The 57,671-nt window shown below is 32.6% G+C and carries 56 protein-coding genes, 1 tRNA gene and 1 pseudogene (1 of these 58 running past the window's edge); 9 read left to right on the top strand and 49 right to left on the bottom strand.

Annotated features, from left to right (window positions below; translation table 11 throughout):
- The 3 genes from malQ to JNO63_RS04330 all read right to left on the bottom strand — a co-directional run.
- Positions 1–592 carry the beginning of a 4-alpha-glucanotransferase gene (gene malQ, locus JNO63_RS04340; RefSeq protein ID WP_203127270.1) on the bottom strand. The gene continues 914 nt to the left of window position 1, outside the view, so the window shows 592 of its 1,506 coding nt (coding positions 1–592); its start codon is at positions 590–592; the stop codon falls past the left edge of the window.
- Between the two features lie 8 nt (positions 593–600).
- On the bottom strand, positions 601–693 hold the full coding sequence (locus JNO63_RS08640; RefSeq protein ID WP_338014980.1) for a hypothetical protein: 93 nt from the start codon (positions 691–693) through the stop codon (positions 601–603).
- A 198-nt stretch (positions 694–891) separates the two neighbouring features.
- Positions 892–1,521 (bottom strand): hypothetical protein, encoded by a 630-nt coding sequence (locus tag JNO63_RS04330; RefSeq protein ID WP_203127269.1) that lies wholly within the window; start codon positions 1,519–1,521, stop codon positions 892–894.
- A 110-nt stretch (positions 1,522–1,631) separates the two neighbouring features.
- Between JNO63_RS04330 and JNO63_RS04325 the strand changes: the two genes are divergently transcribed.
- A complete protein-coding gene (locus JNO63_RS04325; RefSeq protein ID WP_203127268.1) occupies positions 1,632–2,252 on the top strand; it encodes a thiamine diphosphokinase in 621 nt (206 codons plus the stop codon).
- A 25-nt stretch (positions 2,253–2,277) separates the two neighbouring features.
- On the opposite strand, the gene JNO63_RS04320 is transcribed toward JNO63_RS04325, so the two are convergent.
- From JNO63_RS04320 to JNO63_RS04295, 6 genes are all read right to left on the bottom strand, one after another.
- Entirely contained in the window at positions 2,278–3,507 is a 1,230-nt protein-coding gene (locus JNO63_RS04320; RefSeq protein ID WP_203127267.1) for an AI-2E family transporter, read from the bottom strand.
- A 20-nt stretch (positions 3,508–3,527) separates the two neighbouring features.
- Positions 3,528–5,453: a ribosomal protection-like ABC-F family protein gene (abc-f, locus tag JNO63_RS04315; RefSeq protein WP_203127266.1), complete on the bottom strand. Its 1,926-nt coding sequence runs from the start codon at positions 5,451–5,453 to the stop codon at positions 3,528–3,530.
- Positions 5,454–5,455: 2 nt separating this feature from the next.
- A complete protein-coding gene (locus JNO63_RS04310) occupies positions 5,456–6,094 on the bottom strand; it encodes a redox-sensing transcriptional repressor Rex (RefSeq protein WP_203127265.1) in 639 nt (212 codons plus the stop codon).
- Positions 6,087–6,740: a hypothetical protein gene (locus tag JNO63_RS04305; RefSeq protein ID WP_203127264.1), complete on the bottom strand. Its 654-nt coding sequence runs from the start codon at positions 6,738–6,740 to the stop codon at positions 6,087–6,089. The genes JNO63_RS04310 and JNO63_RS04305 overlap by 8 nt, the downstream gene beginning before the upstream one ends.
- A gap of 9 nt (positions 6,741–6,749) precedes the next feature.
- Positions 6,750–8,570 (bottom strand): translational GTPase TypA, encoded by a 1,821-nt coding sequence (gene typA / locus JNO63_RS04300; protein WP_203127263.1) that lies wholly within the window; start codon positions 8,568–8,570, stop codon positions 6,750–6,752.
- A 110-nt stretch (positions 8,571–8,680) separates the two neighbouring features.
- Positions 8,681–9,073 (bottom strand): ATP-binding protein, encoded by a 393-nt coding sequence (locus JNO63_RS04295; protein ID WP_203127262.1) that lies wholly within the window; start codon positions 9,071–9,073, stop codon positions 8,681–8,683.
- A 133-nt stretch (positions 9,074–9,206) separates the two neighbouring features.
- Here JNO63_RS04295 and rd point away from each other — a divergent pair, with 133 nt between their 5' ends.
- Positions 9,207–9,365 carry a rubredoxin gene (rd, locus tag JNO63_RS04290; protein WP_101540267.1) on the top strand — a complete coding sequence of 53 codons (159 nt, stop codon included), beginning with the start codon at positions 9,207–9,209 and terminating at the stop codon, positions 9,363–9,365.
- A 77-nt stretch (positions 9,366–9,442) separates the two neighbouring features.
- Here the strand turns inward: rd and JNO63_RS04285 are convergent, their stop codons facing one another.
- From JNO63_RS04285 to JNO63_RS04245, 9 genes are all read right to left on the bottom strand, one after another.
- Positions 9,443–10,501 carry a hypothetical protein gene (locus JNO63_RS04285; protein ID WP_203127261.1) on the bottom strand — a complete coding sequence of 353 codons (1,059 nt, stop codon included), beginning with the start codon at positions 10,499–10,501 and terminating at the stop codon, positions 9,443–9,445.
- A 104-nt stretch (positions 10,502–10,605) separates the two neighbouring features.
- On the bottom strand, positions 10,606–11,571 hold the full coding sequence (locus JNO63_RS04280; RefSeq protein ID WP_338014979.1) for a YitT family protein: 966 nt from the start codon (positions 11,569–11,571) through the stop codon (positions 10,606–10,608).
- Between the two features lie 25 nt (positions 11,572–11,596).
- Positions 11,597–12,778 carry a coenzyme F420-0:L-glutamate ligase gene (locus JNO63_RS04275; RefSeq protein ID WP_203127260.1) on the bottom strand — a complete coding sequence of 394 codons (1,182 nt, stop codon included), beginning with the start codon at positions 12,776–12,778 and terminating at the stop codon, positions 11,597–11,599.
- Positions 12,779–12,840: 62 nt separating this feature from the next.
- Positions 12,841–13,215, bottom strand: a complete 375-nt coding sequence (locus JNO63_RS04270; RefSeq protein WP_203127259.1) for a hypothetical protein — start codon at positions 13,213–13,215, stop codon at positions 12,841–12,843.
- A complete protein-coding gene (locus JNO63_RS04265) occupies positions 13,205–13,939 on the bottom strand; it encodes an NAD-dependent protein deacylase (RefSeq protein WP_203127258.1) in 735 nt (244 codons plus the stop codon). The genes JNO63_RS04270 and JNO63_RS04265 overlap by 11 nt, the downstream gene beginning before the upstream one ends.
- A gap of 8 nt (positions 13,940–13,947) precedes the next feature.
- Entirely contained in the window at positions 13,948–14,682 is a 735-nt protein-coding gene (locus JNO63_RS04260) for a hypothetical protein (RefSeq protein WP_203127257.1), read from the bottom strand.
- Between the two features lie 2 nt (positions 14,683–14,684).
- The gene (locus JNO63_RS04255) at positions 14,685–15,383 is read right to left on the bottom strand and encodes an ABC transporter ATP-binding protein (protein WP_203127256.1); all 699 of its coding nucleotides are present in this window, start codon (positions 15,381–15,383) and stop codon (positions 14,685–14,687) included.
- The gene (locus JNO63_RS04250; protein ID WP_203127255.1) at positions 15,376–15,726 is read right to left on the bottom strand and encodes a GntR family transcriptional regulator; all 351 of its coding nucleotides are present in this window, start codon (positions 15,724–15,726) and stop codon (positions 15,376–15,378) included. The genes JNO63_RS04255 and JNO63_RS04250 overlap by 8 nt, the downstream gene beginning before the upstream one ends.
- Positions 15,716–15,982: a barstar family protein gene (locus JNO63_RS04245; protein ID WP_203127254.1), complete on the bottom strand. Its 267-nt coding sequence runs from the start codon at positions 15,980–15,982 to the stop codon at positions 15,716–15,718. The genes JNO63_RS04250 and JNO63_RS04245 overlap by 11 nt, the downstream gene beginning before the upstream one ends.
- 168 nt (positions 15,983–16,150) lie before the next feature.
- Here JNO63_RS04245 and JNO63_RS04240 point away from each other — a divergent pair.
- Positions 16,151–16,227: transfer RNA gene (locus tag JNO63_RS04240), tRNA-Pro, on the top strand.
- 484 nt (positions 16,228–16,711) lie between these two features.
- On the opposite strand, the gene JNO63_RS04235 is transcribed toward JNO63_RS04240, so the two are convergent.
- The 5 genes and pseudogenes from JNO63_RS04235 to JNO63_RS04215 all read right to left on the bottom strand — a co-directional run bounded on the left by JNO63_RS04235 (position 16,712) and on the right by JNO63_RS04215 (position 24,322).
- Positions 16,712–19,132, bottom strand: a complete 2,421-nt coding sequence (locus tag JNO63_RS04235; RefSeq protein WP_203127253.1) for a zinc ribbon domain-containing protein — start codon at positions 19,130–19,132, stop codon at positions 16,712–16,714.
- An 85-nt stretch (positions 19,133–19,217) separates the two neighbouring features.
- A complete protein-coding gene (locus JNO63_RS04230; RefSeq protein ID WP_203127252.1) occupies positions 19,218–20,150 on the bottom strand; it encodes an ABC transporter permease in 933 nt (310 codons plus the stop codon).
- A gap of 241 nt (positions 20,151–20,391) precedes the next feature.
- Positions 20,392–21,498 (bottom strand): annotated as a pseudogene (locus JNO63_RS04225) (ABC transporter permease); the annotation flags it as partial.
- Positions 21,498–23,021 (bottom strand): ABC transporter ATP-binding protein, encoded by a 1,524-nt coding sequence (locus JNO63_RS04220; RefSeq protein WP_203127250.1) that lies wholly within the window; start codon positions 23,019–23,021, stop codon positions 21,498–21,500. The pseudogene JNO63_RS04225 and the gene JNO63_RS04220, both read right to left, overlap by 1 nt.
- 113 nt (positions 23,022–23,134) lie before the next feature.
- Complete coding sequence (locus JNO63_RS04215; RefSeq protein WP_203127249.1) at positions 23,135–24,322, bottom strand: BMP family lipoprotein; 1,188 nt, start codon at positions 24,320–24,322, stop codon at positions 23,135–23,137.
- A gap of 285 nt (positions 24,323–24,607) precedes the next feature.
- Between JNO63_RS04215 and JNO63_RS04210 the strand changes: the two genes are divergently transcribed.
- Together JNO63_RS04210 and JNO63_RS04205 are read left to right on the top strand one after the other, a co-directional pair.
- Positions 24,608–25,330: an MIP/aquaporin family protein gene (locus JNO63_RS04210; RefSeq protein WP_203127248.1), complete on the top strand. Its 723-nt coding sequence runs from the start codon at positions 24,608–24,610 to the stop codon at positions 25,328–25,330.
- Positions 25,331–25,447: 117 nt separating this feature from the next.
- Positions 25,448–26,956 carry an NAD(P)/FAD-dependent oxidoreductase gene (locus JNO63_RS04205; protein ID WP_203127247.1) on the top strand — a complete coding sequence of 503 codons (1,509 nt, stop codon included), beginning with the start codon at positions 25,448–25,450 and terminating at the stop codon, positions 26,954–26,956.
- A 38-nt stretch (positions 26,957–26,994) separates the two neighbouring features.
- On the opposite strand, the gene JNO63_RS04200 is transcribed toward JNO63_RS04205, so the two are convergent.
- From JNO63_RS04200 to JNO63_RS04155, 10 genes are all read right to left on the bottom strand, one after another.
- A complete protein-coding gene (locus tag JNO63_RS04200) occupies positions 26,995–27,351 on the bottom strand; it encodes a DUF1667 domain-containing protein (RefSeq protein ID WP_203127246.1) in 357 nt (118 codons plus the stop codon).
- On the bottom strand, positions 27,348–28,607 hold the full coding sequence (locus JNO63_RS04195) for an NAD(P)/FAD-dependent oxidoreductase (protein WP_203127245.1): 1,260 nt from the start codon (positions 28,605–28,607) through the stop codon (positions 27,348–27,350). Before JNO63_RS04195 ends, JNO63_RS04200 begins: the two co-directional genes overlap by 4 nt.
- A gap of 10 nt (positions 28,608–28,617) precedes the next feature.
- Positions 28,618–30,045 (bottom strand): NAD(P)/FAD-dependent oxidoreductase, encoded by a 1,428-nt coding sequence (locus tag JNO63_RS04190; RefSeq protein ID WP_203127244.1) that lies wholly within the window; start codon positions 30,043–30,045, stop codon positions 28,618–28,620.
- A gap of 122 nt (positions 30,046–30,167) precedes the next feature.
- Positions 30,168–31,670, bottom strand: coding sequence for a glycerol kinase GlpK (gene glpK / locus JNO63_RS04185; protein ID WP_203127243.1), 1,503 nt, complete (start codon positions 31,668–31,670; stop codon positions 30,168–30,170).
- An 18-nt stretch (positions 31,671–31,688) separates the two neighbouring features.
- Complete coding sequence (locus tag JNO63_RS04180) at positions 31,689–32,258, bottom strand: glycerol-3-phosphate responsive antiterminator (RefSeq protein WP_203127242.1); 570 nt, start codon at positions 32,256–32,258, stop codon at positions 31,689–31,691.
- A gap of 129 nt (positions 32,259–32,387) precedes the next feature.
- Positions 32,388–32,984: a sugar transferase gene (locus JNO63_RS04175; protein ID WP_203127241.1), complete on the bottom strand. Its 597-nt coding sequence runs from the start codon at positions 32,982–32,984 to the stop codon at positions 32,388–32,390.
- Between the two features lie 23 nt (positions 32,985–33,007).
- Positions 33,008–33,706, bottom strand: coding sequence for a pseudouridine synthase (locus JNO63_RS04170; protein ID WP_203127240.1), 699 nt, complete (start codon positions 33,704–33,706; stop codon positions 33,008–33,010).
- Positions 33,703–34,029: a PadR family transcriptional regulator gene (locus tag JNO63_RS04165; RefSeq protein WP_203127239.1), complete on the bottom strand. Its 327-nt coding sequence runs from the start codon at positions 34,027–34,029 to the stop codon at positions 33,703–33,705. Before JNO63_RS04165 ends, JNO63_RS04170 begins: the two co-directional genes overlap by 4 nt.
- A gap of 40 nt (positions 34,030–34,069) precedes the next feature.
- Entirely contained in the window at positions 34,070–36,646 is a 2,577-nt protein-coding gene (locus JNO63_RS04160) for an ATP-dependent DNA helicase (protein WP_203127238.1), read from the bottom strand.
- Entirely contained in the window at positions 36,643–37,143 is a 501-nt protein-coding gene (locus tag JNO63_RS04155) for a GNAT family N-acetyltransferase (protein WP_203127237.1), read from the bottom strand. Before JNO63_RS04155 ends, JNO63_RS04160 begins: the two co-directional genes overlap by 4 nt.
- Positions 37,144–37,238: 95 nt before the next feature.
- On the opposite strand from JNO63_RS04155, the gene JNO63_RS04150 reads away from it, so the two are divergent.
- Positions 37,239–38,414, top strand: a complete 1,176-nt coding sequence (locus JNO63_RS04150; RefSeq protein WP_203127236.1) for an NAD(P)/FAD-dependent oxidoreductase — start codon at positions 37,239–37,241, stop codon at positions 38,412–38,414.
- A 108-nt stretch (positions 38,415–38,522) separates the two neighbouring features.
- Here the strand turns inward: JNO63_RS04150 and JNO63_RS04145 are convergent, their stop codons facing one another.
- Genes JNO63_RS04145 through ilvA form a run of 4 tightly spaced genes read right to left on the bottom strand, consistent with a single transcriptional unit; the run spans position 38,523 to position 43,621 of the window.
- Complete coding sequence (locus JNO63_RS04145; protein WP_203127235.1) at positions 38,523–39,815, bottom strand: NAD(P)H-dependent oxidoreductase; 1,293 nt, start codon at positions 39,813–39,815, stop codon at positions 38,523–38,525.
- Positions 39,808–41,016, bottom strand: a complete 1,209-nt coding sequence (locus JNO63_RS04140; RefSeq protein WP_203127234.1) for an aminoacetone oxidase family FAD-binding enzyme — start codon at positions 41,014–41,016, stop codon at positions 39,808–39,810. The genes JNO63_RS04145 and JNO63_RS04140 overlap by 8 nt, the downstream gene beginning before the upstream one ends.
- Positions 41,013–42,440 carry a UDP-N-acetylmuramoyl-L-alanyl-D-glutamate--2,6-diaminopimelate ligase gene (locus JNO63_RS04135; RefSeq protein WP_203127233.1) on the bottom strand — a complete coding sequence of 476 codons (1,428 nt, stop codon included), beginning with the start codon at positions 42,438–42,440 and terminating at the stop codon, positions 41,013–41,015. Before JNO63_RS04135 ends, JNO63_RS04140 begins: the two co-directional genes overlap by 4 nt.
- The gene (gene ilvA, locus JNO63_RS04130; RefSeq protein ID WP_203127232.1) at positions 42,437–43,621 is read right to left on the bottom strand and encodes a threonine ammonia-lyase; all 1,185 of its coding nucleotides are present in this window, start codon (positions 43,619–43,621) and stop codon (positions 42,437–42,439) included. Before ilvA ends, JNO63_RS04135 begins: the two co-directional genes overlap by 4 nt.
- A 105-nt stretch (positions 43,622–43,726) precedes the next feature.
- Between ilvA and JNO63_RS04125 the strand changes: the two genes are divergently transcribed.
- A complete protein-coding gene (locus tag JNO63_RS04125; protein WP_203127231.1) occupies positions 43,727–44,359 on the top strand; it encodes a hypothetical protein in 633 nt (210 codons plus the stop codon).
- A 139-nt stretch (positions 44,360–44,498) separates the two neighbouring features.
- Here JNO63_RS04125 and JNO63_RS04120 read toward each other — a convergent pair whose 3' ends face one another.
- From JNO63_RS04120 to metG, 9 genes are all read right to left on the bottom strand, one after another.
- Positions 44,499–47,000: an ABC transporter permease gene (locus tag JNO63_RS04120; protein ID WP_203127230.1), complete on the bottom strand. Its 2,502-nt coding sequence runs from the start codon at positions 46,998–47,000 to the stop codon at positions 44,499–44,501.
- The gene (locus tag JNO63_RS04115) at positions 46,963–47,640 is read right to left on the bottom strand and encodes an ABC transporter ATP-binding protein (protein WP_203127229.1); all 678 of its coding nucleotides are present in this window, start codon (positions 47,638–47,640) and stop codon (positions 46,963–46,965) included. The genes JNO63_RS04120 and JNO63_RS04115 overlap by 38 nt, the downstream gene beginning before the upstream one ends.
- Before the next feature lie 86 nt (positions 47,641–47,726).
- Complete coding sequence (locus JNO63_RS04110; protein WP_203127228.1) at positions 47,727–48,599, bottom strand: sensor histidine kinase; 873 nt, start codon at positions 48,597–48,599, stop codon at positions 47,727–47,729.
- Positions 48,587–49,240: a response regulator transcription factor gene (locus JNO63_RS04105; RefSeq protein WP_203127227.1), complete on the bottom strand. Its 654-nt coding sequence runs from the start codon at positions 49,238–49,240 to the stop codon at positions 48,587–48,589. The genes JNO63_RS04110 and JNO63_RS04105 overlap by 13 nt, the downstream gene beginning before the upstream one ends.
- A 166-nt stretch (positions 49,241–49,406) precedes the next feature.
- Entirely contained in the window at positions 49,407–49,637 is a 231-nt protein-coding gene (locus JNO63_RS04100; protein ID WP_203127226.1) for a glutaredoxin family protein, read from the bottom strand.
- Between the two features lie 44 nt (positions 49,638–49,681).
- Complete coding sequence (gene rsmA, locus JNO63_RS04095; RefSeq protein ID WP_203127225.1) at positions 49,682–50,518, bottom strand: 16S rRNA (adenine(1518)-N(6)/adenine(1519)-N(6))-dimethyltransferase RsmA; 837 nt, start codon at positions 50,516–50,518, stop codon at positions 49,682–49,684.
- Positions 50,515–51,045 (bottom strand): ribonuclease M5, encoded by a 531-nt coding sequence (gene rnmV / locus JNO63_RS04090; protein ID WP_203127224.1) that lies wholly within the window; start codon positions 51,043–51,045, stop codon positions 50,515–50,517. The genes rsmA and rnmV overlap by 4 nt, the downstream gene beginning before the upstream one ends.
- Complete coding sequence (locus JNO63_RS04085) at positions 51,042–51,803, bottom strand: TatD family hydrolase (RefSeq protein WP_203127223.1); 762 nt, start codon at positions 51,801–51,803, stop codon at positions 51,042–51,044. Before JNO63_RS04085 ends, rnmV begins: the two co-directional genes overlap by 4 nt.
- Positions 51,803–53,752, bottom strand: a complete 1,950-nt coding sequence (metG, locus tag JNO63_RS04080) for a methionine--tRNA ligase (RefSeq protein WP_203127222.1) — start codon at positions 53,750–53,752, stop codon at positions 51,803–51,805. Before metG ends, JNO63_RS04085 begins: the two co-directional genes overlap by 1 nt.
- Before the next feature lie 125 nt (positions 53,753–53,877).
- Between metG and JNO63_RS04075 the strand changes: the two genes are divergently transcribed.
- Positions 53,878–54,126, top strand: coding sequence for a hypothetical protein (locus JNO63_RS04075; RefSeq protein WP_203127221.1), 249 nt, complete (start codon positions 53,878–53,880; stop codon positions 54,124–54,126).
- A 210-nt stretch (positions 54,127–54,336) separates the two neighbouring features.
- Entirely contained in the window at positions 54,337–55,587 is a 1,251-nt protein-coding gene (tyrS, locus tag JNO63_RS04070) for a tyrosine--tRNA ligase (protein WP_203127220.1), read from the top strand.
- A 40-nt stretch (positions 55,588–55,627) separates the two neighbouring features.
- Here the strand turns inward: tyrS and JNO63_RS04065 are convergent, their stop codons facing one another.
- From JNO63_RS04065 to cysK, 3 genes are all read right to left on the bottom strand, one after another.
- On the bottom strand, positions 55,628–55,945 hold the full coding sequence (locus JNO63_RS04065; protein ID WP_203127219.1) for a hypothetical protein: 318 nt from the start codon (positions 55,943–55,945) through the stop codon (positions 55,628–55,630).
- A gap of 108 nt (positions 55,946–56,053) precedes the next feature.
- Positions 56,054–56,581, bottom strand: a complete 528-nt coding sequence (gene epsC, locus JNO63_RS04060; protein ID WP_203127218.1) for a serine O-acetyltransferase EpsC — start codon at positions 56,579–56,581, stop codon at positions 56,054–56,056.
- Positions 56,568–57,479 carry a cysteine synthase A gene (gene cysK, locus JNO63_RS04055; RefSeq protein WP_203127217.1) on the bottom strand — a complete coding sequence of 304 codons (912 nt, stop codon included), beginning with the start codon at positions 57,477–57,479 and terminating at the stop codon, positions 56,568–56,570. The genes epsC and cysK overlap by 14 nt, the downstream gene beginning before the upstream one ends.
- Positions 57,480–57,671 lie beyond the last annotated feature (192 nt).

The raw sequence follows: 57,671 nt of genomic DNA, 5'->3' as shown, positions 1-57,671 counted from the left end.
GGGTAAAAAATTCGTATTGAATAAAGATATAAAAATTTATATCCTCTTTGTGCTCTTTTCCAAATTCTTCTAAGGCTTTTGGATTTCTATCACGTAAATCTTCATCCCACTCCACCCAGTTTACATCAAGTTTATCGTGCTTTATAGCCATAAAAAGAGCATAATCTTCTAGCCAAAGGCTTTCTTTTTTTCTAAATTCTGCTATCTTTTCATCCAATTTTCCTTTTGAGTTTTCAAAAGCTTTTTTTAATATACGATAGCGTATATTGTATTGGATAGCATAGTCAACGTATCTTTCATTGTCCCCAAAATTGAGGTTCTCTAAATCTTCTTCTTCTAAAAGTCCGTCTTTACAGAGCAAATCTAAATCTATAAAATATGGGTTGCCGGCAAATGATGAAAATGCTTGGTAAGGACTATCTCCATATGAAGTTTGTCCAAGTGGCAAAATCTGCCAGTATTTTATAGAAGCATCTGATAAAAAGTCTACAAATTCATAGGCAGCTTTGCCAAAAGTACCTATCCCATAAGGAGAGGGAAGGGAAAAAATTGGCATTACCACACCATTTGATCTTTTAAGTCTTTCTTGCATAGTTTTTCCTATAAAAGTTCTAAAAAGTTTATAACTGGTACTTCATAAGGATGATTTGACTTTATAATTTCAAAAACTTTTTCCTTATCTTCTGCTTTAATTCTAAATTCTAGTTTTACCTCATTTACTTCGCAAGGCTTTCCTATTTCTCCCTTATCAGGATTTGATCCTTCTAGGGGGATAAAATGTCCTGTAACTACACTTTCTGCAAATACAGAATCATAGCCATTATCCTTTAAAATTTTTTTTCATTTAAGCCATCTATTACTTTCCACTTATCATCTGCTGGTACGAAAACTTCAACTTTGATGTATTTCATAATCATTCCTTTCAAAATATATTAGTCCGCTATATGATTTTATTTGCCTATCAAAAATTTCAAAATTTATTTTATAAACTCTCCCCCAACTAGAAATAACTAGCTCATGATAGTCACCCATATCATTGCACTCAGTGATTGTTACCCCGTGGTGGGCTAGAACTTTTACATTCCTACTCATCCAATTTATAAAAATTACTGGGCAATTTTTACTAAGACCTTGATTGATAAAGGCAATTTTTTCTTCAGTACTGTGACGTCTTACAAAAAATTCTTGCATTATATGAGCGTATAGATTTAAATTACGATCTCGTCTTATGCGATTTACCCTGCGATTTAAGGCTTCGACAGTAGGCACTCCGTTTATGTGTGGGCGGATTTTTTTGTAAAAATCATAGTGATACTTGTTGTATTCTTCTAAAGTAAATTTTTCATCTGGGTGATACATATATAAATATGAATTGGTAAATGCAGTCACAACGCAAGACCTATCCCTATAAAATTTTGAAACACCTACATCCCCTAAAGCATTTTGATAGCCTCCATAATAAAGACCTAGCTTGCTTGTAACTGGGACAAATTCTCCTACTTTGCTATTTTTTAATTTCATTTTTATCCTAAATTCTTTTTAATCTTTCATTTTAACTTTACCCTAGAAAAATTTTTTCTTCTATTAAGGATTTGTTATAATTGGTTATAGATAAAGTTAAGGGAGTAGATATGAAAAAATGTTATATAATCGCAGGCGGCGATTTTGATGGTTTTTTTGATCATATAAATAAAGAAGATATGGTAATTGCTGCTGATAAGGGGCATTTATACGCAAAAGAAGCAGGCATTACACCAACAATGATAATTGGTGATTTTGATTCATCAAATCAACCAGAAGGCGATTTGGTTATAAAATTAAATCCTATAAAAGATTACACAGACACAAAGGCTGCTCTAATGGTAGCTGAAGATTGGGGTTATAAAGATATTGTTATTTATGGTGGGCTTGGTGGACGCGAATCTCACACATTTGCTAATATTAGAAGTGCCTTAGAATTTAAGAAAAAAGGCATAAATGTAGTCTTTAAATCAAAATACAAAAGTTTTTATATAGTAGATGATAGGTTAGAATATAAATTTAATGATGATGATAATTTTTATGTATCAATATTTGCCCTTTCTGATATAGTAAAGGGTGTGGATATTAAGGGATTATATTACGAATTAAATAATTTTGATCTAGCAAATGACAATGCCCTAGGAGTTTCAAATGAAACAACCGGCAAGGATTTTAGAATAAAGGTTAAAAGCGGATACTTACTTGTAATTTTTGAAGACAAATCAATTTAAAAAGACCCCAGTCGGGGTCTTTTTATTAGGCTTTTCTCTCTACCTCTTTTTCTCGAAGTTCTTCTACAGTCTGATTAGATTTTTTTGCTACTGTTATTCTATCCATATTTTTTTCTTTAAGCTTAATATTAGTCCTATCGACAACCAAAGTATAAATCACTGTTGCTAGTGGCATAAAGAATATCATACCTAGGATACCAAATAGTCTTCCTCCCAAAAATACTGAAAGGAAAATCCAAATTGCTGGTAAACCAGAATTTTTTCCAATAAATAATGGATATACAATATTTTCTTGAACCTGTTGTAATATTACCAAGAAAATTATGTAAACTAGCGACTGGATTGGGGATTGGATAAATATCATAATCATACCAAAAGCACCAGCTATAATAGGGCCAAAGTATGGAACTATATCCATCGCACCAACCAAAACAGAAATCATACCTGCATATGGCATTCTTAATATTTTCATACCAATATAATTAAATATACCTAGTGATATGCATGATAGGACCTTGGAGTCCAAAAATTTGGAAAATGAATCATAGGTTAGTTTAAATAAATAATTTATTCTATCTGCTCTTTCTTCGCTAAAGTTTGCATATAAAATTTTATTGGCATTTTGTCTCAGATCTTTCTTATTGACACTGACATAAATAGAAAATACAAAACCCATGGCTACAGCTATTAATCCAGATCCTACTGATGATAGGATATTTTGAGCCCTATTTAATAAATTCGAACTATCTCCACTGATGTAGGCTGTAACTGTATCTGAAATTTTAACCACATCTAGGTCTTGGAAATAATCTTTAAATTGAACTGCTTGCTTGTGGATAGCTGGGAATTTTTCTGTATATTCTAAAAGTGAATCCATAAATACTGGCAAGTTAGTAATACCTGTTTGAAGGGCATTAATAAATTCTGGAATAACTACGACTAAAAGTATACTTACTCCAGCGAAAAAGATTAGCCAGCTGACTATAAGTGAAAGGGCAACTACCAATTTTTTGTGTTTTAAAGGATCGATTATCCTTCCAAAAACTTTTTCTTGGAAAAAATTCATAGGTAAATTTATCACAAAGGCTATGGCAAATCCTAGTAAAATCGGCCTAAAAACTGCATAAGTTGCTATTAAAAATTTGCCAATGGGCTCTATATACCAAATTGCAAAAAATGTTAAAAGTAAGATAAGACCTACTTTTAAATTATTTTTTGATTGTTGGTCTAATTCATTTTCATCTTTTATCTTCATTATCTCCCTCTCAAATGACATTAGTCTTCAAGACTCATGCTAAGGTCTAACCACTTTTCATCAAGGATTTTTTTTCTTTCTTCTAATTCCTTAATTTTTGCAAAAGTTTCTACTACTTTTTCTTGGTCAGCATAAAAGTCTGTGGCCAGGCTAAGGTCAGTTAGGCTTGCAATTTCATTTTCAATTGCTTCCAACTCATTTTCAACATCCCTAATATCATTTTTTATTTTCTTTATTTCATTTTTCTTTAGATTTTGTTTTTTCTTTTCTTTGACTAATTGGGTTTTGCTGACAGATTGACCTTGCTCTATAGTTTGACTTTGTTCCCTAAGTTTATTTTCATAATAAGTATAGTTACCCAAATATTCATCTATACCATCAGATTTCATATCTAAAATTTTGCCTGCTATCTTATTTAAAAAGTACCTATCGTGGCTAATAATTAGCATAGTACCCTCATAATCAAGGATAGCATCTTCTAAAATTTCTTTAGAATCAATATCCAAATGGTTGGTAGGCTCATCCATCAAAATGAAGTTTGTATCTGAAATCATTAGTTTTAATAGAGAAATCCTAGCTCGTTCTCCACCAGAAAGTTCAGAAATTTCTCTATCTACATCGTCTCCATAAAACATAAATTTTGCAAGATATGACCTAATTTCAAAATTTGTCATCATTGGATAAGTTTCGCTTATTTCTTCAAATATAGTATTTGTTAAGTTTAATGATTTTTGTTCTTGATCAAAATAACCTATATTTACACTTTGTCCAAGCTTAACTTTGCCAGCTGATGGCATTTCTTCGCCCATTACTATCCTAAAAAGAGTAGTTTTTCCAACACCATTTTCTCCGATAATTGCGGTTCTTTCGTTGCGGTATAGGTTAAATGATATATTTTCAAAAATTTTCTTATCTGCAAAGGATTTTTCTAAATTATCGACCTTAAGAACATCCTCTCCACTTTGGATGCGCGGAGTGAATTTTAGCTTCATGTAATTTTGGATTGTCTCTGGCATTTCTATCCTTTCCATCTTGTCCAAAAGTTTTTGGCGTGATCTGGATTGGGAAATACCTCTTTTTCTTTTTGAGCCACCTTGGTTTTTAAGTCGATCGATAATTTCTTCTTGACGGTCAATTTCCTTTTGCTGATTTTTGTACTGGTGCATACGCACTTCTAGTTCTTTTTTACGTTTTTTTACAAATGTAGTGTAATCCCCATTATATGTGGTTAATCCACCATTTTCTAACAAAAATATCCTATTTACAGTATTATCTAGAAAATATCTGTCGTGGGAAATTACTATTACAGATCCAGAATAATTTTTGATAAAGTTTTCTAAAAATCTTATAGCCCCAATATCTAGGTGGTTGGTTGGCTCATCTAAGAGAATTAAATCTGGTTTTTCTAAAAGTAAATATGCTAACTCTACCCTAGCTTTTTGGCCACCTGATAAATTTATAATATCCTTCTCAAAGTCTTCTTCACTAAATCCCATTGCTTTTAGAGTGCCTTCTAGCTCGGATTTTATGGCATAGCCATTTTTCTCTTCAAACTTTTCAAAAAGTTTACTATGCTCTGCCAAAAGATTATCCATTTGATTTGGGTTTAGATCTGGATTTGCTAATTTTTGTTCAATTTTTCTTAAATTTGCTTCTATTTCAATAATATCATCAAAAACCTTCATACAATAATCATATATACTTATATGATAATCGATAGAAAGTATTTGCTCTAAGTATCCAACTTTGACATTATTTGGTATATAAACTTCACCCGAGTCTTTTTCATTTTCTCCCATTAGAATTTTAAAAAGGGTGGATTTGCCGGCCCCATTGATACCAATGAGCCCAACTTTATCACCCTTTTCAATCTTAAAACTCACATTTGAAAATATGTCCTTAGTTGGATATGATTTACTCAAATTGCTTGCTGTAAGTATATTCATTTTTAAAAATTAAAGTCCTGTGGAGAATTGATGAAGTAGGTTAGAGTAAATAATGATTCATCAAGGTGTACATTTTCTAAAACAACATCATTTTTTGTCTTTATATCTACTGGAGAGAAGTTCCATATACCTGAAACTTCGCCATCACAAAGGATATCGCAAACTTCTTGACTGGCATCTTTTGGTGTAGAAATAATACCAATATCAATTTTGTTGTTTTTTAGGTAATCTGGTAATTTGTCTATGCTTATTACTTCTGGATCCTTATCATTAGCTTCTCTTGCTTCAAGATCAAATACAGATTCGATATGATAACCTAAGTCTTTAAAGGATTTGTATTTATAAAGAGCATGGCCGATATTACCAAAACCAACTAAAACCATTTTGTACTTTTTATCAACACCAATTATTTTTGAAAGCTCATCCATAAGCTCACGGACATTATATCCATATCCTTGCTGACCAAAACAACCATAATGATTTAAGTCTTGTCTAATTTGACTTGCTGTTAGTCCAGTAATTTCTGATAATTCTTTTGATGAAACTCTTACTATGCCTCGATCATTTATACTTTCTAGATATCTATAGTATTTTGGTAATCTTTTTATAACCGATAATGATACACCGTTATCTTTAGCCATTGTTCTCCTCATCTTTCCTAAATTCTAAATCTTCATCTGTTAAATCTTCTACAAGAATCACTTCTTCTGTGTTATAAGTAGAATTTTCATTGCTATCAGCTTCAAACACTAACTTTTCGTCAGTGTCTTTTGTTATATTATACTCAATTTCACTATCCGAATGCAAATTTTTGTTAAAATCTAAATTTTCATCTAAATCTTCTTCCTTAGCTTCAGAGTATTCTATATACTGAGCATTTTTATTTTTTAATTTTGATGCATTGATAATATGAGCAAAGTATACAACTATTAATACGGTGTATAAGACTAATTGGCTATTTGAATTTAAAAATTGATTGTTAAATGTAAGTCCCGCTGGAAGTCCTGGGATAAATCTCGCTAAGACTAATATAGCTGGTACACTTAAAATCGCAAATCCTAGGGCTGTAAGTATAGCTACAAAAATTGACATTCCATAGGATTTTTTTTGAAATAGTACATAGACACCAAAAATAAGCATTAGTGCCCATGCTATGATAAATCCAGCTGCCCATATGTAGCTAACTAACCATATATTAAAATTTGCTGATACAATAGTTATTAAAAACACTATCAAAACCACTACACTTAGGATTTGGCTGAGTGTTCTTTCAAACCTTCTATCCATATCTACCTCTTATTTATTTTTCTTTGATTTGTATCTTAAATTGCTATCTAGAATTCTTTTTCTAATTCTAAGTGTATTTGGAGTTACCTCGATTAATTCATCATCTTCTACAAATTCCATCATTTCTTCTACACTCATTTTCTTTGGAGGTGTTAGGACGATGGCATCATCAGATCCTGATGCACGTGTATTTGTAAGTTTTTTAGTTTTACATACATTTACATCGATATCAAGGCCTTTTGCATTCATGCCTACTACTTCTCCTTCGTAAACTTCTTCACCTGCTTCGATAAATAATAGTCCACGTGATTGAGCAGAATTTAGTCCATAGGCTCTTGCAATTCCTTGTTCACTAGCAATTAGTGAGCCGTCTTGGCGAGTTTCGATATCTCCTTTATATGGAGCGTATTCTTCAAATTCTGAGTTTAATATACCAGTTCCTTTTGTATCAGTTAAAAACTCAGTTCTATAACCAATTAGTCCACGTGCTGGAATTCTAAAGGTCATTCTTGTATATCCTGAAGAAGTTGGTGTCATATCGATAAGTTCACCTTTTCTACGTCCAAGTTTTTCTATAACTGATCCTGTATATTCTTGGTCAACGTCAATTGTTGCAACTTCAATAGGTTCATTTCTTTTGCCATCTATTTCTTTAAACATAACCTCTGGTTTAGAAACTTGGAATTCGTAGCCTTCACGTCTTAAGTTTTCAACTAATACTGATAAGTGAAGTTCTCCACGGCCTGAAACTTTAAAGCTTTCTGTTGAGTCAGTATTTTCTACCTTAAGTGAAACATCTGTTTCCTTTTCTTTAAATAACCTTTCTCTTAAGTGGCGGCTGGTTACAAATTTACCATCACGACCAGCAAATGGTGAATCGTTTACTGAAAATGTCATTGAAAGGGTTGGTTCAGATATTTTTGTAAACTCAATTGGCTGGCTATCTTCTTCTGTACCGATAGTATCTCCAATTGATATGTCTTCCATACCTGATAGAGCTACGATTGATCCAAATTTTGCTTCTTCTACTTCTACTCTATCTAGGCCATCAAATTCGTAAATTGTTACAATTTTTGATCTTTCATGGCGGTCTTCTTCGTTGTAGTTTGTAATTACTGCATTTGCATTTTTCTTAATCACACCTTGTTCTACCTTACCGATAGCAATAGATCCTAAAAATGAATTGTAATCAGTTGTAGAAACTAAAACTTTAAATGGAGCATTTTCATCTGCTTCAAAGGCTGGAGTGTAGTCAATGATTGTATCAAGTAAGTCTGTCATATCATTTTTTACACTAGCTTTTTCAAGGGAAGCCCATCCATTTTTTGCTGATGCGTAGATAAATGGACTTTCTAAATAAGATTCATCCGCATCAAGTGAGATAAATAAATCTAGAACTTCATCTTCTACTTCATCAATCCTTTGGTCTGGTCTATCTACTTTATTTATACAAATGATAGCAGGCAAGCCAAGCTCAATTGCTTTTCTTAAAACAAATTTTGTTTGTGGCATAGGTCCTTCGTGGCTATCTACAACTAAAACCACAGACTCAGCCATATTTAAAACACGTTCTACTTCTCCACCAAAGTCCGCGTGGCCTGGTGTATCTATAATATTTATTTTTGTATCTTTATAATGAATAGCAGTATTTTTAGAAAGAATTGTAATTCCTCTTTCTTTTTCAATACTATTTGAGTCCATTACTCTCTCATTGACCTCTTGGTTGTCTCTAAAAGTACCTGAACTTCTTAAAAGTCCATCTACTAGGGTAGTTTTACCATGGTCAACGTGGGCAATAATGGCTACATTTCTTACATCTTCTCTTTTCATAATTCCTTCTTTCAAACTAATAAATTCTATCAATATATTATATCGATTGTGGTTATATTATCAATAAACATAATAAAAAAACATCTAGCTAATAAAGTTATCTAGATGTTTTAACTAACTCTTTGCGTATCTAAAAGTAAAAATGCTACTATTGTATTATCTTTAACTATTATATTCTCGCAAAGATTATAAACTAGTTGGATACCTCTACCATGATCTGCTAGCATATCACGATCTTTGGTGTAGTCTATCCCCTCGCCCTCATCTTTTACTTTTATCATACAATAGTCCCTATCCAGTAGCATGATGATATCAATTAGTTTTTCATAATTTTTTCTATTTCCATGCTTGTAAGAATTTGTGATAAGCTCATCTAAAACAAGTCTAATTTTAAAAATAATATCGTCATCATATTCTTGTTTTTTTAAAAATTCTATAATATTATCTCTAAATTCTTTTATTAAGTCTAGGTCACTATGTATAAGATTTCTTATAATCTCCATAGTTCTCTCCTTTATCTTCAATAATCTTATACCCAAAGATTATGAAAAAAACTGAATGTTTTATAAAAAATGTATTAAAATTCGTTAAAAGTGGTATAATATAAATGTAATAACAATGAAAGGAGACATTGGTATGAAATACGTATGTACAGCATGTGGATACATTTATGATCCAGCTGAAGGAGATGTTGATAACGGAATCGAAGCTGGTACAGAATTTGACCAACTTCCAGAAGATTGGGTTTGCCCAATTTGTGGAGTAGGCAAAGATATGTTCGAACCACAAGAATAATTCAAAAACGCAAGGGGCTTTTTTAAGCCTCTTTTTATTTTATAAACTTATAATTAAAAAATAAGCCCCCTTAGGACTTATTTGGTAACATTGTTTCGATTTTTTAATACTACAGTAATTGCTATTGCAAGAGAAATAATTAAAACTACAAAAACTCCAAGTGCCATTTTAAAAAATGGAGCTTCATTATCATCATTTGCAAGTTTTGGGGGTTTTTCTAGCGATGTACTTTTAGTAACCTTATAGTTTTTATTCCCTTCCTTGCTATCTTCTTTGTCATTTGGCTCAATCTCTAATACCAGGGTTTCGTTTTTTTGATCATAGATTGATACATCTTTGTTTATAGCAGTGTCATACGCTTCTTTTGATGTATTTTTAAGATTTTCATTTATCTTTTGGCTTGCTTCTCTTACTAAGGCTTCTTTTTCTTCAGTAGTTGCTGCATTTTCTATTTTCTTATTGTACTGTTCGACAATTTCTTTAGTAGTTTTTGCTAATTGTTTGCTTTCAGCCTTAGTAATTTTATCTGAAAGCATTACCTCTCCTACTAATTCCACAGCATTTTTGTAATTTTCTGCCCCTTTTGATGGCTTTTTTGTATCGGAACTACTAGGCTTAAGATTACTTTTAATAGCCTCAGTTCGCTCATTTAATTCCTTTAGTAAAGCATCAATTTCAGATTTTCTTTCAACATCTGCCTTGGTGGGGCTAGGTTTTTTATTTACAGTTTTTGCTTTGTTTGCAGGTTTTATTTCTTTTTTAGTTTCTGTTTTTTGACTTTCTTTGGCCTTTTGCTCTTCTCGGTATTTTTTATTTACTCTTTCGTTAACCTCAGTCGCTCTTGGGTCTACAGTCAGGCTAGGTGATGTATTATTTTTTGTTGTTACATTTTCTTTTTGCACTGGTCTTCTGCCGGCCGCTTTTTGTGGCTTTATTACTTCAGCTTTAACAGGTGGAAGTTCATGTTGATTTTCAATAGGTTCTTCTTCTGTAATGGTAATCTCATCCCCGCTTTTGATATCTGTTTGTGGGCTAGTCGGCTGATTTTGATCATCTGTACTAGCAAAGGATGGTCTGATAGAAAATAAAGCCACTAAAAGACAAAGAAACATTAAAGCTTTGTTTTTTGACTTCATATCATTCTCCATCCATAGTACTTCACTATTATTTTACACTTATTTTCTACACATTTCAAACAAAAAGACGCCTTATAGCAAAGCGTCTTTCTTAATGTATATGATTAATACTGGTTAGAATCACTGGTTAGATAAAATCCTTTACCAATAATTCTTGATGTATTTATAATAGTTATAAATGCTGATGGATCCACTCCCTTGATGTATCTTTTAAAAAGTGGTGCCTCTTTTGGTGAAAGCACAGATAAGAATACAAATCGGTGAATCCCTTTATAAAGTCCGACTCCATTCATAACTGTAGCAGATCTATTGAGCTCCCCACGTATGAATTTACCTACTTCATCTGGTTTTGTAGTAATAATTATAAATAACTTGTCAGTATTTAAGGACTGGATAATTACATCCACAAATATTCCTTTTAATAATAGTCCTAAAATAGAAAGCAAACCTATTTCTACATTAAAAATCCAAATAGAAGCTATGGTAAATACACTATCTACGCACAATAGAGCCTTTCCTACTTCTAGGGAAGAATATTTTTTTATAATCATTGCAATTATATCAGTCCCGCCGGAACTTGCCGCAAGATTAAATAATATTGCTGAGCCAAAGGCTGATATTAATAGGGTAAATATCAACTCCAAAAGCTTATTTGATGTTAATGGACCTGCAATTGGGAAAATATAATCTAAACCCAAGGCCGTCAACGAGTTTAAAATTGCGACATAACCAGTCCTTAGGGTAAAGTGCTTGCCCAAAACAAAGTATGCAATTATTAGCAAGCTTACATTTATAAAAAGGGTAATTTCTGGTCGAGTGAATGGTACAAAAGTTGAAGCAATGATACTCATCCCCTCTACTCCACCAATTACAAATGAGTTTGGATATTTAAAAAAATGTGTCCCAAAGGCCATCAAAATGGCGGCAAAAGACATCATTAAATATCTTTGGAGTTCATCCATTGGGTCGTGATTGTATTTAGCCTCTGCTCTTTTTTCAAAATAATCATTTACAAAATGAGTTGCAAAGGCTTTATTATCTTTCTTTTCCTGGCTATCTGATCCTGCCACAGCTATTTCTCCTTAAAAATAGAAATTAATTATTTGAGTAGTTATCAAAATATCCTTGTATTAAAACAATAGGTGTACCTTTATCTCCTGATCCAGATGTAAGATCGGCTAAAGAGCCTAGTAAATCTGTTATTTGTCTTGGAGTTGTTCCTAAAGTTTCGTTTTTGCCAACCAATTCCTTTGCTTTTTTGGAAATTCTATCAACCATTGCTGATGTTCTCTCTTCGATAGATAAATCAGCTAGCTCATTATCGGCAATATATTTTATCTTAATTTCGCTTGGTGTACCCTTAAGTCCATCTGTAAATGCAGGTGATACAATTGGATCAGCTAATTCCCAGATTTTACCAACTGGATCTTTAAAGGCTCCATCTCCATAAATCATTACTTCGATTTGTTTATTAAAATGAGCAATCAATTTTTTTTGTAAGTTTTTTACAAATTCTTCCCCATCTCTTGGGAAAAGTTTGACTTCATTTTCTGTTGATAAGTTTGAGCCTAATAGTCCATAATCTTTGTTAAATCCAGATCCATCCACCGGTTCGTTTAAGATTTCATCAAGTGATAGAATATTTTTTCCACCAGCTTCTTTTAATTGTCTTTTTATGATGTTTCTAGTGTGGATTGAACAAACCAAAACATCTTCAGCGAATTTTAAGCTATCTACTGGATTATTTAGAAAATGTATTTCAGAATTAGGAGCAATTTCTGTATATAATGATGGATAGTCCATACCAGTAAATGTGTGTTTGTAGTCCCCAGCTATTTTCCTAAATTCGTCTATATTTAAAACATCTTGATATGGATTAATATCACTATTAAATAAATCCATCTCATCCATTAGATAGTTTCCTACCTCATCTTGCGGATATGAAAGACAAATATGTAATTTTTTTCCAGAAAGCGCAATTGCCTTTAATAGTATAGAAAATCTATTTCTTGATAAAATAGGAAATAATACTACTAGTTCATCTGATTTAAATTTGTTATTAATATCTTTTGCTATTTGCTCTATTGTAGCGTAGTTGCCTTGAGCACGAGCAACAAGAGATTCTGTAACACATACTACATCTAAATCATTCATAGTAATGTCATGATTTTCACTTGCTTTTTTTACAGTATCAAAAACTATTTCTTCTAAGTTATCGCCTTTTTCAATAATTGGCGCGCGTAGTCCCAATGATCTTGTTCCAATAATTCTTTGCATTTTAAAGCCTCTCTTTCAGAAAAATTATACAACTTCTAAGCTAAATTTAAAAGATGCTAGAATCAACTTCTAGCATCAAACTTTGTATCGCACTTTGGACATCTTACTTTTATTTTCCCCTTTTTCTTTGGTATACGCAGCTTTTGTCCGCATTGAGGGCAAGAAACGTATTTGTAATTTTTATCTCCCACAGTTTCGTTTTTAAATCCCTTAAAAGATTTTTTAATTGGATTTAGGAAAGCTTGCTTAAATTGGTTATTTTCAGCAATTCTTTTTTCCTTATTACTAGAGAAAAATCTAAAAATTGCATAAATTACATTTACAAGGGCCAAAATGTCCACAAATTGCGAATGAGTGAAATATGCTAGCAGGCTAAAAATAATTCCTAGCCATACTAAAAATATTCCGTACTCATCTATATTAAATCTATCTTTCATCAATATCCTCTACTAATTCTTTCATGATTTTACTTATATCTCCCTTTAATACAAAATTAGCCGCATTTTCCTTACCAGTGTCATCTTTATTTATTAAAATAAGTTTATTGCCATTATAAAAATCTATGAGACCCGCTGCAGGATAAACCGCAAGAGATGTACCGCCAATAATCAAAACATCAGCATGGGAAATTAAGTTTATAGCATGACTAATATTATCTTGGTTTAAACCCTCACCATAAAGGACTATGTCTGGGCGTACAATACCATCACATTTCGCACATCTTGGAGTAGCGGTAAATTTATTTACATAATCCAAATCATATTTCTCTCCGCAATTTGTACAATAGTGATCGTTTAATGTACCATGAAGTTCTATTACATTTTTACTGCCTGCTTTTTGATGTAAACCGTCTATATTTTGAGTAATTATTCCTTGAAGTTTACCCATTTTTTCAAGTTTTGCTAGGGCATAATGACAATAATTTGGCAAAATACCCTCTACCATAAGATTTTCCTTTACATATGTTGTAAACTCATCAGGATGATTTTCAAAAAACTCGTGGCTTAACATATATTCTGGTGAATAATTAGCGTTGTTTTTCTTATTATAAAGACCAGTTGCTGATCTAAAATCGGGCAAGCCAGAAGCTGTTGATACTCCTGCTCCACCAAAAAATACTATATTATTCGAATTTCTAATAATTTCTTTTATATCTTGCATTTTCACTCCTAGGATAAGTCTAAATTATTCTTTATATTTTTTTGATTTACAAAAATTACAACTAATAGGGCTAAAAAATAATAAATTAACGGGCTGATATTTTTATATAGGCTAAGGCTGCCCACTGCAAATGGGAAGACAAATCCGTAATTTATAGGGCGGGCATGTTGGATTGCTCCATTAACTATCACAAAGGAAAAATATTTGCATACTAAAAATCCAAGCACAATGATTAATAAAACTAATCCCAGACCGTATAATTTACTTCCTGTAGCTTGGTCAAATCTATTTAGACTTTTAAAATAGAAAACAAATCCTCCTACTATAAGCATCCAAATAAGCCCCAAGGCGAAAAAGTATACTATATCAGATGTAATTTTAAATCTTAGAGCCCACAAAAATATCAATAAAAAAAGCAAATTGATTATATAAAAAAATGCTAATTCAAATATTTTTGCCCAAATAATTTTTTTCTGTGCATTTGGTAGAGAAAACTTTAATAAGGCTCTTTCTGAGTTAAAATCTTTATTTATAGTAAAAACTATATAAAAAATATTAATTCCTAAAAAAAACACTGTAGCTAGGGAAAATATCCCATTTGCAAAAACGGGATCTGTCAGATAATTTGTCGACAAAAATCCATGTCCTAAAAAGCTTAGAGATATAAATATTATTTGCAGGATTATTAGTTTTCTTAAAAATCCTCTATTTGATTTTAAATCGTATTTTATAAACTTATTCATACTTATCCTAAATATATTTCATCATAGTAATCGTTAATATCCATTTGATTTTGTTCTCTAATCTCACGAGCCTTTCCAAAATCATGAACTTTACCGTTTGATAGGAAAATTACTTCATCAAATAGATTTTCCGTAAGGGCAATTTGGTGGGTAGATATTACAAAAGTTTTTTCATTTTCAAGCTTGTCGATAATAAGGTCAATTATTTTTGCAGCTGATATAGGATCTAGACCATCAAGTGGCTCATCAAAAATATATATTTCTGCATTTCTAGCTAAATTTAGACAAAGACCCAGTTTTTTGTAATCTCCTTTGGAAAGACTGCTAATCTTACTTTTTTTATTTAAATAAAAAAATTCTAAGATTTTATCAAAAAGCTCCTTATCAAATTCCTCATAAAAATCAGCGTACATATCCCTAGATTCTTTTACACTTTGATTTGGGTATAGAAATTTTTCATCTGGCAAATACGCAATCTTATTCTTATCTATATTTGCTATTTTTTGCTCATTAAGATTTATCTCTCCCTTATCTGGATGAATTAATCCTGCAAGAGCCTTTAATAATGTAGTTTTACCAGACCCATTTGGACCAAGAATACCAGTGATATTTCCTAAATTTATACTTAAAGTTATGTCATCTATGGCAATTAGATCTTCGTATTTTTTTGTGAAATTTTTAATCTCTATTGCTTTATCCATTTGCAATATTCCTTTGTCTTAGTATTTCAATGACTTCATCCATACTTACACCAATTTTATTTAAATTTTCTGTAAAATCATTTATATATGAGTGCAAAAATTCATCTTTTAGCCAGAACACCCTATTTTCGTCTGCAGAAAATATATATGACTCGCCTTGTTTTTGGATGATTCCTTCTTTTTCTAGATCATCAAAAACATCTCTTACATAAGAAGGATTTACTTTAAACTTACTTGTAAAAAATTTTTTTTCAAAAAATGGATCTCCGTATTTTTTTCTACCAGATATTAGTTCCAAGGCTACAAAATCTTTTATTTCACTCTGTTTATTTTTATAAACCATTACCATGCTCCAAACTTACATTTGCATCATAATCTTTTACCGCATCGATAAAAACTGTTACAAGCTTTTCTCCATATTCGCCAAGATTTATAAACATATATCTATAATTAGTAATCTTTATCTCATAGTCAGTAGTTACCAAAAAATCATAAAGCGCATCTAGATTTTCCACATAATAATAAAAATCTATTTGATCATTTAAAAGCTTATAAAAGGTCTTTTGATCGGTAAAATTTTTTGCATCTAAAATTATCATTATTTTCCTCAATTTTGTTTACTTTTAATTTTGCTTATGGTATTATTATAACAGACTTCTCAAAAGAAAGGGGTCAAAATCTACTTTTGTAAACTTTTTTTTAAAAAACTTTTACAAAAACTTGACATTGTAAAAAAAAGGGTGTATACTTACATAGTAATCACTTAACGGGGTGTGGCGCAGCTTGGTAGCGCGCGTGTTTTGGGAACATGAGGTCGAAGGTTCGAATCCTTTCACCCCGACCATAATTAAAAAGCAGCATAAGCTGCTATTTTTTTTGCTCATTTTATATTTATTATTTACTTAACAATTAATTGTTGGTAACACTGGCTTTGAGAAGATGAGGCTCAAAAGTTTGAATCCTTTCACACCGACCATAATTTTAAAGCAGTTCGATAAATGCTTATTTTTTTGCTTTTTTTATTTTGTTTATTTAAGATAATAATTAAATTTTGGTAGCGCTGGCTTTGAGAAGATGAGGCTCAAAAGTTTGAATCTTTTCACACCGACCATTGATTATTAAAGCAGTTCGATAAATGCTTATTTTTTTACTTTTTTATATTGCTTATTTAATATACTAATTAAATGTTGGCAGCTCTTGGCTTTGAGAAGATGAGGCTCAAAAGTTCGAATCCTTTCACACCGACCATGATAGAATTAGTTTTATCTGATTATTTTTAATTTTGGCAAATAAAAACCCGGTAAGTTTTCCTTACCGGGTTTATTTATTTAATATGTTTCCATTTTATTAAATGTTTGTCCTGCCATTTCGCCTTGCTCTGCTACATTCAACGCTCCGTTTTCAAATTTCGCATTGATTGGTGTATCTACATTTACACCTTGGATTGTAAGGCTTACATCAGAACCATTTTCGCTCCATTTTCCTGTATGAACTCTTTGATCTAGTTTATATCTTAGTGTTCCATCAGATTTTAATGATAGCCTTGTGCCATTGCCTTGGTATTCACCGGCAACTCCGTCAGATTTTTCAAAGTATTTTGAAATATCTACTGATATAGAGTCTTCGATATTTAGTCCTGATAGGGCATTGTTGGCTCTTGATATTACTTCTTCTAAGAATGCAAATCCATAATATGGAATTTCATAATATGTGTAGTCATCTTCTACAAAGAATTTGTGGAAGATTTCGTTATCTGTTGTTATTGGCCCTTCTGTGTAGAATTTGCCATCTTCTGCCTTACTATCTTTTACATTTTGATATTCTACAAATGTATAGTAGCTAAAGTCATTTGTGTAACGACCTTCGTAGTCTTCTTTGGCTTTTACTTCATAAATTAGCATTACCCTGTTTTTAAGGTCTGCATTTGCATCTGAGCCTGTAATAGCTCCAAGATAATTTATTTCATTTATTTCTGTAAAAGATCTGCCGCCAAATGTTTCTTTAATCAATTGACCAGCATTATATTTTAATGTGCCTAATAATTCTTCATCAAGATTATCGATTGTTGAGATAAATCCATCTCCTAATTCTCCACTAGCCTCATCATTATTTTCCTTTTCAGAATTTTCTTCCTCAGCTTGGTCAGATTCACCTGGGGCTGTAAATGTTTTATCAATTGGATTTAATCTTATACCATAAGAATTAAATAGTTCCTCTTCATCAAAGTTTAGAGAAATATTTACTTCTTCATCACTAGCAAGTTCACTGGTTTTGCTTGGTGCTATTTCTATATTTTTAAGATATTCTGGTGCATCTTCTCTAAAGTTTGCAGATAGTGTAATATTTGGACTTTCGCCTTCAAAATTTACATCCATATATTCAAATGGGTCTACAGACTCTTGAGTGATCAATCCATCTACAATTACTGATTTTATGGTGTTTGTAAACATAACGTTGTAATCATCTGCTATTGCACTATCAGAAACATTGGCTACAACTGTGATTTCTTCACCGTTTGATAGATTACTATCCTTGCTAAATTGGAAATTTGTACTTTTTTCTAGGTCATCAACCAATTGATTTGCTGGTGATGAGTATTGATCATTTTTTCTATCTTTATTTACATATGCAATATCATTACCATAATCTGCTAGTAATTTTGATGTATTTAAAGTAGCACTTGGGCTTGCTGCACCATCATCTCCGCTATAAGTTACATCAATGTACTGGCTAAGATCAATTTCTACTTCTTGAGCCGTACGGTTTTTAAGGAAGTACACTCCCGTCAGTGCTATAGCTATGATTAAAAGTGGCAATAAATAAATTGGTTTGAATTTGAAAGGCTCTTTTTCATCTTTTGTAGACTTATTTTTTGCCTCATCTTCTATAGAATTTGCTAAATTGGCTTTTTCATAGCTATTTAAATTTTGATTTTCACCTGTCACAGGTCTATTTGCAGCATTAGTCCTATCATCAGCCCTATAATCTTCATTTTCTGCTCTACTGTAAGATAATTTTGGTCCACCACCATTGATTTGCCTTGCAATTCTTGCTTCTACAAATTCATTCGGTATATCATCATATCTTACTTCGTCATTTAAAGATTCATTTTCTTGATTATTATAACCTTCTGCCCTCGCTAAGTTTTGAGCAATTCGCATTTCACTTGAAAGATTTGTTTCTTTTGAAAATTTGTTAGGAATATAATTTTGATTTTGTTTTAGATTTGGATTTTTATCTTCAGAAATACTTTCGGTTTGCTTATGTAAGACCTTGTTTTGGACATAATCTGTTGGATTGTTTTTAGATGTTAAAGAGGGATTTCTTAAGTCTTTTCTTTGCCTATCCTCTACCGGATTATAACCATAATATGAAGGAGGGATTTGACTCTCATTTGCCATGTCTGGTTCAATTTTTTGATTTAAATGACTGTAATTATTGTCATTATCAAAAATTTCATCAGCGATTTTTTCTTCCTTAGGCTTAGGCTGAGTTTTTTTGCTAGTAAAAGAACTTATAAATCTTTGAATCTTGCTTTCTTTTTTACTTTTCTCTTCTGATTTTTTTTGATTTTCTATTAAGTTTTCTTTATTTTGTATCGATTCATAGGTAGATTTTTCTACTGGAGAAGCCTGTGCTTGTGGGGCCTCCGGATGAGCATGCGGAGTATCACTTTTTAGTTTGTGGCCACAAACCGGACAAAATCTCGCGCTATCATCTACCTTTGCACCGCAGTTAGTACAATTCATACTTGCTCCTTTTAAAGCTATATATTATAATATACAACTTTTTGACAAAAATATAAACCCTATTAAGGGCTTATACTTTCAAAATTTATATATTGTCTATAGCTAAATATGGCTTACCAGATGCTTTTGGTGCCTTTGATCTTCTTTGGAAAATTATCAGTATTAATAATGTTGCTACATATGGAATCATTGAGATAAATTCTATTGGCATACTTAGTCCTGATCCTCCAAGATATGTTGCTATTGATTGGGCAAGACCAAAAAATAAGGATCCTAAAAGCACTCCTTGTGGCTTCCAGTTACCAAAAATTACTGTTACTAGGGCAATATATCCTTGTCCTGCTATAAGTGATTGTGAAAAAGAACTTACAACCGCAAGGGCCATACTTGCTCCACCAAGTCCTGCCATAAAACCTGAGAAAATTACCGACCAGTAACGAGTTTTCTTTACAGAAATATTTAAAGTTTCTGCAGCTTTTGGGTGCTCTCCAACTGCTACTACCCTAAGTCCCCATTTAGTTTTATAAAGGAAAAGGTATAAAACTACCACCATTATTAGGACAATATAAACTGTTGCATATTGACCAAAAATATTTAAAATCACTTGGTTTCCTGATCCTCTAAATAGTCTTGGAATCTTGTTTTCTAGTGGGATTGATGGAGTTTGACTTGCTCCATCAAAAAATAATCTTGCTAAAAATAGTGCCAAACCAGGTCCTAGCGTATTAATAGCAATACCTGAGATAGTTTGATCTCCTCCTAGGGAAATTGAAATAAAAGCGTGAATTAGTCCAAATCCTGCTCCTGCAAGACCGCCTGCTAAAAACGCTAGCCAAGGATTTCCTAATTTATAGCCAACTGTAGCTCCAACAAGAGCACCAATTGTCATCATTCCTTCAAGTCCAATATTTACAACACCAGATTTTTCGCTCATCATACCGCCAAGTCCTGCAAAAAGTACTGGAGCAGCATTTGAAAAAGTATTTCCTATTATTAAAGCGAGCATTACTAAATTCATATTACTCCTCTTCTCTTTCTACAGTTTTTACTATGATATCTTCACCAGTTTCATTTATAACTCTTGGATTAGAGTTAGATTCGTTTTTAGATTTCTTTTTAATATCTTCATTAACTTTTTCGTTTTCTAAAGATTCTACTTTTTCATTATCAATAGTCTTTTGATTTATAATTTCTTTTTTATTATCAGCATCATCAATAGGCGCGTTTTTAACTACTTTTGTATCCGCCATTTGTTTTTTAGTATTTTTTCTATTTCTGCTTTTAGCACGGATAATTCTAAATACTAATGGTACAGCTGTAAATAGGATAATTGTACCAATTATTATGTTGATTAACTCTGTTGGCACTCCCATGACTCTTTGGATATTGCTACCTGCATATTTTAGTGAACCAAAAAATAATCCTGAGAAAATTACGCCGATTGGGTTATTTCCTGCTAGAAGTGAAACAGCTAATCCGTCAAATCCATAGTTATCCATAGCAGAAACTATCGAAAGAGCATAGGTAAATCCTAAGATTTGTGTAACTCCAGCTAGGGCACAAATTGCTCCAGAAATTGCCATTGATTGGACAATTTTTTTGCCAGAGTCAATACCACCATATTCACTAGCCTCGCGGTTAAGACCCACTGCCTTTAGTTCATAACCAAGAACAGTTTTCTTTAAAATATACCAAACAACAATAACTGCAATGATTGCAAGTATTGTTCCAAAATGTATTGGAGCTTTAAAGAATTTTTTGAAAAATGGTCCGAAATTTTTAACCGTTGCTCTATCAAACATGGTTATTTTTGCACTATCTAGGACATCAAAAGAACCCATTGAATTTGGCTGTTGATATGCGTAGCCAATAAAGTTTTGGAAATAAAAGGCAATCCAGTTTAACATTATGGTTGAAATAACTTCATGAATGCCAAAATGCGCTTTGATAAAACCTGCAATAGCTCCATAAAGGGCCCCTGCTATCATTGCTAAAATTATTGCAACAATTGGATGTAAGATTGGAGGAAGTGGTAATTTATAACCTACTAAAAATCCTACGACTGTACCAATTATAAATTGGCCCTCAGCTCCCATATTAAAAAGTCCTGTTTGAAAAGCAAAACACACACCAAGACCTGTTAAAATAATTGGAGTTGAACTAACAATAGCCCATCCCATATTTCTTGGAGTCTTAAAAATCCCTTGAAATAAGGCTTTGTATCCTTCAATCGGATCATAGCCAGAGATGCTTAGAACAATTGCTCCTACTAAAAATCCTAATAATATTGAAATAAAGGTAAATAATAATTTGGAATTGTCGCGTGATTTTTTTTTCTTTACTTTAACTTGTTGTGTATTTTCCATTATTTTCCACCTGCCATTAATCTACCTAGTTCAAATTCGTCAGTTTGTTTAGGATCTTTCTCACCAACAATCTTGCCATCATAAATTACAAGAATCCTATCTGATAGGTCCATTACTTCATCTAACTCAAAGCTAATTAACAAAACAGCCTTGTTTGCGTTTCTAAGTTCTACCAAATATTGGTGGATAAATTCGATAGCACCAACATCAAGTCCCCTTGTTGGCTGAGCTGCTATTAAGACATCAGGATTATTTGAAATCTCACGAGCAATAATTACTTTTTGCTGATTACCACCTGATAGAGCTACAGCTTTTTCATTTATATCATTTGGTCTAACATCAAATTTTTTTACAAGATTTCTGGCATTTTCATCTATATTTTTGAAATTTAATTTTCCTCTACTAGAAAATGGCTCTTTATGAACATTTTCTAAGATAAGATTATTTTTTATCGGATATTCTAATACTAATCCGCGTTTTTGCCTATCTTCTGGTATAGAATTCATGCCGGTATCTAAAATATTTCTAGGACTTGTATTTGTAATATCTTTGCCATTTAGAGTAATTATTCCACGATTTGACTTTGCCATACCAGTTAGACAGTCAATTAATTCGCTTTGACCATTGCCATCAACTCCAGCAATTCCCAAAATTTCTCCAGCACGAAGTTCCAAATCAAGGCCTTTTAAAATATCTACACCACGGCGGTCTTTTGCCCAAAGATCTTCTACTTTTAGGACAACTCCACCTGTTTCTTGAGCCTTTTTATCTACATTGAAGCTAACATTTCGACCAACCATTTTTTCGGCCAAAATATTTTCATCCACTTCTTTTACATTTAGTTTATCAATATATTCTCCACGTCTAATAATGGTACAATTATCAGCCATAGCCTTTATTTCTGCAAGCTTATGGGTGATGATTATTATTGACTTATCCATTTTTGTAAGTCTATTTATAATTACAATAAATTCGTTGATTTCTTGAGGAGTTAAAACTGCTGTTGGCTCATCAAATATTAAAATATCTGCTCCCCTATAAAGGGCCTTTAGGATTTCTACTCTTTGTTGTTGACCAACTGTAATATCCTCAACCTTTGCATCTGGATCTATCATAAGTCCATACTCTTCGGACAATTTTGATATTTTTTCACGAGCAGTTTTTCTATCTAAAAACAGACCAGTGTCTTCTTCATAACCTAGAATAATATTTTCTGTAACTGTAAGAGGTTCTATTAACATAAAATGTTGATGAACCATTCCAATACCTGCATCTATGGCAATTTTAGGAGTCATATTTGAAAAAGTTTTGCCATTTATAGTAATAGTCCCATCACTTGGTGGGAACATCCCATACAAAATATTCATCAGTGTGGTTTTACCAGCACCATTTTCCCCTAAAAGAGCGTGTACTTCAGATTTGTGTAAATCAAAATTCACATTTGATAATACCTGCTTATCTCCAAAGGACTTGCTTATATTTTTCATAGATACTACAGGATTTTCATTTAAATGCTTATCCATAATATCCTCGCTTCTTTAGTGTATATACATAATAATATCATAAAACGTACTTTTATAGTATTATTTTTTTACAAATAAAAAGACCCCAAAAAAGAGGCCTTTATACTCTAAATTTATTTTTCAATCCAACCTTGATCGATTGCTTGTTCTTCATTTTCTGGAACTTCAATTTTTCCATCGATGATTTGTTGTTTAATTTCTTCTACTTTATCTTTAATTTCTTGGCTTACAATACCATTATCTGCGTATGCGATTGTTACTGCTTCACCGTCAGCTAGAGTAAATGTTTGTTCTCCACCTTCAAATTTTCCTTGAGCATATTCGTCAATAATTTGTCTTACAGCATCACCAACACCTTTTACTGTTGATACTAGCATATTATCTGGTGCTTCGTCTTGTTGGTCACGGTCTACACCAACAACCCATTTATCATTTTCTTTTGCTGCTTCGATAACACCGATTCCAACACCGCCTGCTGCGTGGAAGATAACATCTGCACCTTCTTGGTACATTCTATCTGCGATATTTTTACCTGCTGCTTGGTCATTAAAGCTGTTTGCGTATTGTACTTGAACTGTAATTGGTTCGCCTTTTTCGCGAGCTGCTTGTTCAACACCTGCTCTAAAACCATATTCAAATCTATCTACGATTACACCTTTGATACCACCTACAAATCCTACATTATTTGTTTCAGATTGCATACCTGCAATGTATCCTACTAAAAATGAGTTTTGGTGGTCAGCAAATGTTACTCCAAGTAAGTTTTCTCTGTCATTTTCATTTGCATTGTCAATGATTACGTAGTTTTGTTCTGGGTTTTCTTCAGCTGCTTCATCTGTAGCTGGGAATAGTGCATATCCTACAGTAAGGATGATGTCTGATTCAGAATCAAGTGCGCTTTCAAGGTTTGGTACGAAGTCTGCTTCTTTGTGACTTTCGATGTAGTCAAATTTTGCACTGCCTTCTTCTTCGGCTTTTTGTAAACCTTCGTAAGCAGATTGGTTAAATGATTTATCATTTACTCCACCAAAGTCTGTTACCATTGTTAGGTTAACTTCTTCACCTGTTGGATTAGCAGCTTTTTCTTCTTCATCTTTATCTTCTTCTGGAGCATCAGCTGTGTTTTCTTCTGTATTTTCAGTTTCTTCTGATTTATCAGCTGTATCATCCGCTTTTTCTTCTACTTTTGTTTCATTATCTGCTGGTTCATTTTTAGCATTTTCTGTATTTGATCCACATGATGCTAATACTAGTGATAATGATAGTGCGGCTGCGATTGACATAAAGTTTTTAATTTTCATCTCTTCCTCCCAAAAAATTTTACTTTATGCCTTAATTTTATTACAATCAAGCTATTTTGTCTATAAATAATAAATTTTTAACTTATTTCTCTAAGTTAGAGAAAACTTATATTTTAAAAAAGACATTAAATTTTCGTAAAATAAACTTAATAAACGGTATATGAAACTATTGCCATTTTTTATCATACATGCTATACTTAATACAGAAAAGGTTTCCACAAATATATATGATATAGAGAGCGGGTTTTAATTTTACTCGCTTTTTATATTTACGAGGAGGTTTGTATGAGAGATATCTTTGTGGCTGAATTAGTGGGTACTTTCCTGTTAATTTTATTAGGTGATGGAGTTGTGGCCAATGTACTTACTAGAAAATCTGGAATGTATGGTGGTGGCCCTGTTCAAATTACTATTGCTTGGGGCCTTGCTGTTATGATTCCTGCAGCAATTTTTGGAGCAATGAGTGGAGCACATTTTAACCCCGCTTTGTCAATTGCTCTAGCTTTTAAGGGCGACATCGCGTGGAATACGGTTCCATATTATATTGGAGCACAAATGATTGGTGCTATGCTTGGTGCTCTTATGGTTTATTTACTTTATAAAGACCATTTTGATGATACTTGCGAGGAAGATCCTGGCATTGTTAAAGGATGTTTTTGTACAGCCCCATCTATAAGAAATACTTGGAGAAACTTATTATCTGAAATCGTTGGTACATTTGTCCTAGTATTTGCAATTTTAGGTTTTGGAAATGTTGCTGGAGCTGGCAATGTTGGTCTAGATAAAATCTTTGTCTATGGTCTAATCATATCAGTTGGTATGTCTCTAGGTGGTCTTACAGGTTATGCTATAAATCCTGCCCGTGACCTTGGACCTAGAATTATGTATCAAATATTACCTTTTAAGAAAAAAGTAGATGCAATGTGGGATTATGCGTGGATACCAGTTATAGGACCTATCATCGGTGGGCTTTTGGCAGTAGTATTATTTAATATTATATTTATTTAAGTAATTGATAAATAAACTCATTTACTATATAATATTTGTATAAATAAATAATAATTGAGTTTGAGGCAAGTATAGACTTTATACTTGCCTTTTGTGTTTTTTAGAAAGAAGGAAACAATGTATGATGTTTTAGTCATAGGTGCTGGTGTATCAGGAGCATCTATCGCCCGTCGCTTATCAAGATATAAATTGAATATAGCCATAGTTGAAAAAGCAAACGATGTTAGTATGGGAGCCAGCAAGGCAAATTCTGCCATTATCCACGGTGGCTACGCTGAGCCCCACGATGAACTAAGAGGTAGGATTTGCTATCCAGGCCGCACCCAATTTGAAGAGCTTGAAAATGAATTGCATTTTGGTTTTGTTGCAAATGGATCTTTAGTCTTAGCTTTTGAAAAAGATGAAATAAAGACCTTAGAAAAACTTTATGATATGGGCATTGAAAATGGTCTGCCAGATTTAGAAATCATCGACCAAGACAAATTACGCGAAATCGAGCCAAATGTATCCGATGATGCTATTGCTGCTCTTTGGTGCAAGAGTGCAGGAGTTTGCTCACCATATGAATATGTAGTAGCCCTTACTGAAAATGCTGTAGCAAATGGTGCAGAACTATTTTTAAATTCAAGAGTATCTGATATTTCAAAAAATGATGACCATTTTCTAGTAAAAACAGAAGATGGCAAAGACTTTGAAGCAAAGTATGTAGTAAACGCTTCAGGTCTAGAAGGAGCCATTGTTTCAGAAATGATTGCAAAAACCGATTTTGATATTCACCCTAGAAGTGGAGAATATTTGATATTTCAAAAGGGAACAGGAAAAAGATTAAACAACGTACTTTTTCAAGTGCCAACAGAAAAATCCAAAGGAATACTAGCAACAAGAACCTTCCACAACAACTTACTTTTAGGACCAGATGCCATTGATGAAGAAGAAATCGACCTATCAACTCATGAAGATAGGCTAATGTATATCTACGAAGAAGCTCAAAAATCAGTAAAAGATGATGTAATAAACCTAAGAGAATTTATAAGGTCTTTTACAGGTCTACGCCCAGCAAGCTCAACCCACGATTTTATAATCGAAGAATCAAATGTAGCTGGCTTTATAAATGTAGTAGGTATCCAATCACCAGGCATCACTGCAAGTCCAGAAATTGCAAAAATCGTAGAAAATATCCTTAAAGAATCCGGACTAAATCTAGAAGAAGACCCAGACTATAATCCACACAGAGAACCAATCATCGAGTACAAAGAACTAGAAGATATGAATAAAATCAAAGATAGGCTCGAACTTCCACTTGGCGATCCAGAAAGAATAGTTTGTAGGTGCGAACAAGTCACAGAAAAAACAATCAGAGATGCTATGAATAGAGGCATCCCAGTAGAAACCCTAGATGCAGTAAAACGCAGAACCAGAGCAGGCATGGGATTTTGCCAAGGACAATTTTGTAAACCAAGAGTCCTAGAAGTAATGGAAGATGAACTAGGTAAAAAACCAATCGATGACCTCTACGACTTTGAAAGAAATGAGTTATCAAGACTTAATAAAAAGAGAGTTAACGAATTAATAAAAGAAATTAGGGAAACTTCTAGAAAAGAGATTGAAGAAGAGGAAGAAGAATAGATATATAAAAAATGACCAAGTCTAAACTTGGTCATCTTTTATGCCCTCTCATCAGTAGCTATCACATCTACTCCTGTGTCTAGGACATTTGCTATTACTATATCTCCTATATGGACTGGAGCTTTTATTTCTGCATCGTTTATTTCTTTCATACAATCAAATATAAGCCCTTTTGGGATGGCTGTTTCTGTTTTTACTGGGACGCTGTAGGTTTTGCTGCCAGCTACTTTTACAGTGGATGTTACCATTCTTTTTGGATCTTTTACTTCATCTCTTACGTAATTTTCGCCGCGTTTGCAATTATTGCCTTCTATATTTGTGATTTCCTCACCTTCCATAGTTACCACTACTTGGCAACCCATGGGACAGTTTATGCAGGTAAATTGTTTTTTCATACTTCCTCCAATTTTACTGTGATTTGTTTGGTATTTGGATCTATGTCTTCTTTTTTAAGTCTTATTAGCTCCATTTCTCCTGGTGCTAATACTCTTTTTTTGCGTTCTATGATGCATTTATCATCTGCATAAGCAGCAATTTTTCTAGATGGATATACGTTGTTTACTCTAAATTTGACTATTATTGAATCATCCATATTTTCATAGTCTATATATTGGGGCATGGTGTAGGATACTCCATCTCCTGCTGTTATATCTATTTTGTTTTCTCCTGTTGTTGAAAACTCGCCTTTTATATATTTTGTTGCATTTATTGCTGCCTGTTCACTTTCTTCTGATACGAAGTCTACCAAATCGTGAACGTGGAGGACATTTCCTGCTGCAAATATACCATCTACACTGGTCATTAGTTTGTCAGAAACATATGCTCCCTTTGTTTTTCTATCTATTTTTATGTTTGCTTCTTGGGTTAGCTCATTTTCTGGTAAGAGGCCTACAGAAAGTAAAACTGTATCGCATTCTACAAATTTTTCTGTGCCTTCGATGACTTTCATATTTTCATCTACTTTTGATAGATAAACTCCCTCTACCCTATCTGTTCCTTTTATACCTGATATAGTTGTGGAGTAGTAAAGTGGGATGTCAAAATCGTGTAGACATTGGACGATATTTCTTTTTAGTCCACCTGAAAAAGGCATGATTTCTGCAACGCATTCTATTTTTGCCCCTTCTAAGGTCATACGACGTGCCATGATTAGTCCTATGTCACCAGATCCTAGGATAACAACTTTTTTGCCTGGCAAATATCCATCAATATTTACTAATTTTTGGGCAGTTCCTGCACTGTATATTCCCGCTGGACGACTGCCTGGAGTATTTAAGGCACCTCTTGGTCTTTCACGACAACCCATAGCTAGGATTACTGCTTTTGGTTTTATTTCAAACATGCCGTTTTCTTCATTCATTAGTAAAACTGATTTGTCTTCACGCAGCTCTAGTACTATGGTGTTCATCATGATGTCAATGTCACGAGCCATGGCTTCTTTTATAAATCTTTGAGCATATTCTGGGCCGGCTAATTCTTCTTTAAATCTTTGCAAACCAAATCCATTGTGGATACATTGGTTTAATATTCCACCTAGTTTGTCATCACGTTCTACAACTAGGATATTTTCTACTCCCTCATCATAGGCTTTTACTGCTGCAGAAAGTCCTGCAGGACCTCCACCTATTATTACTAAATCATATTCGCGCATTTATCTCTCCTTACTTAGCTCTTTTTTCAATGTAGTAGGAATTGTTACCTTTTTTGGTAATTTCTTCTTCATCTACGCCTAGTTCTCGTGCCAAAATTTCGATAATTGATGGCAAGCAGAATCCTCCTTGGCATCTGCCAGCTGTTGCACGAACACGTCTTTTTACACCATCTACTGTTGTTGCTCCAAGTGGACGGTTAATTGCATCAACAATTTCACCCTCGGTGACTTTTTCACATCTGCAAATAATTTTGCCGTAAAGTGGATTTTCTTTTATAAGATTATTGTGAGCTGGTGTTTCCATTTCGCTTGTTTTTGGGATTGGATTTCTACCTGGCTTAAATTCTTTATTTTCTGCTAATCCTAGGGATTCTTTTACTAAATTTGCCATATATTTTCCAATAGCTGGTGCTGAAGTAAGTCCTGGTGACTCGATACCAACACAATCAAAAAATCCTTTTTGGCTTTCTTCTAGGATAAAGTCTCCGCCTGATTCGTGGGCTCTGTTTCCAGAAAATGAAGTGATGACCTGGCGAACTGGTACATTTTCTACTGTATCTTCTACTTTTTCTATTACTTCTTCAATTCTTTCTTGGGTTGTTACAGTATCTGCTTTGTCATCTACAAAATCAGAGGTTGGTCCGATTAATGTATTTCCATCAATAGTAGGAGTTACTAGGATTCCCTTTCCTTTTTCTGTTGGCAGATTAAATAATACGTGGTTCACAAATCCTCGTGTTGCTTTATCCAAAAGTAAATATTCTCCACGGCGGGCTCTCACTTCAAATTTGTTGTCATTTAATAATTGGTTGTGGATAGCATCTGAGTATAGACCTGCTGCATTTACTACTGCACGAGTTTCGATTTCTTCGCCATCTTGGCTGATCAAAACGTAATGGTCATCGATTTTTTCAATTTTTGTAATTTCTGTATTAAATTTATAGTCTACTCCATTTAGGTTTGAGCCTTCTGCATAGGCAATATTCATTAAAAATGGATCGACGATTCCTGCCTCTTCGCAAAGCAAAGCTGCATATACATCTTTTTCTACATTTGGCTCCATGGCAAGGATTTCTTCATTATAAATAATTTTCATCCCTCCAACGCCATTTTCTATCCCCTGATCATAAAGCGCTTGAAGTTTTGGAAAATCTTCTTTTTTGTGGCAAAGCACTAGGGTGCCTATTCTCTCATATGGAAAGTCTAATTCTTTTGCTAGTTCTTCCATCATGTGGTTACCTTCTACATTCATTTTTGCTTTCATAGATCCAGGTACTGCATCGTAACCACCGTGGCAGATTCCTGAGTTTGCCTTACTGGTTTCTTCGCAAACATCTGAGTGCTTTTCTACAACTAGAAAATCACCTGCATATTTGGATAAATTGTAGGCTACAGATGTGCCTGTGACACCTGCCCCAATTATTACAACATCTTTCATTATTTTCTCCTTTATGTACTAAATAAAAAAGAGCTACTTTGCTATGGTACTTTTGGGTAAAGTACGCCTATATCTATCAAAGTAACTCTTTTCTCTAAAATATTTTGCTGTATATCGTTATTTTACTTCAAATCTTTTGCCCAGTCCACTGATCTTGAGATAGCTTTTTGCCAGTTGTAGTCTTTTTTATCTCTTTCTTCTTTGCTGATTTCTGGTGTGAAGACTTTATCGATTTGACGATTTTCTATAATTTCATCTAGATTTGTGAAATAATCCACTGCAAGTCCTGCTAGATATGCAGCACCTAGGGCTGTTGTTTCAAGTGTTTTTGGTCTTTCTACACTTGTTTGGATCATATCAGATTGGAATTGCATTAGAAAGTTATTTGCACTTGCTCCACCATCTACTTTTAGCTCTTTTAATTCATTTCCTGAATCGATTGACATTGCTGAAAGTACATCATTTGTTAGATATGCAAGAGATTCTAATGTTGCACGGACAATATGATATTTGCTAGTTCCCCTTGTAATACCAACTATTGTTCCACGAGCGTATGGATCCCAGTATGGAGCACCCAGTCCTGTAAATGCAGGCACAACATAGCAACCATCTGTATCATCTACTTTTGTTGCAAGATATTCTGTATCATCTGATGCATCTACTATTCTTAATTCATCTCTTAGCCATTGGATAGCAGATCCAGCTACGAAGATAGAACCTTCTAGGGCGTAGTTTACTTTTCCATCTTCAAGTCCCCAAGCAATTGTAGTTATTAGACCGTTATCACTTTTCACTGCTTCTTCACCTGTATTCATTAGTAAGAAAGCACCTGTTCCGTAAGTATTTTTTGCCTCTCCTGGATTAAAACAAGTTTGACCAAATAAGGCTGCTTGTTGGTCTCCAGCAATTCCTGCAATTGGAATTGGTGAACCAAATAATTTTTCGCTAGTTTCTCCATAAACATATGAAGATGGTTTTACATCTGGTAGCATGCATTTTGGAATATTCAGCATTTCTAATAATTCATCATCCCATTCTAAAGTATGGATATTATAAAGCATGGTTCTTGATGCATTTGTGTAGTCTGTGATGTGAACTTCACCACGGGTTAAATTATATACTAACCATGTATCTACTGTACCAAATAACAATTCGCCATTTTCTGCTCTTTGTTGACCATTTTCTATATTATCAAGTATCCATCTAATTTTTGTCCCTGAAAAGTATGGGTCAACTACAAGTCCAGTTTTTTCTTTTATCATCTTGCCATAGCCATCTTCTACAAGCTTATCAGCCGTATCAGCTGTACGACGACATTGCCAAACGATTGCATTATATACAGGACGACCTGTTTCTTTTTCCCAAACAATAGTTGTTTCACGTTGATTAGTAATGCCGATAGCCGCAATTTCAGATGCATCAATATTTTCTTTTGCCATAGCTTCTGTACAAACTCCTAGTTGAGTTGACCAGATTTCTGATGGGTCATGCTCTACCCAGCCTGGTTTAGGAAAATGTTGGGTAAATTCTTTTTGAGCAACAGAGATGATTTCACCTTTTTTGTTAAAAATAATCGCTCTATTGCTGGTTGTACCAGCATCCAAGGCCATGATGTAATCTTTCATAATATCCTCCTAGATTTGCTACATTTGCCATACATTATAATTTGATGATGAGATTGCAAGGGAGCCTGAGTTTAGTGCAGCCATTACCTCTTCCTTTGAAGAAATCAGCCCACCTGCAACAAGTGGAATATTAGTTCGCTTTTTTATCTCTTTTATTATATTTGGCATAACGCCCGGCAGGATTTCTATGATATCGCAACTTATATCTTTTATGGTCTGTTTCATATTTTCATAACTCATGCTATCAAATACAAAAAATCTTAAAACTGCAAATAAACCAAGTTTTCTAGCATAAATAACGTTTGCAGGTTTGGTAGAAATAATGCCATCGGCCTCAGTATATCTTTTTATAAAGCTTGCTGCATAAGTAGAGCTTGACAGACCCTCGATAAGATCTTCGTGAACTATTACAATCTTGCCATTATCTTTTAGTTTTTTAACAATAGTAGGGATAGATTCAAGGTTTCCATACAAAACAAATACAATTTTGTTATCGCTTTGCATACATTTGTTAAAATCTTTATTATTTTTTATTGCCATAATGACAGGATTTGAATAAAGCTCTTCGAAAATACTTTCGCTTTCCATAAATCCTCCTAATAATAGACAAAACGAGCCCATAAATTTCATCCGGCTCGTCCTCATCACCTATATTATTATAATCATACTTTATCATAATCTGTTATTGATTGCAAATATTTTCCTTAAAACTTTAGCCTAGAAGTTTTGTTTGCCTTCGGTTACCCCGTCGCTTGATAAAACTTTTGGAATTGTCTTTAAAAATATCTTTAAATCATTGATAAATGTAATGTCAGATGCATAAATACCATCTGTCTCTGCTTTTAATTTCGGAGATAGATTGTCTCTTCCAGATATTTGAGAAAGCCCTGTAATACCTGGTTTTGCAATGTATGCTCCATTTTCTGCTCTTAGATCTAAAAGTTCTTTTTCTTTTAAAATAACTGGTCTTGGACCTATAAAGCTCATTTCGCCCCTTAGGATATTTATTAATTGTGGAAGTTCATCTAGGGATGTTTTTCTTAAAAATTTTCCAAGTGGGGTTATAAAATCTTCTGGGTTTTCAAGCTCCCATGTGGAAGCGTTTTTTGGAGCAGTCATTTTCATAGACCTAAATTTGTAGCATAGGAAAGGCTCATTAAAAACTCCCGCCCTTTCTTGCTTAAAATATACTGTTCCGTCTGGTTCTTCTATCTTTGAAATTATTGCAATTATCAAAAATACAGGACTAAGAAGGATTAGTAGTATTAAAGCAAATAAAAAATCCAGTATGTTTTTTATATATTTTTGATACATATAATCCTCCTTTTATGTATCTTTTAATCAAGTAAGAGCTCAAGCTCATCCTCATTTAGCTCTCTATAAGCTCCCTCATTTAAAAATGGATCAAGTTTTAAATCTCCAATGGCAATGCGTTTTAGACTTACCACTTCATTGCCTAGATTTGAAAACAGTCTTTTTACTAAATGAAACTTACCCTCAGTGACTTTTACTATTGCTTTTTTCTCATTTATTATTTCAAGTTTTGCAGGACGGGCTATGTAGCCTTCCTCTTTGATTTCTACACCATTTTTAAATTCTTCTATAAAAGACTCATCGATTGTATCTTTGGTTTCTACTTCATAAGTTTTTTCTATATTTGAATTTGGACTGGTAATTTTGTGGACAAATTTGCCATCAGTTGATAATAGCACAAGTCCAGTTGTATCCTTATCAAGTCTGCCTGCAATTGATAGGTCAAGCATTTGATAAAAATCATCTAATAAGTCTACTACAGTTTCTTCTTCGTCAACTGTAGCTGATAAAACTCCTGCAGGTTTGTTCATAATTATATAAATATTGTCAAAATATTCTACAAACTCTCCCATATAGAAAACTTCATCGACATTTGGATCAACTTGAGTAGATGAATCTTTTACAATTTCTCCATTGATAACTAGGGCACCTTTTTTTGCATTTCTTTTGATATTGCGTCGTGTGTCTAGCTTTGCATTGCCTATCATCTTATCTACTCTCATTTGTTCCCCTTTTCTATCACCTTGTAAACTGCTTGGTTAAGCTTCTCGTAGTTTACATAAAAATTTGTCAAATATTCTCTACCCTTAGCTGTAATATAATAATATTTTCTTTTTGGGCCGATTTCTGATTTTTTGTAACCACCTAATATATAACCTTTTTTTGTAAGTCTGGTTAAAATTGGGTAGACTGTCCCCTCTGTCATCGTGTAAAAACCGCTACGTTTAAGCTCTTCTACTATTTCATAGCCGTAGGTTTCATTATTTTTTATTATATGAAGGATCACTCCCTCGATGACGCCCTTTAACATTTGAGATTCTATCATAATATCACCTAGCTATATTGTATTACATAGTAGAATTTAATCAATATCTATCACAATAATATTTCATAGGACAGTACTTGCATTCATTAATATCAGATGTTTTTTGATAAATATTGTCATCTATGATATTTTTTGCAATATTATCTATAAAATCAATATTAAAGTCTGTCTCATTTACTGCTAGCAATTTATCTTGATTTACAAAGTAAAGATACATTTGATTTACTTTTTGCTTGTTATATTCCATTAAATATTTGTAGGTAATCAGCTGATTTTGGTATTTTTCTAAGATTTTTTGATCATAAGATCCAGTTTTGATATCCAAAATCGTATTACCATCTAGCAATATATCTATATTACCTTGGAGTATATAAAAATCTCTGTCAGCCTTAAAGTTTATCTCAGTTGAGTTTACATCAAAATTTCTAATTTGAAAGTTTTCTAGTGGATTTTTGTAGGCTGGGTCTTTTGTAAATAAATTTTCAAAAAAGTCGTTATTTAAATCAGTATTAGGATTTTGGGCCAGATACTCACTTAACTTGTGGACATTGGTTCCAAATTCCAAGGATTTGCTTAAGGGCAATTTAAAATTTAGTTTTCTTAAAAATTTGTATTTTAAAGGACAAGAGTGGTAGACTTCAATATCTGTTGTATAGGCAAAAATTACTTTTTCTTTTTTTGTCTCTTCTTTTTTAAAATCAATTGTTCTTAAAATCGAACTATCTGGCAAGGTATTTGCAAAGTCTTGGATAATTTTGTCCCTAGAGTTGTCCAAAAGAACCAAAAGTTTTTTGGCACGGGTAAAGGCTGTATAATATTTCCTATAAAAATCTCGGAGACCCCCATCAGAATTTGCACTTGTTTTTTCATAGGCTGACAAAAAAGTTTTCCTATCCTCTCTTGGATAATCATTAAGCCCTGAGACAAAAACCACATCAAATTCTAAGCCCTTAGCATTGTGGATAGTCATAAAATTTATGGCATCTGTTTCTTCGGGAAGATTTTCAAACTCTTTGATAGCTTTAGTTTTATAGTGATAAAAAAGATATCCATATATAAATTCTATATAATAATTTGGATTTTCCCTATCAAATATCTCTTCATATTCGCTAAGTTTTTGGCTAAAGATTGCAATATTATTCTGAGTCTTTTGATTTTCTAGCTTATCAAGATTTTTGTCTAAAATTTTCTTTAAAATTGGCAGATTAAAAGACTTATATAAAACTTCGCTTAAGGAAATATTTTTTGTATTTTGAAATCCTTTTATAAAGTCATCCATTTGGTTTGATTTAAAAGATTGGTCATCAAACAATGACGCTATATACCTTCTAAAATAAAGTTTATCTAGATCTTCTTTTGTCAAATTTTCTTGATACCCAATGTTTGATGGATATGATGTAAAAGTTTTTGCAAAAATATAGACCAAAATTTTAATCTCATAGGATTCAAAAAAGTTTGTGCTTGCCTTATTTAAAACTGCTAGCCCATTATTTTCTAAATATTTTTGTAAATTTTTGGCATAGGTATTATTTAGGGTTGGAAATAAAAAAGCTATTTGATTTAGATTTAAATCCTTTTTTAAGATATTAATTATTTTTACCAAATTTTCCAAGTTTTCTGCACGAGCCTTAACAACTGTATTTTGGTTAACCTTGCTATCACTAGACCTTAAATTCTTAGTGAATAAATCTGATTTTTCATTTGTTTTTATAAAATCTTGAGCAACATCAATTATGGCTTGGTTTGACCTATAATTTATATCTAACTTATAAAAATTGGCAGGAGCATTTAATTTCTGCCTACAAATCTCATCAAATTCTAATAAATTTTTAGGATCTGCTCCTCTAAATCTATATAGTGACTGGTCATCATCTCCAAAAACCATAATATTTTTGTTTTTTAAAAGACCAAAGGCGATTTCCTGCTGGATAAAATTTGTATCTTGGTACTCATCTATGATTACAAAATCAATATCATCACGGATTTGTGGGCCGATAATAGGATCAGCTAACAAGTCATAAAAGTTTTTTAATATCATCTGGAAGTTTAAAAGATGATTTTCCTTTAAAATATTTAGATGAGTATTAAAAATCTCGTAACTTAGCCTATCCCTAGGATTTTTTGAATTTTTTAAAACTTGTGGGTCTATTAGATTGTTAGTAATTTTGGCAAAAATATCTTGAATTGTGTAAACTTCATAACCATTTGTAATTTCCCTAAAACCATCGATTTTATAAAATCTATCAAGATTTCGCTCGATTAAATAACCCTCCATTTGTGGCTCTATGACCTTATTGTCAAAAAATCTGTCATCTAGCTTTTTGTAATCAGCTAAAAAGCTAGATGCTAAACTATGAAAGTTACCTATTTTAAGGTCATTTAGATTAGAATTAATATTTTCTTTGTTAAATTCAGTAATAATCCTAGTATTTAGCTCAGCTGCTGCCTTTTTGGTAAAAGTTGTAATCAAAATTTTATTGGCAGGAATTCCATGATTTTTTACCAAATCTACTACTTTTTTTACTATGGTAAAGGTCTTTCCTGTTCCAGGTCCTGCAATTACAGCAGCGGGAGTTTTGCCAAACTCTATGATTAATTTTTGACCTTCATTTATCATAATATCAATTCATAGGCTATGCGTGGTTTTGTCATGCCAGCATCCTTGATATAAATTTGGCCTAGCTCTTTAAAGCCCATCTTTGAAATAAGGCCACGCATCTTAAAATTATCCTCATGGGTGTCTATACGTAATGAATCTTTATTATTTTCTTTTGCATAAGCAATTATATCATCAAAAAATTTGCTAGCTATGCCCTTGCCTTTTTCTTTTGAATCTACACAAAAGGTATGGATAGTGTAGGCATCTGATCCTTTCATAATATTCATAACTGCTGCATAAGTTGGCTCATAGTCCTCTGACAAATACGCATAGGCTAAAATTTTATCATCATTTTCATATACAAAGGCATTTTCGCTTGATATTTGCCTGCCTAAAAGCATAATATCTGGACTACCATTTTGCCACTGATCCACCCCATCATCTTTTAGAGCAATTTTAGCATCATCAACTATATTATTTATATTTCTTAAATCATTTAACTTTGCTTTTCTCATACAAGTATTATACCTTTAAATTATCATATATATTTTCTTAACAAATAGGGTATGTAATTAATATATTAATTATATTTTTTAAAAGGGGAATATTTATGTACGATTATTTAATTATAGGTAACGGTATAGCCGGCCTTTCTGCTACAGAAGAAATCAGAAAAAAAGATGCTGATGCTACAATTTTGATAGTATCAAACGAAAAATCAAGCACATATTGGAGAACAAGACTTTCTCATCTAATTAGTCAAGACTTTGATAAAGATGATTTGTTTGTAAAAAAACAACCTTGGTATGACGAAAGAAAAATAGATGAAAGATTAGAATGCTTTGTAGAAAAAATCGATACCGACAAAAACGTTGCTATACTTTGTGACGGAGAAGAAATCGAATATGGAAAAGTTCTTTTAGCAACAGGAGCTAGACCATTTGTTCCTCCAATTACAAATATTGACAGCAAAGGTGTATTTGCAATAAGAACTATTGATGATTTGATGGACTTTAAGGATTATGTAGCTGATAAAAACAAGGTAATTGTTATTGGCGGGGGTATCCTAGGTCTTGAAGCTGCTTACTCTGCCCTACTTTTAGAAAAAGATGTAACAGTCATAGAAAGTTTTGACTATTTACTATCACGCCAACTTGATAAAGATTTATCAGAAAAACTAGAAAAAACTTTAAATGACATGGGCATCAAAACCTATACTGGTAAATTTACAGAAGAAATAATTGAAGAAAATGGTATAGCCAAAGGAATAAAACTATCAGACGGGACCGAAATTCCAGCAGATGCAATTATGGTCCAAGCAGGTATCCGTTCAAATATAGATCTTGCCAAAAACTCTGGCCTTGAAGTAGACCGCGGTGTTTTGGTAGATGATGGACTAAAAACAGAGTATGACAATATTTACGCTGCTGGAGATTGTGCACAAATTGGTGATTTTACAATAGGTCTTTGGACAAGTAGTCAAGAAATGGGCAAAATCGCTGGAAACAATATGGCTGGGGATAGTCAAATGTATGAAAAACCAAAACCATTCTCTGTACTTACCTTAGGTGATACAAAAATATTCTCAGCTGGCCTAAACTCAAGTGAAGGTATTGAAGAAATAAGAGAAGAAAAAGATGGAAATATCTATAAATTATTCAAATTAAATGATGACTATGTAGGCGGCATCCTTTGGGGCGATATTAAGTATCAAAATGATGTTAAGGATATTGTTTTTAACGGAAAAAATCTTGAAGATACAAAACTTGGAGAAATTTTTGCTTAAAGACCAATCTTTAATAATTTACTTAGCCGTATAAATAAAAAATAATACTTACTTATTGTCATAAGAAACTAATTAAAAAACGAAATGGGGAACCCATTTCGTTTTTTATTACAATTTCATTGAATTTTGTCTTCTTCTAAGTCTCGTTATTGTTGCTCTATCATCGACCTCCACCATAGTCATATCTATTAGACTATCTTTTGCTATATCGCAAGTTGCAACTGTTTTTTCTGTTATCATTCCTATTGGCAATAGGTCTTCTTGGATGGATCTTGTGTGGCTTGTTATCTTACCATAAACTTTTTCGCTACCTATACCATCAAGGGTTTCCCCTTTTTTGATATCTCTTTTAGCAACTGTTACTGTATCTGCAACTTGTCCTTGAATTGGGGCTATTGTTGCTTCATTTTCTACTACCGCTTTAAAGATTGTAATTGGAGCTTCAAGGCTTGTTAGGTGGTAAGGTCTATACATCAAGTAATTTGGACCATCTCCAAATCCTAAAAACTTCATTAAATTTCTAACATCTTCTTTATCACTCGTTACAATGATAAATACTCCTGGTGCCATTCCTTTTGAGAATTCTACAACTTTGTAATTATCAAGAATACCACCATCTTGTTTTAATTTAAAGTCTTCTACTGCAGTCTGAGGGCTTGATTCTACACCGTGGCAACCAAATTTATCTGGCAAAAATCCTAGTGCATTACATACACTTGTAAGCTCAATCATAGTGTTTGTTCCATCTACAAAGCTTGTTAACATTTTTGCAGAAAGATTTTTCTCTTTTGCTTCTGTTTTAACACTTTCTGGAGTTACATACTCATCAAGTCTATTATTTTTGCCCTTTCCAGCTACTAGGACATCAAGTCCCATACCAAAGGCATTTTCACAAAGATCAATTATCGCACCTGGTTCATCACCAAGAATTCCTGTATAAACTACCCCTGCTTTTTTTGCCATATCGTGTAAAACTGGACCAACTGTAGCTTCACACTCCACATTAAATGAAATCATGTGTTTGTGGTATTGGATAGTTTTTCTAGCAATAACAGCTCCAAAAGATGGATTTCCTGTACAATCTACAACCGCATTTATTTGTAAAAGTTTATAAGAAAGTCTATAATTTGTTGAAACACAGACATATCCCTTTTCTAAAACTTCGTATCCTTCGTTATAATCATCGGTGTAAATTATCTTATCTTCAGCAACACCAGCTTTTTTTAAAGCCTCAATTGCTTTTTGTGGAGTACGGTCAATTACAAGCTTTACTTCCATAGCATCAATGTTTGCAAGTTGGGATATAAGACTAGTTCCCATTTTCCCTGCACCCAAAATGGCAAGCTTAATTGACTCTCCATTATATTTCATTTCATTTAGTTCTCTACTAATTTTAAACATCTAAGCTCCTTAAATAATCACTGGCTACTTTTGCAGTGGAGGCTGCCCAGGAAATATTATATCCTCCGCAATCACCAGCTACATCTTGGCATTCTCCTATGAAAAATACATCCTTAATCTTTGTAGATTCCATAGTTTTGGGATTTATAAAATTGCTATCCACACCACCAAGAGTGACTTGGGCATTTTGTCTATCATGTATATCTAAAACTTCAAACCTTAGAGACTTTATCGTATTTACTAGGTTATAAAAGTCCCTATTATCGATTTCAAAACCCTTTTTGAAAGGCTTAATATTTGAAATTTTTAGTATATCATCGATTAATTTTTCGTTGATTACACCAATTAGTATATCTTTTATAGGCCTTTTAGCAAATTTATTTAAAAGGCTAGACAGATAATTTATAAAGTCTTCTCGGGAATATTCTGGGAAAAAGTCTATATATATATGAGAGGACTTTTTATAAGATAAACTTTCTGATAGGTCATTTGAAATATCCAAAATTGCTGTTCCTGTGAGTCCATAGTCTTGAAAAATCACATCATCAGTAGATGCTTTTATAAATTTATCATCTACATATAAACTTGCTTTTGCAGTAACCTTTGTCCCCTTTGCTTTTTTTGAAAGCTTCTCACGGGTTTCATAATTTGTTATTGCATAGGTCATATCTGTAAGAGGAATTTGATTTTTTATCAAATCAAAAATCTTTCCATCTGATCCAGAATTTTTTAGGGTGATCCCACCACTTCCTATTACTAATTTGTCATATGAATAAGTTTTGTTACTGGTTTTTACCTTTTTATTTTTAAAGTTAATATCTATCACTTCTTCATTAAAGACAAATTTCGCCTTATCTTCTGCTGCCAAAAACAGAGAGTCTCTGACAGTTTTCGCACTCATAGTCTTGGGATAACACCTCCCTGATGGGAGATTTGTTGTGGCAATCCCAATTTCGTTTAAATATTTTATCAAATCTTGATTGGTAAAATATTTAATTGCATAGTTTATAAGTTGATCACTGCTTGCCTTAAAATTGTCTGCCGAAAAGTTAAGGTTGGTAAAATTACAACGGCCATTGCCTGTTGCCAAAAGTTTTCTGCCAGCAAATTCATTTTTTTCAATAACTGTGACATCGTGTTTGTCCATAAAGGAGGCAAAAAATAGACCAGCTACTCCTGCCCCAATTACTAAAATTTTCATTGGTTTTTTATAGCCTCTTGGACTGTTTCAATTTCATTGTATGGAGTTTTTTCATTGCCGTGATATTTCATAAAATGCTCTTCACCTTTTCCAAGCATAAGGATATAGTCTCCCGGATTTGCTTTTTTTATAGCAAAAGTCATAGCTTCTAAGCGGTCTTCTATGCGTTCGTACTTTCCACCAAGTTCATCAATCCCTGCTGCAATCTCATCTGTGATATGTTCATAATTGTCAAATTTTGGATCATCTGTAGTAATTACTGCAAAAACATAATTTTTTGCACAGGCATTTCCTATAAGCCTTCTAAATTCTGTATTTCTGTCGCCATTTATACCAAAAACTGCATAGGTTTTTACATCTTTTGGTATGGATTCAAAAATCGCCTCAAAGGCCCTTGGTGTGTGGGCAAAGTCTATGATTATATTTTTATCTAAATCATTTTCTACATATTGAAATCTTGATGGTAATCCCTTAAATACTTTTAATTTTTGAGAAATTTCTTCAAGGCTAGCTCCCATATTATTTAAAGTTGCAATTGCAGCAAGTTTATTATAAATCTCATAATCTGCTATGGAATTTATAGTAAAATCTACTCCATTTACTTTAAAATCAGTAGTTTTTTCATTTTTTACTATATCAGTGGCTTGATAATCAGACCCACTTTCTTTTCCAAAAGTTATAGCATCCTGAAATTTTTCTTTGGCTTTTTTTCCGTATGGATCATCTATATTTACAATTCTTTTCTTAGCATGATCTAAAAGTATCATTTTTGCCGCAAAATACTCATCCATTGTTTTATGATAATCTAAATGCTCTGTGGAAAGATTGGTAAATATTCCATAGTCAAAGTCAATGCCATTTAGGCGGTTTTGAACTAGGCCATGGCTTGATGCTTCAAGTACTACATGATCTATATTCTTTTCTAAACTCTGATTAAAAATCTTATTTAAAATATAAATATCTGGTGTAGTATTTGATGTATCAGAGCGTTCATCTCCTATAAAAGTCCCATCTGTACCGATATTTGTAGCATTGCCATATATTTCTTTCATCAAATAATAAATGGTGGTTGCTGTTGTAGTTTTTCCATTTGTCCCTGTCACCCCTACAACCGTCATTTTCTTTGATGGGAAATCTTCTAAGATGTTTGAAATATCAGATAGGGCGCGTCTACTGTCTGCTACTTTTATATAGTTTATCCCATCCTTAAAGTCTATATCACTTTGATAAACTATAGTTTTTGCACCATTTTCTATGGCATGACCGATGTATTTGTGGCCATCACTTAGAGTACCTGCGACCGCTACAAATATATCGCCATCTTCCACTAATTTTGAGTTGTTTGTTATATTTTTTATTTCTTCATCATTTTGTTCTTTTATATCTATATAGTCAATTTGATTTACTAAACTATCAAAGGTCAATGTATTATGTATCCTTTCTTAGCTATGACATCGTGGATTTTTTTGACATGGTCTGGGCCGTTTGTTTCTAAGGTGATTTCTACATTTATATTTTTAAATCTGCTGGCTTCTTTTAGGCTGTCATGGTCTATTGAGATGACATTTGCCTTGGTTGAGGCAATATCTGCTAATAATGATTGGAGTTTGCCTGGTATATTTGGCACTTCCACGTTAATACGGGTAATACGGCCAGTTTCGTATAGTCCACGATTGATAAGTTGGGAGATAAAACTCATATCGATATTGCCCCCACTTATAATAGAAACTACATTTTTGTTATAAAAATTTAGTTTATTAAGGGCAGCCAGACTTAGGACTCCAGATGGTTCTGCAACTAATTTGTGCTTTTCCATTAGGTTTGTAAATGCCATGAGGATTTCCTCATCAGTTACTGTAATCCAGTCATCTACATAGTCTTTTGCAATGTCGTATGTGTATGATCCCACTTCTGCAACGGCTGTACCATCCGCAATTGTATCAACACCTTCTAACTTAATTATCTTACCTTTTTTGATAGATTCTTGCATAGAACGAGCAGAATATGGCTCAACCCCAATGACTTTGATAAGTGGACTGATTTGTTTAATACATTTTGCAACTCCTGCAATAAGTCCGCCACCACCAACTGGGACGATGACATAATCTACATATTCAAGTTCATCTATGATTTCAAGTCCGATAGTTCCTTGACCTTCTATAACATCTAAATCATCAAATGGAGGAATAAAGGTATATCCGTTTTCCTCAGCTAATTTTATAGCATGGTCTTTGCATGCATCGAAGTTTTCTCCGTATAAAACAACATTTGCCCCGTATTTTAAAGTACCATCTACCTTTATCATAGGAGTTTGCTCTGGCATACAAATTGTAGCATTGATGCCAAGTTTGTTTGCAGAGTAAGCTACTCCTTGGGCGTGGTTTCCAGCAGATGCTGTGATAATGCCTACTTCTTTTGACTGCTCATCTAGTTTTGATAGCTTATTATAGGCTCCGCGGATCTTAAAAGACCCAGTTTTTTGCATATTTTCTGGTTTTAGGTAAACGTTATTAGAAGCAATATCAGAAAAGTATTCTGAATAAATCAAATGAGTTGGTCTAACGACCTCATCTAGTCTCTTTTTAGCACTTGTAAAATCAAACATAATACACTTCCTTTCTATAATTGATTATAACAATTTTTTGACAAATATTAAACAGTTTTATAATTCAAAAAATCTTGATATAATTAAAGCAATAAAGGAGAAAATATGAAAATACTTTTGATAATACTAATGGCCCTATCCCTTAACTCCTGCCAAGAGGCCCAAGACTTTATGTATGAGAATTTTTCTTTGCAAAAAAATATAGATAAGGCCGATGAAAATAACAGAAAAAATATAGAAGGCGACTTTAAATTAGACGACTTTGGCTATACTTTCCCGCCAAATGTGGGACGTTTTGTTCAAAATGGCTTTGATTATAACGCTGCCATAGATGGCGAAGCTCAAAAAGAAAATCTAAAAACAATCCCTGCTGGTAAAACTGCCGATATTTTTCTTACAAAGGATGACAATCAAATATTTGTAAAAGCTACAAATAATAGTAGTACGGATATCAACATTATAGATACACCAATTAATTACATTGAAATTTCAAATTTTGATCTAGCTAGCATGGACTTTGCCTTAGGTGATATAAAATTTGGAGACGCCCTTTACGATATAGAAGCAAAAGTTCCAGATAAGGAAATCATAGAACTACGCCAAAATACCAAAGATGCCCAAAACGACCAATATTATATGTATTTAAACAGTAAATACGTGGTAATATTTACTATGTATCAGGGTAAACTTGCTGAGCTAGAAATAATACCAAACGAAAGTTTATCTAGCTATGAATAAAATCTGTAATAAAATAAATTAAGCAAAATTTTAAAATTCACTTTCTAGATAAGATTTTTAGAAAATAAACAAAAAAGACTATGAGCCTTAAAACTCATAGTCTTTTTTAATCTCTTTCGATATGACTGATAAAAAATATTTATTCTAAACTTCTTATCCTATCAACAAGACTGTCACGACTGTGTTTTTCATAAAATTTGTTAGTAAACAGTATTCCTATGATTATATTTGCGATATTCACCATAAGAAGCGGTGTAATTATGAAACTAAATGTTGTCCACTTAGTTTCTGCCATAAAATCTATCAATATAAATTTATTTACAAGTAGCATCACTATGAAAGAAAATACTAAGCTTGAAATTGAATATATCAAATTCTTCTTTATTAAATATTTCTTAATATTATCTTTTGTCATTCCAATAGCTTCAAGGATTGAGAGATTAACCTTGTTTCTTAAAATTTCTGTAGCAATAATATTTATAAAGTTTAGTACAGAAATTAAAAACAATACTATAGATAAACTATAACCCACAAATTCTATAAGATTTTTGAAATCTTTAAAAGAATTTATCTGAATATCTCTTGAATCATAAGAAAAGTCTGGTTCATCTTCAAAGGATTTTAAAAATTCATCAAAGTTTTCTTTTGCACTATCCTCTACATCAAATCCATAGGACATTATGCTCCTATCTCCAGTGAGTTCTTCGTACAAATTAGGGTTTAAATAAAGATATTCTATATCCAACTCAGGACTAGACTCATCAAATCGATCTTCTTGAATAATAGGATAATATCTTAAACCATCGGAATAATTATAGTTAATTTTTCCCATAATTTGGACTTCTTTTATAGTATTTTTCACTTTAATTTTAATTTTATCTCCAGCTTTAAAAGAAGATTTTTTATCGCTATCTTCACCTACAATAGCATAAGAGCCGTTATTCCATTTATCTTTATCAAATTCTCCTTCTAAAAATTTCTGTTTATTTATTAAATAATCATCTACTCCAAGTAAGAGTGGAGCAATCTTTTTTCCTTCAACCGTTATATCTGGATACTGATATTCATCACCATAATAGTATAAGGCTCCTCCATCTTTAAATCCTTGATGCTCCTTTATCTGATCAATAAGTGTTTCTTTTAGACTGTCTTCTTTATCGTAATACCTATATCTAAAATACTTAGGACTTGCTATATTATAATCAGTTACGATTACATCTGATATTCCTTTCTCCAAATCTATATTACTTGTATAAGTTAAAACACTATTTAAAATAACTGCTGATAGACTCATAGAAAGAACAATTGAGATAAATCTAAATTTATTTGAAAAAACCTGCCTTCTTGCAAGTTTCCCTAGAGAAATATTATCACTTTTATATTTCTTTTTTACCTGAGTTTCGTTATATTTACTAGCATCTATCGGTGAAATTTTAGCTGCATATTTTGCCGGACTCATAACTGATAGAAAAACAGTTAATAAAGTAAATATGGTTGAAAAAAGTATAACTAGTAATATTAAAACTAATGATAGATTTATATTTGCTAATACTACATTAGTAGAAAATATTTTATTTAAAATTATTTTCCCGATAGTAATTCCTATAATATTGCCCAATATTATAGATGGGATCGCTATTATAAAAGATTCTAAATGAACAAGTCTTTTAATTTGTACCTTTGTCATACCTATAGTTTTAAGTAATCCAAGTAAGTTTATATCTTCATTTACAGATATTTTAAAGATATTATTAATAATTAAAAATCCTGCAAGCATTACTAAAATTAATAAGAGCAATGCTGGTAAAAACATCGTAAAGTCTGTACCATCAGCTCCGGATAAAAGATAGGCGAAATTAACTCCAATTCTTATTTCTTTATCAGATAAATTACCAGGACTATCTGACACCTTATATCCATTTCTTTCTGCAATTTTTAAAAGTTTATCCTTTATCATAAATGAATTATTTAGCATTACTTCCATATCGTTATTGGTATCTGGAAGTGACAATTTATCTACATAGGCTTTTGATAAGTATATTTGTCCTACACCAACGTTGGAATCTATCGGACTTTGATATGTTCCAGATATAACAAAATCTCCGATTTTCTTTTCTATAAGCTCTCCAGTGTAAGGTTTTTCTATATTAAATGGAATCTTTATTTTTTCTCCAATTTCACCTTTGTAGCCTAGTTTCTTTGCAGTGGCTATATCTATAAATACTTGGTTTTCTTTTTCAGGATATCTTCCACGAACATTGTCAAATAATGACCAGTCAAATCCATTTTTATCACTATAAGATAACTCTGCTCTTATTTTTTCATCATCTAGAATACCAATGTGTTTTTTTATCGCATATTTCTTTATATCTTTATCTTTGGATAAAATTTCTATATCTTTGCTAGAAACTTCTTTATATGAGCCGTGGCTGATCGACCCCACAGTTTTCATCGTTTGAGCTTCCATACTTTTGCCAAGGCCCAATACTACTGAAAAAAGACTTGTAAATAGTATACAAGTTAAAGCAATTGCTAATAAAAGAATATTTCTTCTACTTTTATTAGTAGTTAAAATAGCTTTGGCTAGCTTTCTGATATAGGCTCTATTTTGAACTTTCATTATTAGCCACCAACTTTCCATCTTCTATCCTTAAAGTTTTTTCTGCTGCTTGGGCCACAGCATCATCATGGGTTATCATAAGAATAGTATTTCCAAGCTCCTTATTTATCCTTTTTAATAAATAAACAACTTGGGATGATGATTTTGAATCCAAATTCCCAGTAGGTTCATCAGCTAAAATTATAGATGGTTTTGTAACCAAGGCTCTTGCTATAGCAACTCTTTGTTGTTGGCCTCCTGATAATTCATTGGGCATTTTATCTACTTGATCTTTAATTTCAAGTATATCTATGATATTGTCAACATATTTTTTATCTACCTTATCTCCATCAAGACCAAAAGGTATAATTATATTTTCATATACATTTAACATTGGCAAAAGATTATAAGCCTGAAATACAAAGCCAATATTTCTTCTTCTAAATATAGTCCTTTCATCATCTTTTAAAGCATAAATATCTGTATTATCAATAATTACTTTTCCACTTGTAGGATAATCAAGCCCTCCTAATAAATGTAATAGGGTTGACTTTCCAGAACCAGATGCCCCAATTATAGAAATAAACTCTCCTTTTTCTACTGCAAAAGATACTCCATCCAGAGCTCTTAGCTCGATATCATTTGTTTTATAATATTTTTTTAAATTTTCTACTTTTAACATATATATCACCTCTTTATATAATATAACATCTCAATCTTACAAAGTACTTACAATGTTTCTTACAGTTTTGTAAGAAAAAAGACTTCTCACAAGGGGAAGTCTATCGAAAATTTTATTTTATTTTCTCTCAAAGATGCCTTTATATTGCCACCATGTTTTTCTATAATCTCTCTAGCTATAAAGAGGCCTAAACCAAAGCCATCTTTAGAGGCTGAATTTTTGCCCCTATAAAATCTTTCAAATATTTTTGGCAAAGTTTCCTCTGATAAGTCCTTGTACTCATTTTCTATGTCTAGATTGTAGTTTAGATAAGATTTATAAACTGAGATATTAATTGTAGAATGCTCAGGCGAATATTTTATAGCATTATCTACTAAATTGTGAATAGCTTCTTTAAGCCATCTTTCATCTAAATTAAAAACGCAATCCTCTTCTTTCAAAACAATAGTTATATTTTTTTCATCTAATATAGTTTTAAATTCTCCCAAAACATTATTTACCAAATCTGCTAAATTTGCTTGATTTTTTTGTAAAACAATAATATCAGATTCAAGTCTTGAAGATTTTACTAGGGCTTGAACTAAAAATTTTAGTTTATCTAGCTCATATTTTATAATTCCAATGTACTCATCTTTTGGATCATTTTCTAATAGGCTAATGTATAAAGAGAGATTTGTAATTGGCGTTTTGGTTTGGTGAGATATATCAGCTATTAGATCTTTTGTTTTATTTTTTTCTGTGTTTATTTTTGCTTCTTTTACCTGGCTTGCATATAAAAATTTAATGAGTTTTGATTTTATCTTGGACAATTCCATCTCATCAAAGTCAGAATTTTCTAAATTTCCATCCAAAGCCTTATCAATATAGTCTGAAAGCTCCTGCATTTGCTTTTTTAATGCTATATATTTGTATAAAAGAATTACTATTATAATAAGTAAAAAGCCTGCTAAGAATTCCATTTATAGCCAACTCCAAAAACTGTTTTAATAGGATCATAGGGTTTTAATTTATTTCTGATTCTGGATATATTTACACTCAGAGTATTTTGGTCAATAAATTCATCATCTACTCCCCAAATAAAGTCAAATAGTAATTCCTTAGTTACTACTTGGGATTTATTTTTAATTAGATAATACAAAATTCTAGACTCTGTCCACGTCAAATCAATCTTTTTATTATTAATATAAAATTTATTTTCTTTAAAGTTAAAGTCTAACCCATCTTTTTTATAAAGTCTTAAATCATTAGAAGCTATCTTTTCAAAAGCTCTTTTAATCTTAGCTTCTAAAATACCTAGAGAAAAAGGCTTGGTTAAATAATCATCTGCTCCTAAGTTTATAGCTGAAATTATATAAGCTTCCAAATCTATAGCAGATAAGATAATTATAGGTATGGATGAAGTTTGTCTAGTATATTTTATTATTTCTAGCCCATCTCCATCAGGAAGATTCATATCTAACAAAATTAGGTCAGCTCTATCAATATATTTTTTCGCTTCGCTGATTGTATTTAAAGAAATAATTTCATACTCTTTTTCCAAGGCTATGGATAGGCCCTTATTTAAATTTTTATCATCTTCAATTATAAGTATTTTTTTCATATGTATTGCCACTTTTGCTATAAAAATAAATCATATTAAACGCTAACATTGATTTCACAATTCTTTCTAACAATTATGTTAAATTTTTTTGGGAAAATGAATAATATAAAAATTGGCACAAAGGTTATTACCTTCATGCCAGTTAAAATCAAGGGTAAAATCCCTCTTATAAACCAAGTTTTGCTTCAATAGCTGGTTTATCAAATCCTACGATGTCTTCGCCATCGATGTTGATTACAGGAACTCCTCTGTATCCTTTTGATACTAGGTATTCTACTGCATCTGGATTTTCGTCTATGTTTAATTCTGTAAAGTCAATGTTGTTGTCATTGAAATATTGTTTTGCTGCTTTACAAAAAACACAAGTATTTGATGTATAAACTTTAATATCTGCCATTTGTATCTCCTTATACTTTCATTTACTTAATTACTTATACCCAATTAAGACAATTCATTTGCCAAATTTATATAATCATCTAAGGATAAATTTTCTGCCCTTAGATTTTCTGCTAAATTTAGCTTCTCAAAGGTTAATTTCAAATCATCCTTAGCCACTACATCAGATAAGGAATTTAGGATAGTCTTTCGTCTTTTGTTAAACCCAGCTCTTACAAGTTTAAAGAGCATATCTTGATTAACTCTATCATCATAAAGTCTTAGTTTTAGATTTAGTATGGTAGAATCAATCTTTGGTTGGGGCATAAATACTGATTTTGGTAGGTTTATGACTACTTTTGCATCAGTGTAAAATTTTATAAATACCGAAAGAGAACTATACTCTTTATCAGATTCACTTGCAACCATGCGTTCAGCTACTTCTTTTTGAACCATGATTGTCATATCATCACATGGGATGCCTGTTGTTATTAGCATTTCAATGATAGGAGTGGTGATATAGTAAGGAAGATTTGAAACCACCTTAAAACTTTCTCCATTAAATTCTTCTTCTACTAATTTCTTAAGATCAACCTTTAAAATATCCTCATTGATGACTTTTGCATTTTCAAATTCCCCTAGGTTTTCTTCTAAAATTGGTATCAATGTTTGGTCTATTTCTATGGCTACTACTTTTTTAGCAACTTTTGCCATCTCATAGGTAATAGTTCCTATACCAGGTCCTATTTCTAGGACGTTTTGATTTTCAATCTTTGCCGCATCTACAATCTTATCTACAAAATTTTTATCTATCAAAAAGTTTTGGCCAAGGGATTTTTTGAATTTAAAATCATACAGATCGATTATTTCGCGAACTACCTTTGGTGAATATAGTTTCTTCATAAAGCTTCCACCGCCCTTTCAAATTCCTCACGGCTGATAGCAAAAGAATTTAGCTTGCTTAAAAGTTGCTTGGAATTATAATAACCAATGCCTAGGATATCTCCAAGTTTTTCCCTGTTTTCCTTTGCACCCTTACCAATTGAAAGACCGTTATTTACCAAGTCTGCCATGACAAATTCATTTCTTTTCTCAACTGTTTCTGCTTTTGCATTATTTAAGGCATCTATAATCACTTGTGGCTCTGCATTTTCTACACCCAAGTCATTTTTCTTTATGGCAAGTTTTCTATCGATATAGGCGTGTTTGGCATCTGGGATGTGCCTTGCAATTTTTTCTCTAATTTTTTTGCCAGCATGGTCAGGATCTGTGAGAATGATTATGCCGGTGCGTTCATTTATTTTTTCTAAACGATCTATCAACTCTTTGCCAAAGGCTAGGCCATTTGTAGCAATTATCTCACAATCAACAGCTCGTTTTACATTGGCAATATCATCTTTTCCTTCAACAACTATGGTTTCTTTTATCATAAATTAAAAAACTCCTTGGTATTGTTGTAGGTTCTTTTTGCGAGCTTATCTATTTTCATATCGCGCAAATCTGCTACTTTTCTTGCAACTTCAACCACTCTTCTAGGATCATTGCGAAGGCCACGATATGGTTCTGGGGTTAGGTATGGACTATCTGTTTCTAGCATCAGTCTTTCGATTGGCACATTTCTTGCTGCATTTTGTTCATTTGTACCATTATCAAAGCTAACTACTCCACCTATTGAAATAAAAAATCCCATTTCCATATATTTTTCTAAAGCTTCTAGGTCATCTGAAAAGCAATGGATTTGGATTTTTAAGTCTGTATAATCTTTTAAGACTTCTATTACATCATCTTTGGAGTCTCTAACATGGATTACTGCAGGCTTTTCTAATTTTCTAGCTAGTTCTAATTGGTGGATAAATATTTCTTTTTGCTTTTTCTTATTATCATCTTTCCAATAGTAATCTAGGCCTATTTCCCCAATTGCTATTACTTTTTCATTTTTTGCAAGCTTTTCTAACTCTTCTAAATCTTTATTATCAGTGTCATCAACTTCTTCTGGGTGGATGCCTGCCATGGCGTAAAAATTGTCGTATTTTTCAGCAAGTTCTATTGCCATTTTGCTATCAGCTATATTTGTAGCAGGATTTATGATTGCCTTTAGACCAAAATTAGACAGGTCATTTAAAATAAATAACCTGTCATCATCAAAAGCCTCATCTGTAAGGTGGCAGTGTGAATCTATCAATCTCATTAAGAAACCTTACTTCCTGGTTTCATATCTTTTAGAGTTGTTAAAAGTGATAGGTCACCATCAAAATCACTTGCTAAGATCATGCCTTGAGACTCGATACCGCGCATTTTCCTTGGTGCAAGGTTTTTAACAACTATTACATTTTTATTAACTAAATCACTTGGCTCATACCATTTTTTGATACCAGATATAATTGTGCGAGGGTTTTCTTCTCCCACATCTACAGTAAAGACTAAAAGCTTGTCAGCATCTGGGTGTTCTTTGGCTTCAAGGATTTTTCCTACAACCATTTCTACCTTTGTGAAGTCTTCAAATGTTATTTCAGCCTTACTTTCTTCATCTTCTTTTTTATCGTCGCTATTTTTTATTCTTTGGCCGATTAATTCATTGTTACGGTCGTGAAGTTTTTTAAGTTCTACTTCTATATCTAGCCTATCAAATAAGTTTGCTCCCTTAGTAACTTTTGCTCCTTCTTCTAAAAGACCAAATTCTCTTGCAGATGCAAAACCTTTGTTGTCTGTACCAAGTTTTTTAAGGATTTCTTTGCTAGTATTTTTCATCACTGGCTCGATTAATTGGGCAACAATTCTTAGTGACTCTGCTAGATTATATAAAACTGTGTTTAGTCTATCCTTATTAGCTTCATCACGGCCTAAAATCCATGGCTCAGTTTCATCTACGTATTTGTTAGCACGTCTGATAAATGTCCAAACAGTTTGTAAGGCTTCATTAAATTTAAAATCATCCATTAGGCTTACAAAGTCAGTATAGGTTGTTTTTGCAAGGGCCTTTAATTCTTCATCGTAAGTATCAGTTTCACTACCCTTAGCAACTACTCCACCATTATATTTATCAATCATTGATGTAGTTCTTGAAACTAGGTTTCCAAGGTCATTTACAAGGTCAGAATTATATCTTTCCATGTATTTTTGGCTAGAGAAGTTTCCATCAGAGCCAAAATTAAATTCACGAAGGACGAAATATTTTAAGGCATCCACACCATAAAGTTCTACAAGTGGTTCTGGATACATAATATTTCCCTTGGATTTACTCATCTTATCATTATCAAAAAGAATCCAACCATGGGCAAAAACTTTTTCTGGAATTGGTAAATCTAGAGCCATTAAAAGGGCAGGCCAAATAATAGTGTGGAATCTTACTATATCTTTTCCTATTAAATGCACACTTGCAGGCCAATATTTATTAAATTTCTTTTGATTATCTCCATATCCAATTGCAGATAAGTAGCAAGAAAGGGCATCTATCCAAACATAAACCACATGCTCATTATCAAAAGGAACGTCTACTCCCCAATTAAAGGTATTACGGGTTACAGAAAGATCAGAAAGTCCCTTATCGATGAAGTTATTTAACATTTCTTTTTGACGGAATTGTGGTTCAAGGAATTCTGGGTGTTCTTTAAATAATTCTTTTAATCTATCTTCATATTTTGATAATCTGAAGAAATAGGATTCTTCCTCTTGGTATTCTACATCACGACCACAGTCCGGGCATTTGCCATCTACTAGTTGACCTTCAGACCAAAAAGTTTCGCAAGGGGTGCAGTAATATCCCTTATATTCACCTTTATAAATATCACCTTGGTCATAAAGTTTTGTAAAAATATTTCTTACATCTTCCTCATGTTGAGGCTCTGTTGATCTTATAAAGGTATCGTAGTCAATTTCAAGTTTTTTCCAAAGTAATTTTGTTTCATCTGCTATGATGTCCACAAATTTTTGAGGGCTAGTACCATGAGATATTGCAGTTCTCATAATCTTTTGTCCGTGTTCATCAGTTCCAGTTACTAGATATGCATCATAGCCATTTAAATTTTTATATCTTTTTAAAACATCAGCAATTATTGATGTATAAGTATTTCCAATATGTAGGTTACTATTAGGATAGTATATTGGAGTTGTTATATAATAAGGTTTTTTTTCTGTCATAAGCTATCCTTTCTTTTAGAAAATATATAGATATATCATACTTCAAATCTTATAATACTCATAGTTAAGTATTGATTAACTTTTATATTTACCATATAATGAAATTAAAAAGGAGGCCATAGGATATGAAAAAAGATATAGACCAGCATAAAAATCGAATGAGCATATTATTTTTCATCTCTTGTCTCATCGTAGCGCTTGGAGATAAGTTTTTAACAGACACTAGCTACTTCATTTCGCAAATAATTGCCTATATATTAATTATTTATAGTATCTATTCTGGGAAAATATTTAGCAAGAAATTAAGCATTTTATTTATTATAAGCTCTATCCTAATGCTAATAGGAGAAGTAGGCTCTTTTATAAGTAGCTAGGCTGATTGAAGATTCATTAAATAAAAGGTATATTAAAACTAATTAAATAAAACTCGATAATGAAAACCCAGTAAGGAATTTTCCCGAATTACACTTTCATTGAGTTTAACACTATTCTTTGTGTAAAAGAAAGCGAGTATAAAAAGAGGTGGTACCGCAGAATTCTGCCCTCTTATACTCTTTTTTTATGACAATTTTTAGGAGGAAATTATGAGATACACTTATGAAAAAGAATATGAGAATGTTTTTGATGAGCTAGTAGAACGTGGTTACTACGAGCAAGCTACTGATGAAGCAGAGCTTAAAGAAAAATTAAAAAATGAAAAACTAACTTTCTATTGTGGTTTTGATGCAACAGCTGATTCTCTTACAGTAGGTCACTTAATCCAAATTATGGTTATGATTCGTATGCAAAATTACGGCCACAAACCAATTGCCCTATTAGGTGGTGGTACAACTCTAATCGGTGACCCATCAGGTCGTTCTGACATGAGAAAGGTCATGACAGAAGAGACAATCGATAACAATGCAGAAAGATTTTACTCTCAATTTCAAAGATTTTTAGAATTTGGAGAAGATGCTGCAATAGTAGAAAACAATAAAAAATGGTTACTAGAACTTCAATTTGTTGAGTTTTTAAGAGATGTAGGAAGTGAATTTTTAGTTGGAGAAATGCTAAAAAAAGATGCCTACAAAAACCGTATGGCAGCAGGTGGGCTAACATTTTTTGAATTTTCTTATATGCTTTTACAATCCTATGACTTCTTAGAACTTTACCGCCGTCACAATTGTACTTTAGAAATCGGTGGATCTGACCAATGGTCAAATATTATCGGTGGAGTAGACTTAGTTCGTAAAAAAGAAAATGACAAGGCCTACGGTATGACTTTCTCCCTTCTTACAACTGCAGATGGAGTAAAAATGGGTAAATCACAAAAAGGTGCAGTATGGCTAGATGAAGAAAAAACAAGCCCATACGAGCTTTTCCAATACATGAGAAATGTTGATGATAGGGATGTTACAAAATTCTTACTACAACTTACTTTCCTACCAACTGAAGAATGTAAAAAACTAGGATCTGCAACAGATGCAGCTGATATAAACCATGCCAAAGAAGTACTAGCTTTTGAAGTAACAAAATTAATCCACGGTGAAGAAAAAGCCAAAGAAGCCTTAGATGCAGCAAAAGCACTATTTGCAGGAGCTGGTAATGAAGATGCTATGCCAACAACAGAAATCTCAAAAGCTGATTTACCAATTGGTTTATTACAACTTATGACAGATGTTGGACTTACTCAGTCAAATGGTGAGGCTCGTAGACTTATAAAACAAGGCGGAGTATCAATCGATGATGAAAAAGTATCTGACCCAAGCCTTGAAGTTACAGAAGATTTATTTACAGATGATAAAATAATAATCAAAAAAGGAAAGAAAAACTTCCACAGAATACTTTTAGGATAAAAATATAAGGGGCAAGAATGCCCCTTTTTTTGTTAGGAATTTATTCATATATTAGGTAATTGTGAAACACAAAAGTTATAAGGGCTAAAATTATCCCATCCATTGTTGGACTTGTTGTAAGGTAAGTTAAATTATGAGTATCTCTAAAAATAACTGAGAATGATAAAATTATCATTAGCAGGAACAAAAAGATGTTACCTTTTTTCTTCATCTTTAACTTATCATTATAATATAATCCTGCTCCAAGAATTATAATTAATGGGATAGTGTTTTTAAAAACTATCTGACTTTGATAAAGCAAAAAATAAAGCAGGATACCAAATGCGAAAAGAAATGCGTACTGAGTTTTCTTTGCCATATAAACCTCTCTTTCTATACCTTCACAATAATTTATACCGCAAATATTTGTACAAAAAAACTTCTAAATAAGATTTTTAATTCAAATTTAGAAGTTTTTAATAATTATTTATTTTTTTATAATCCTAGCCGGTGCACCGACTGCTGTTGCATTATCTACTACATCTTCTAAAACAACAGCATTAGCTCCTATTTTTACATTATCCCCTACATTTATAGCGCCAAGAACTACAGCTCCTGCACCTATCATGACATTGTTACCTACCGTTGGGTGTCTTTTTCCTTTTTTATTTTCAACTGCACCCAGGGTTACTCCGTGATATATCAAACAGTCTTCTCCTACTTCTGCAGTTTCACCAATTACAATGCCCATGCCATGGTCGATAAATGTTTTTCTGCCAATTTTTGCTCCAGGGTGGATTTCTATACCTGTTTCTATCCTAGACTTGTAGGCTAATTCATCAGCTTCATAAAATTGGCCTCCAAGCCACAAATTGTGGGCCCTAAAGTGGCTTAAAAGAGCTTTTATGCCTGGGGAATAAAGTATTGCTTCTTCCTTACTTTTTAAAGATGGATCTTTTTTTAGAGCAGCTTCTAAAAGTTCCTCTTTATATTCTTCATAACTAATTAATTTCATATAGGCTAGTTGATAGGTATCTTTCCCCAGTATCTGGAAGTACAGTTACAACTGTTTTACCTTCACCTAATTTATCTGCAATTTCAATAGCTCCTACTACATTTGCTCCTGATGATATCCCAACTGCTAGGGCCTCATCTTTTGCTAATTGTCTGCTCATTTTTATTGCATCATCACTTGCTACACTTACAATATCATCTACTACATCAAAATCTAGATTTTTAGGAATAAAGTTTCCACCTATGCCTTGGATTTTGTGGCTAGAGGCCTCTCCACCTGATAAAAGTGGACTTTCTGCTGGTTGGATAGCGTAGATTTTGATATTGCTATCTTTTTCTTTTAATTTTTTACCAACTCCAGATACTGTTCCACCTGTACCAACTCCTGCTATAAAGGCATCTGGTGTAAGTTCTGCTAAAATTTCTGGTCCTGTTGTTTCATAGTGGGCTTTTATATTTGCTGGGTTTGAAAATTGATCAGGGAAGTAATATCCTTCATTTTCAGAAAGTTCTTTTGCCTTATCCACAGCTCCTTGTAGAGCATTTTCTGTTGTTCTTATAACTTCTGCCCCATAAGCTTTTGCTAGTTTTTCACGTTCTTCACTCATTGATGCTGGCATGGTTAGGATTAGTTTGTATCCTTTTGCCGCACATAAGGCTGCTAGGGCCACCCCAGTATTCCCACTTGTTGGTTCTACAATTGTATCTCCTGGCTTTATTTTGCCTGCTTTTTCTGCTTCTTCAATCATATAAAGAGCGATTCTATCTTTTACAGATCCAGCCACATTATTTTTTTCTACTTTTACATAGATATCAGCTCTACCCTCTTTTTTTAGGGAATTAAGCTTAAGTAAGGGAGTATTTCCGATAAGTTCTTTTGCGTTATTTTTAATAGACATATTATTCTCCTTTTATAAATATACACTCCTGAAAATATATATAAATTTTCTATGGGTATCTTTTGTCTATTATTATATCTAATCCATTATTTTATTCAAGTTTATAAGTGTGTATAAAAAAAGGCAACCTAACTGTATGAGCTGAACCCATAAACACGGAATAACTTAATAATATTTTAAGCGGAATGTAAT

The organism is Anaerococcus sp. mt242 (assembly GCF_016798225.1).
Lineage (GTDB): Bacteria > Bacillota > Clostridia > Tissierellales > Peptoniphilaceae > Anaerococcus.
Note: the sequence above shows the minus strand (reverse complement) of the source record. Positions and strands in the feature narration are given on the sequence as shown.

Coding starts and splice junctions, on each gene's coding strand:
- JNO63_RS04330 (WP_203127269.1), bottom strand. CDS start 1,521: ATGAAATTAAAAAATAGCAAAGTAGGAGAATTTGTCCCAGTTACAAGC.
- JNO63_RS04325 (WP_203127268.1), top strand. CDS start 1,632: ATGAAAAAATGTTATATAATCGCAGGCGGCGATTTTGATGGTTTTTTT.
- JNO63_RS04320 (WP_203127267.1), bottom strand. CDS start 3,507: ATGAAGATAAAAGATGAAAATGAATTAGACCAACAATCAAAAAATAAT.
- abc-f (WP_203127266.1), bottom strand. CDS start 5,453: ATGAATATACTTACAGCAAGCAATTTGAGTAAATCATATCCAACTAAG.
- JNO63_RS04310 (WP_203127265.1), bottom strand. CDS start 6,094: ATGGCTAAAGATAACGGTGTATCATTATCGGTTATAAAAAGATTACCA.
- JNO63_RS04305 (WP_203127264.1), bottom strand. CDS start 6,740: ATGGATAGAAGGTTTGAAAGAACACTCAGCCAAATCCTAAGTGTAGTG.
- typA (WP_203127263.1), bottom strand. CDS start 8,570: ATGAAAAGAGAAGATGTAAGAAATGTAGCCATTATTGCCCACGTTGAC.
- JNO63_RS04295 (WP_203127262.1), bottom strand. CDS start 9,073: ATGGAGATTATAAGAAATCTTATACATAGTGACCTAGACTTAATAAAA.
- rd (WP_101540267.1), top strand. CDS start 9,207: ATGAAATACGTATGTACAGCATGTGGATACATTTATGATCCAGCTGAA.
- JNO63_RS04285 (WP_203127261.1), bottom strand. CDS start 10,501: ATGAAGTCAAAAAACAAAGCTTTAATGTTTCTTTGTCTTTTAGTGGCT.
- JNO63_RS04275 (WP_203127260.1), bottom strand. CDS start 12,778: ATGCAAAGAATTATTGGAACAAGATCATTGGGACTACGCGCGCCAATT.
- JNO63_RS04270 (WP_203127259.1), bottom strand. CDS start 13,215: ATGAAAGATAGATTTAATATAGATGAGTACGGAATATTTTTAGTATGG.
- JNO63_RS04265 (WP_203127258.1), bottom strand. CDS start 13,939: ATGCAAGATATAAAAGAAATTATTAGAAATTCGAATAATATAGTATTT.
- JNO63_RS04260 (WP_203127257.1), bottom strand. CDS start 14,682: ATGAATAAGTTTATAAAATACGATTTAAAATCAAATAGAGGATTTTTA.
- JNO63_RS04255 (WP_203127256.1), bottom strand. CDS start 15,383: ATGGATAAAGCAATAGAGATTAAAAATTTCACAAAAAAATACGAAGAT.
- JNO63_RS04250 (WP_203127255.1), bottom strand. CDS start 15,726: ATGGTTTATAAAAATAAACAGAGTGAAATAAAAGATTTTGTAGCCTTG.
- JNO63_RS04245 (WP_203127254.1), bottom strand. CDS start 15,982: ATGATAATTTTAGATGCAAAAAATTTTACCGATCAAAAGACCTTTTAT.
- JNO63_RS04235 (WP_203127253.1), bottom strand. CDS start 19,132: ATGAATTGTACTAACTGCGGTGCAAAGGTAGATGATAGCGCGAGATTT.
- JNO63_RS04230 (WP_203127252.1), bottom strand. CDS start 20,150: ATGAATTTAGTAATGCTCGCTTTAATAATAGGAAATACTTTTTCAAAT.
- JNO63_RS04220 (WP_203127250.1), bottom strand. CDS start 23,021: ATGGATAAGCATTTAAATGAAAATCCTGTAGTATCTATGAAAAATATA.
- JNO63_RS04215 (WP_203127249.1), bottom strand. CDS start 24,322: ATGAAAATTAAAAACTTTATGTCAATCGCAGCCGCACTATCATTATCA.
- JNO63_RS04210 (WP_203127248.1), top strand. CDS start 24,608: ATGAGAGATATCTTTGTGGCTGAATTAGTGGGTACTTTCCTGTTAATT.
- JNO63_RS04205 (WP_203127247.1), top strand. CDS start 25,448: ATGTATGATGTTTTAGTCATAGGTGCTGGTGTATCAGGAGCATCTATC.
- JNO63_RS04200 (WP_203127246.1), bottom strand. CDS start 27,351: ATGAAAAAACAATTTACCTGCATAAACTGTCCCATGGGTTGCCAAGTA.
- JNO63_RS04195 (WP_203127245.1), bottom strand. CDS start 28,607: ATGCGCGAATATGATTTAGTAATAATAGGTGGAGGTCCTGCAGGACTT.
- JNO63_RS04190 (WP_203127244.1), bottom strand. CDS start 30,045: ATGAAAGATGTTGTAATAATTGGGGCAGGTGTCACAGGCACATCTGTA.
- glpK (WP_203127243.1), bottom strand. CDS start 31,670: ATGAAAGATTACATCATGGCCTTGGATGCTGGTACAACCAGCAATAGA.
- JNO63_RS04180 (WP_203127242.1), bottom strand. CDS start 32,258: ATGGAAAGCGAAAGTATTTTCGAAGAGCTTTATTCAAATCCTGTCATT.
- JNO63_RS04175 (WP_203127241.1), bottom strand. CDS start 32,984: ATGTATCAAAAATATATAAAAAACATACTGGATTTTTTATTTGCTTTA.
- JNO63_RS04170 (WP_203127240.1), bottom strand. CDS start 33,706: ATGAGAGTAGATAAGATGATAGGCAATGCAAAGCTAGACACACGACGC.
- JNO63_RS04165 (WP_203127239.1), bottom strand. CDS start 34,029: ATGATAGAATCTCAAATGTTAAAGGGCGTCATCGAGGGAGTGATCCTT.
- JNO63_RS04160 (WP_203127238.1), bottom strand. CDS start 36,646: ATGATAAATGAAGGTCAAAAATTAATCATAGAGTTTGGCAAAACTCCC.
- JNO63_RS04155 (WP_203127237.1), bottom strand. CDS start 37,143: ATGAGAAAAGCAAAGTTAAATGATTTAAGAAATATAAATAATATAGTT.
- JNO63_RS04150 (WP_203127236.1), top strand. CDS start 37,239: ATGTACGATTATTTAATTATAGGTAACGGTATAGCCGGCCTTTCTGCT.
- JNO63_RS04145 (WP_203127235.1), bottom strand. CDS start 39,815: ATGTTTAAAATTAGTAGAGAACTAAATGAAATGAAATATAATGGAGAG.
- JNO63_RS04140 (WP_203127234.1), bottom strand. CDS start 41,016: ATGAAAATTTTAGTAATTGGGGCAGGAGTAGCTGGTCTATTTTTTGCC.
- ilvA (WP_203127232.1), bottom strand. CDS start 43,621: ATGTTTGATTTTACAAGTGCTAAAAAGAGACTAGATGAGGTCGTTAGA.
- JNO63_RS04125 (WP_203127231.1), top strand. CDS start 43,727: ATGAAAATACTTTTGATAATACTAATGGCCCTATCCCTTAACTCCTGC.
- JNO63_RS04120 (WP_203127230.1), bottom strand. CDS start 47,000: ATGGAAAGTTGGTGGCTAATAATGAAAGTTCAAAATAGAGCCTATATC.
- JNO63_RS04115 (WP_203127229.1), bottom strand. CDS start 47,640: ATGTTAAAAGTAGAAAATTTAAAAAAATATTATAAAACAAATGATATC.
- JNO63_RS04110 (WP_203127228.1), bottom strand. CDS start 48,599: ATGGAATTCTTAGCAGGCTTTTTACTTATTATAATAGTAATTCTTTTA.
- JNO63_RS04105 (WP_203127227.1), bottom strand. CDS start 49,240: ATGAAAAAAATACTTATAATTGAAGATGATAAAAATTTAAATAAGGGC.
- JNO63_RS04100 (WP_203127226.1), bottom strand. CDS start 49,637: ATGGCAGATATTAAAGTTTATACATCAAATACTTGTGTTTTTTGTAAA.
- rsmA (WP_203127225.1), bottom strand. CDS start 50,518: ATGAAGAAACTATATTCACCAAAGGTAGTTCGCGAAATAATCGATCTG.
- rnmV (WP_203127224.1), bottom strand. CDS start 51,045: ATGATAAAAGAAACCATAGTTGTTGAAGGAAAAGATGATATTGCCAAT.
- JNO63_RS04085 (WP_203127223.1), bottom strand. CDS start 51,803: ATGAGATTGATAGATTCACACTGCCACCTTACAGATGAGGCTTTTGAT.
- metG (WP_203127222.1), bottom strand. CDS start 53,752: ATGACAGAAAAAAAACCTTATTATATAACAACTCCAATATACTATCCT.
- JNO63_RS04075 (WP_203127221.1), top strand. CDS start 53,878: ATGAAAAAAGATATAGACCAGCATAAAAATCGAATGAGCATATTATTT.
- tyrS (WP_203127220.1), top strand. CDS start 54,337: ATGAGATACACTTATGAAAAAGAATATGAGAATGTTTTTGATGAGCTA.
- JNO63_RS04065 (WP_203127219.1), bottom strand. CDS start 55,945: ATGGCAAAGAAAACTCAGTACGCATTTCTTTTCGCATTTGGTATCCTG.
- epsC (WP_203127218.1), bottom strand. CDS start 56,581: ATGAAATTAATTAGTTATGAAGAATATAAAGAGGAACTTTTAGAAGCT.
- cysK (WP_203127217.1), bottom strand. CDS start 57,479: ATGTCTATTAAAAATAACGCAAAAGAACTTATCGGAAATACTCCCTTA.